Here is a 56,289-nt window from a genome sequence, read left to right as displayed (position 1 = left end):
CACCATGCCGGTTGACAAGCGCCCGAGCAATTTCTAACATAACTGGCATGGAGGTTAAAAACCGGTTGACTGCACTGACGCCCCCTTCAATTCAAGGAGACACAGATGATCGATCGTTTTTCGTTCAGCGTTATCCACACCGCCGCCGGCCGCAGGTACGACGACAGCACGCTCGGCGCGCTTCGCTACAAGCGGCTGGCATGGTGCCTCTAAGCAGGTTTGCCGCACTGACGTTCCCCTCTCGGTTCAAGGAGCCACAGATGATCGATCACCTTTCGTTCGGCGTTGCCCACATCGACCGCAGCCGCACCTTCTACGACAGCACGCTCGGCGCACTCGGCTACAAGCGTCTGTATAGCGACGACGGCGCCATCGGGTACGGCACCACCGAGCCCGAGCTGTGGTTGCAGCACGCGGCTCGCCCCGTCGTCGCCGATCCCGATTCGGGGTTGCACCTGTCGTTCAAGGCTGCGTCGCCGGTCGAGGTCGACGCGTTCTACCGCGCCGCGCTCGAACACGGCGGCAAGGACAACGGCGGGCCCGGCAAGCGCGAGCACTACGGCCCGGGCTATTACGCGGCGTTCGTCGTCGATCCCGACGGCTATCGGCTCGAAGCGCACTGCGAACTCGACAACGTCGTTTGATCCGCTTCGCACCGGCGCGGACGAACGACAAGGGCCCGATTCCGCCTCGCGCGGAATCGGGCCCGTGGTTTCGGCTGCCTCGTCGTCCGGTGCGCACCGGTGGCTGCATCCTCCAGCCGGCACGCGCCGCGCACGCGCCTATTGCGCGTTGCGCGTGCTCTGCAACTGCTCGCCGAGCCCTTCGATCCCGAGGCGCACCACCTGCCCGGCCTTCAGGTATACCGGCGACGGCTTGATGCCCATGCCGACGCCCGGCGGCGTACCGGTCGTGATCACGTCGCCCGGCTGGAGCGTCATGCAGGTCGACAGATACGCGACCAACTGCGCGACCGTGAACACCATCGTGCGCGTGTTGCCGTTCTGATAACGGTGGCCGTCGATTTCGAGCCACAGGTCGAGGCGCTGCGGATCGGGCACTTCGTCGCGCGTGACGAGCCACGGGCCGATCGGGCCGAACGTGTCGAAGCCCTTGCCCTTGTCCCACTGGCCGCCGCGCTCGATCTGCCATTCGCGCTCGGACACGTCGTTGACGACGCAGTAGCCGGCGACGTAATCGAGCGCGCGCGCTTCGTCGACGTCCTTGCACTTCGCGCCGATCACGACGCCCAGCTCGACTTCCCAGTCGGTCTTGACCGAACCCTTCGGGATGTCGATGCCGTCGTTCGGGCCGCAGATCGAACTCGTCCACTTGCCGAACACGACCGGCTCCTTCGGCACCGCCATGCCGGCTTCGGCCGCGTGGTCGGCATAGTTCAGGCCGATGCCGATGAACTTGCCGACGTGACCGACGCACGCGCCGATGCGCGGCTCGCCGGACACGAGCGGCAGCGTGGCCGGATCGATCGCGCGCAGCCGCGCGAGACCCGCGTCGGACAGCACATCGCCGGCAAGATCCGGCACATGCGCGGACAGGTCGCGAATCCGGCCGGACGCATCGAGGATGCCGGGCTTTTCCTGGCCGGACGGGCCATAGCGAAGCAGTTTCATCGTGCTTAACCTCTGTTGTCGAATGGGACAGGATACCGGCCGACGCGGCCTTTCGCAGCCGCGCGCCGGACTGATCGTCGATCGTCGATTGCACGCGTCGGCGCCGCATGTGGCATGCCGTCGACGCGCGAGGGTCGCGCGGGCGCAGCGATCGCGGCGCCGCACGACAGTACGGCGCGCATCGAACGGGCGGCCGCCGGTCTGCGCATCGGCGACGACGGCCCGGCATCCGCGACGCGTGCCGGCCCATGCCGGCCGGCTGCACGCGCGGCCGCGCCGTCGCTGGCCCGCAAGCCTTTGTACCATCGGCGGTGAGCCGTGAAATGACGCGCGACGGATACCGACTATTGGTGCGCCTGCCGGCGCTGCGGCGCAGCACGCGCTGCGCCCACGTCGATCGATCGGCCGGCATTCGCAATCGCGCCTGCCATCGGCGCATGAATACTGGCTATTCGGGGTGCCCCTGTCATCGAAAACGTTTGCCCATCCGTTCTTGTTCGGTAATGATCGGTAAAAAGACGCTGCATTGCACACTGAATGTTTGTTGCTAAGCTCGTACGGATGGCTTTCATTGCCATACGCGGGGCCGCCCTCTACGCGTGCAGAACCGGCCAGCGTGCGTCGCCAACCGATCGACGGTAATCCCCAACCTCACACCGACAATGCAGACAACCAACGACCCGCTTCCCGGCTGCGACGCACGGGAATCGATGGCCGCTCTTGATCGCTATCGCGCCCCCGCGCTCGACAAGGGCCTCGACATTCTCGAACTCCTGTCCGAGCAGAAAGAAGGACTCACCCGCACCGAAATCACGAAGGAACTCGGCCGTAACGCGAGCGAAATCTACCGGATGCTCGAACGCCTCGTCGCGCGCCGCTACGTGATGCGTTCGACCGGCGGCGACCGCTACACGCTCAGCCTCAAGCTGTTCGCGCTTGCGCACCGGCATCCGCCGATGAACCGGCTGATCGCCGAGGCGCTGCCGCCGATGCAGCGCTTCGCCGATGCCGCCGAGCAGTCGTGCCACCTGTCCGTCTACGATCGCGGCAACCTGCTCGTGATCGCGCAGGTGGACGGGCCCGGCCCGTGGGGCGTGTCGGTCCGGCTCGGCTCGCGCGTCGGCCTCGCCGACACGGCGTCAGGGCGCATGATGCTGGCGTTCCAGGGCGCCGAGCAACGCGCGCACATGCTGGCCGAGCACCGCAAGGTCAGGGGCGAGGCGCCGCTGAACGAGCAGGAGCTCGCGAATGCGTGCCAGTCGATCCGCCAGTCCGGCTACCTGCGTCAGGACAGCCGCCAGGCGTACGGCGTCACCGACCTGACCGTGCCGATCCTCGGGCCGGCCGGCCATGCGATCGCGGTGCTGACCTGCCCGTACATGCGCCGGATCGATGCGCACCTGGCGCCGTCCGTCGACGTGGTGGTCGACGCCCTGCGCGATACGGCCGCCCATCTGTCGATGTGCCGCACCGAGACCTGCTGACGCGCGGGTTCCCGGCGGCGCGCGCCGGGCGCGGCGCAGCGGCGCAGCGTTGCCGGCTCCGGGTGCACGCGACGCCCGTGCGGTGCCCGATGCGCGATGTCGCATCGGGTGCCCGCGGCGCTACGCTAGAATAGCGGCCCTCTCAAAAACTACGGCGGCCGGTTGTCGCGGCCGTCGTGTCCGATGGATGTCATGGCCAAACTTCTGAACGATCAAGAATTCCAGCGTTTCTCCGAACTTCAGCAGAAGCAGGCAAGCTTCACGATCACGCCCGAGGAAGCGGACGAGCTGCGCGACATCGTCGCGCGCGCGCAGAAGAAGCGCGACGATCGCGCCGCCGCGATGCAGGCGATCGAGAACTACATCGAGCAGTTCGACATCACGCCTGACGAACTCTTCTCGCCCGAGCAGATCGGCGACGCGGCGCGCACCTACGGGCTCATCACGGCGACCAAGAAGGAACGCACGCTGCCGCCGTCGATCACGTTCAACGGCAAGCCTTACCAGTGGACCAAGACGCTTCCGGACGACGTTCGCGGCGCGCTGTTCGACGCGTTCACGTCCGGCGAGTCGGTCAAGCGCTTCATCGCGATGCCGAAAGACACCGCGCGCTGCGCGCTGACGATCGCCCGCCTCGAGCGCGAAACCGGTGCGGTCTATGCCGATCCGCACCTCGAGGAACTCGCGATTTCGCGCGACCAGGTGAACGACGCGGCGTCGAAACTCGCTGCGTGAATGTGCCCACGGGCACGGTTCCTGCGTGCCCGCACCCGCGCGTCACGCCGGCATGGGCCGGCGCCGCGCCCGCGGGAGCCGTGCATTCGCATGCTCCCGAAAAAGCTCACCTCGGCATCCCGCAAGTGCTCACCGACGCGTCCCGGAAAGGCTCACCGGCACCTCCCGCCGGTGCTCACCGGCGGTTCCCGGGAAGGCTCACCGAACGCTCCCGTATCGGCTCACCACGCTGCCCCGTAAAAGCTCACTCCCCGCTCCCGAAAAGTCTCACCTTGGTGACGGCTTCGAATGTGCGAGGCCGGAATATGGCCACGCATGTGTGCACGCACATCGCTTGAAACGGCTGCGCGGTGTGGACATCGCAGCACGCGCTGCATGCATCGCCGGACATCATGCGTGCGTCGCGATATCGCCGCGATCGACGGGTCCGACACGTTGGCGGACGCTTCACCCCCGAGACTGATTTGAAGCTCTTTGCATTCCTGATTGAAATTACGGCATCGCGAAACATTGCAGCATCGACGCCATGCGCTGCCCTCGAGCGTCGAGCCACGAACTGACGCCTACGGCTGCAACTTCATCCTGAAACCCACGACGCCGGGCTCCTCCGTCGTCGACACCGCAAACCCGCACGATTTCGCGAGCGAGATCATCGCCGCATTCTCGCGCAGCGCCTCGCCGACCATCCACGCGGTGCCGCGCGAGCGTGCGTAGTCGATGATGCGAGCGATCATCAGCCGGCCGAGCCCTTTGCCCTTTTGATCGGGTCGTACCGCGATCGCGAACTCCGCCGTCTCGTTGTCCGGATCGGCGACCGCCCGCACCACCGCGAGCGTGTGGTCGCGCCCCGACACATCGGTGAACGACACGATGAAAGCCATCTCGCGGTCGTAGTCGATCTGCGTCATGCGCGCCACTTGCGAATGATCGAAGCTGCGCACCGCGCCGAAGAAACGCATCCGCAGATCTTCCGGCGTCATCGCACCGAGCAGTTCGTTGTGTGCGGCCTCGTCCTCCGGACGGATCGGACGGATCGTCACCGTCTCGCCGCGCCACTCGAGCGTCTGCTCGAGATGCCGCGGATACGGCATGATCGCGAGCCGGCTGCGCCCCGCAGCCAGCGTGATGCGCGGCGCGAGTATGCATGCGCGGTCGGACAGCACGCGCAGCGTGACCGACATCGCCACGACTTCGCGCACGTCGCAGACGACCTGCGACAGCGCCGTCAGCGCATCGAGCGTCGGCTCGACGGGCGTGCTGCGCGCATACGGCGAACGCTCCATCACCGCGCGGGCAAGCACCGTGTTCAGCGGCGGCAGGCCATAGACGACGAACGGCGCCGATACGCCATCGGCCGGCGGCACGGCATAGCGAAACACCGGACCGAAGTTCGAATCGTCGTACATGTCGACCGTGATATCGACGACCTTCTTGCCGGCCGGTTCGTTGGGCTGCTCGCCCTGCAGACCGAAATGGGACAGCCAGCGCAGCGCGGCTTCGCCCGCCAGTTCATGCTGACCGGCTTCGACCCTGCGGCGCGCATCGGCCTGGGCGGACGCCACGCACTCGGCGGGCTGCGGCGGCGTGCCCTCCGGCGTCTGCATCAGTAACTGACGCCCGAGGTTGTAGTCGACGAGACGCGCATACGCGCGCGCGAGCCGCTGCGGCGTCGTGTGCACCGGAATGCCGTTCGCATGCAGCGCATCGCGCGTCGCCGCGTCGACCGCGCCGAAGAAACACGCGAGGATGCCGCGATGCGCGTACTGCCGCGAGTCGATCAGCGTGCGCGCGACCGACTCGGCCGGCGCGCTGTGCGAAGTGGAATGAACGACGAACAGCGTGCCCGTCTGCGGAAACGGGGCAAGCGCCTTGATTGCCGCGGCAAAGTGCTCGGGACGCGCATCGTCGCCCAACGTGAGCGGATTGCCGGGCGCCGCGAGATGCGGCAGCGCGGCCGCGACGGCCGACGTTGCCGCGGGCGACCAGTCGGTCAGCACGTTGCGCACTTCGGCCACCGCATCGACCGCGAGTTTCGCCACGCCCGCGTCGCTCGTCACGAGCGTCGCCGCCCCTCGCGCGGTGACGCGGCCGACGCCGAGCGTCTCGATCTCGTCGAGCAGATCGTCGAGCGCATCGACGCGCACCATGCCCGCGCGCTGGAACGCCGCCGTGTAGAGCGCGTCGCCGGGATCGGCACGGCCGGTGCGCAGCGCGAGCACCGGCTTGTTGCGAGCGGCCGCGCGCGCCGCCGACATGAACTTGCGCGCCGCGCGCACGGTATCGAGCTCGAGCAGGATCGCGCGCGTGCCGGGATCGCTTGCCAGATAGTCGAGGACGTCGCCCGCATCGACGTCGGATTCGCCGCCGAGCGCGACGACGTGCGAAAAGCCGAGGCCGCGCGCATCGGCCCAGCCCAGCACCGCGTTCGTCAGCGCATTCGATTGCGACACCCACGCGACGCCGCCCGATCGCGCCGTATAGGCAGGCGCGCCGAAATGCGCATGCCGCGCGGGCGACAACACGCCGAGGCTGCCGGGCCCGACGATACGGAGCACGAACGGCTTCGCCGCCTTCAGCGTGCGATCGACCGCGGCGCGATCGGCGTCGGTGCGCGCGTCGCCGACGATCACCGCGACGCGCGTGCCGAGCTCACCGAGCTTGCGCACGATGCCGGCCCAGGTCGCGGGCGGCGTGCAGATCACGGCAACCGACGGCGGCGCGGGCAGCCGGTCGACATCGGAGACGACCGGATGCCCGTCCAGCTCGCGATATTTCGGATTGACCGGCCACACGGGCCCCTGGAACGCACCGTCGAGCACACGCGACCACACCATCGCGCCGATACTGCCTGCACGCGACGACGCGCCGACGACCGCAACGGACTTGGGCTGGAACAACGCATCGAGATGGCGAACGGTCACATCGGCTCCCTGCGGTGATGAAAGACGACACGATCGGCATGCGGCCAGGCAGGCCGTACGCCGATCGACGCGAATCCCAAGCATAGGCGAAGCGCCTGCGGCTGCCTATATGCCGAATGGCCGACTATTCGACGAGCGTCAACGCTCTCATCATGGACCTGCAACAAACACGGCCCGGCATCGCAGCGCCGCATACACGATGCACGCAACGCGGCACGACGCTGCAGCCGCTTTCTCAAAGGTGAGGATTTACAGGAGCCATGGTGAGTATCTTCGGGAATCGCGCGACACGCCGCGCAAACACGCGAACGGTGATGAAAATCCGCGGCATCCATGCACCGCGAAAATCGCGCATGCCAATGCGCGTGCATCGCGCCATTACGCGGTTGTTTACGGGAATTCCCCGCAATATGCAGCCGGATCGCGGCGAATTCGCAAAACGGGATCCGTTAATTGCGCGGCATTGCACTTCAATTCGGCGGGGAAAATCGCGTGACGATTGCGCCAAAACAAAACGGTGCGAAAGCCGCATGGCCGTTCGCACCGTCAGTCGGCACACGAAAGGTGAGAATTTTCGGGAGTCAGTCCTTGATCAGGAAACGTCCGCGATTCTTGCCGAGCCATGCCGGCGCGCGCCCGCGGCCACTCCACGTTTCGCCCGTCTTCGGGTTCAGGTACTTCGGCGGCAAGGTGCGCTTGGGCTTCGCGGCGGCAGCGGCGGCGGCCGATCCTGCCGGGAGAAAACCGAGCTCTTCCGGCGTAATGTCGTATTCGTCGATTTTCGCGCGGATATGCGCAATCGCGTCGGCAATCGCTTTTTCGCGTTCCTTGTCGATCTTTTGCTGAAGCCGTTCGAGCTGCGCGCTCAGTTGCCTGTAGGTCGCCATATGGATGGGACTCCGTGAGTGTTATTCGTGAAAAACAAGTGACTCAAAGCAAGCAGAAAAGCGCTTCACCCGATCGTGGTCTCCTCAGCCGGTCATTTCGGGATCAATAACCGCTCTTCTTCTTGCATGCGAAGAGAAGATTTCGCACGGCGTCATCCGTCGATTGCTGGATCACGTCGAAATCTCCGTTGCACATGGCCCGGGCATTGTCCGTGCAATTGCTCCAGTCGCTGCCGGTGCATCGCACCTGAGTGGTCGGGCGCCCGTCCGAAGTGAACAGCGGCGCACTGCCACCGCACCCGCCGAGCCCTGCAACCAGAGCCAACATCACGGCCGCCCGAGGCCACCGACAGACCGACGCAAGCATGTGTTTCATTGTTCTTCCCGTCAACCTTTTTTTGAATGTCGCGAGTATGCCATGGGCAGCCCTTCGGCCGTCAGTCCGGCGCGCGGTCGGGTTGGCCGCGCGCCTTGTACGGCAAGCGCTTGCGCGGATCGTCGGTGATGCGAACGAAAACCTGCTCGACGTCCGGAAGCGCCTCGAATTCGCGTTGCAGCGCCTGGCGATCGAGCGTCGTATCCGCGCATCCTTCGACGTAGATGAACCGTCGCTGCACGGTGATCCACAGGCTCGTGCCGCGCAGACGATCGGAGCCGGCGAAGTGCGCCTTCGCCGCATCGGCGATCGACGCGTCATACATATACGAGTTCGGCCTCGTGCAGCGATGGGCGAGCCAGCAGGTCGTGCCGCGTTCGGCGCGGTAGTGCGCATCGTCCGTCATCTCGGCGCGCGTCATCCACGGGCCGAGCGGCAACGGGCATTCGGCGACGTCCTGCGACAGCGCGACGAACGGATCGTTGTACCAGTTGCGCCGCGCATCGGGCGCGTCGGTGTTGCCGGCCTGCGCGAGCGCGGCGCTCGCCAGCAACATGGTCAGCCACCCTGCGATGCCGATCCGCTTCATCGTGATCTCCTGTTCGATGCGTTACATCGGGCCGCATCGGCGTCGCCGATCGGCCTACCGGTCGATACCGAGCGCCGCCAGTTTCTTGTACAGCGTCGCACGGCCGATGCCGATACGCGCGGCCGCTTCGACGACCTTGCCGTCACAAGCCGCCAGCGCATCGGTCAGGAACTGACGCTCCCACGCCGCCAGTGCATCGGCATACGAAGCGGCCGGCGCACCGGATGCCGTCGACGCATCGCCCACGCGCGGTTCGGCCGGCACCGCGGCAACCCGCTGCGCCGGCGCCGCGCCGTCCGGCGACACGCGCACCGGCCCGAGAAACGGCGCGAGCGCGCGCGCATCGATCACCGAACGGTCCGACAGCATCAGCGCGCGTTCGAGCGTATTGCGCAACTCGCGCACGTTGCCGGGCCACGGATACGCGCACAGCATCCGCAACGCATCGTCGGTCAGCTCGCAGTGCGCGGCACGCCCGTGCTGGGCGGCCAGCTCCTCGAGCGTCGCGTAGACGAGCGCCGCGATGTCGGATGCGCGCTCGCGCAGCGGCGGCGCATGGATCGTCAGCACGTTCAGCCGGTAATAGAGATCCGCGCGAAAACGCCCGGCCGCCACGAGCGCCGGCAGGTCAGCCGACGTGGCGGCGATGATGCGCACGTCCGCGCGCACGATCCGGTTCGAGCCGACCGGCTCGAACTCCTTGTCCTGCAACACGCGCAGCAGCTTGCCCTGCAACGGCAGCGGCATGTCGCCGATCTCGTCGAGAAACAGCGTGCCGCGATCGGCCAGCTCGAACTTGCCGACGCGGCCCTTGCGATCGGCGCCGGTATACGCGCCCGGCGCCGCGCCGAAGAATTCGGTTTCGAGCAGCGTGTCGGGAATCGCGGCGACGTTGACGGTCACGAGCGGCTGGAGCGCACGCGCCGACGCCGCGTGAATCGCGTGGGCGAGCAGCTCCTTGCCGGTGCCCGTCTCGCCGAGCAGCAGCACCGGCGAATCGACCTGCGCCGCGCGGCGCGCCTGGCGCTTGGTTTCGAGACTCGCGGCGCTCGTGCCGACGAAGCTCGCGAACGTGTATTTCGCGCGGCGCGCCTGCGCGAGCGAGCGCTGTGTCGCGATCAGCTGCTGCTGAAGCTGCGCGTAGCGGGAAAAAATCGGCGTGAGCGTCTTCAACTGGTCGAACAGCGCGAAGCCGATCGCGCCGACCGTCTCGCCGGCCTCGTTCTTCAACGGCAGGCGCGTGACGACGAGCGGCTCGCGGCCCGTCTCCATGATGTCGAGCAGGATCGGCTGTCCGGTCGACACGACCTCGCGCATCAGGCTGTTCGGGATCACGGCCTCGCAGTCGAGGCCGACGGCCTGCTGCGGATCGGCGAAACCGAAGCGCGCCGCGTAACGCTCGTTCATCCACACGACGCGTGCATCGCGATCGACCACCACCGTGCCCGCACTCGAATCCTCGAAGGTCCGGAACAGCGACTCGGCGGCGCGCCGCAGCACGTCGCCGTAGTTGACGGGCAGGCGGGCCCAGTCGTTCATCATCGTGTCGTCGTCTCCGTGTATTTTCGACCGGATGTCTCCGGAACGAGACGGATTATCTCACTCTGGAGACACGCCGCAATGCATTGTCCGGGAAAGCCCTGCCCGATTTCGAGGGCTGGCCGGATGGCCAAAACGTCTCCGGATGGAGACGTTTTATGTAGAATCGTCAGACTTGGACCGGCGCGGGCCCGCCGGCTCCCGGCGGACCCACGTCCGGCGGCGCAATCCGGCCGATGGCACGAAACCTGCACGAACCTGAACCGGTCCGCGGCGCATCGCGCGATCGAACAACAACCAAAGCCATTCCAAGCTTTTAGGAGACTCCCTTGTCTTTCGTGATCGTCCTCGCCGCGCTGGCGTTCCTGATGTTCGCCGCGTATCGCGGCTACAGCGTGATCCTGTTCGCGCCGATCGCCGCACTCGGCGCGGTGCTCCTGACCGAACCCGCCGCCGTCGCGCCGGTCTTCTCCGGCATCTTCATGGAGAAGATGGTCGGCTTCGTCAAACTGTATTTCCCGGTCTTCATGCTGGGCGCGGTGTTCGGCAAGGTGATCGAACTGTCCGGGTTCTCCGAGTCGATCGTCCATGCGGCGATCCGCTACATCGGCCGCTCGCGTGCGAATGCGGTGATCGTCGCGGTGTGCGCGCTGCTCACCTATGGCGGCGTGTCGCTGTTCGTCGTGGTGTTCGCGGTGTACCCGTTCGCGGCCGAACTCTATCGCCAGAGCAACATCCCGAAACGGCTGATGCCCGGTGCGATCGCGCTCGGCGCGTTCTCGTTCACAATGGATTCGCTGCCCGGCACGCCGCAGATCCAGAACATCATCCCGACCACGTTCTTCAAGACGACCGCCTGGGCCGCGCCCGCGCTCGGCACGATCGGCTCGCTGTTCATCATCGTCGTCGGCCTCACGTATCTCGAATGGCGCCGCCGTTCGGCGATGGCGAAGGGCGAAGGCTACGGCACGTCGCTCGTCAACGAGCCGGAGCGCGTCGAGGCGAAGGCGCTGCCGCATCCCGCGCTGGCGATCCTGCCGCTGATCCTCGTCGGCGTGTCGAATTTCGCGTTCACGAAGCTGATCCCGCAGTGGTACGGCGCCGCGTCGTACACGGTCGCGCCGGAAGTGCTGCCGGGCGTGCACGCACCGGTCACCACGTCGATCAAGACGGTCGTCGCGATCTGGTCGGTCGAGGCCGCGTTGCTGCTCGGTATCGTGCTGGTCGTGCTGACCGCGTTCAAGCGCGTCAGCGGTCGCTTCGCGGCCGGCTCGAAGGCCGCCGTCGCCGGCGCGCTGCTCGCCGCGATGAACACCGCGTCGGAATACGGCTTCGGCGGCGTGATCGCCGCGCTGCCGGGCTTCCTCGTCGTCAGCGATGCGCTGAAGAGCATCCCGAACCCGCTCGTCAACGCGGCCGTGTCGGTCAGCTCGCTCGCAGGCATCACAGGCTCGGCGTCCGGCGGCATGAGCATCGCGCTCGCCGCGATGTCGGACCTGTTCATCAAGGGCGCGCAGGCGGCCAACATCCCGATGGACGTGCTGCACCGGGTCGTCGCGATGGCGAGCGGCGGCATGGACACGCTGCCGCACAACGGCGCGGTCATCACGCTGCTCGCGGTCACGGGCCTCACGCACCGCGAGTCGTATCGCGACATCTTCGCGGTCACCATCATCAAGACGCTCGCGGTGTTCTTCGTGATCGCCGTGTACTACGCGACGGGGCTCGTGTAAGCGTCGGCATCGGGGCGGCGCTTCGTACGCCGCCTTCCCGTCTTTCAAGATCGGACCGCATGCGCGCCGGAACGGATTCCGGAAGGCGCATCCGGTCCGATTTCATTTCCTGCGCGTGGAATCAGGTCAATCCGCGCCGCCGTGCTTGCGCCGCGCATGGGACCGGCTGGCTCGCGTTGCGCGGCCTCCCGCCCCCGCCACCCATTGTTACTCGCAGCAAAACACTGCGTTGGGCGCGATCGCATTTTTCGCGCGCCCGCCGCGGCCTACACTGATTTCAACGTCGCGCGGCGCTTCGACGAACGAAGCGCCGCGACTTACCGGAATCGTGGAGGTCCCGATCATGAAGCGCCTGATCCATACCGTTGCCATTGCCCTGGCCGTCTCGGCCCCGCTCGCCGCGCAGGCCCAGTCGAACCCGCCGCTCACGCGCGCGCAGGTCCACGCCGAAGTCAAGGCACTGAAGCAGGCCGGCTTCCAGTCGAGCGACTGGTTCTATCCGGCCAGCATCGTATCCGCCGAAGCGAAAATCGCCCGCGAGCACGACGCCGGATATGGCAGCGATCGCGGCGCGTCGTCGGAGTCGGGCCGATAACGGATCGTCCGGCCCGCTCGACGACGCCTCCGTGCGCCGTCACGCCTTCACGGGCTGGATCAGCTTCGCGCACGCCGCCGCCTGCGGATCGCCGGCAGGCAGCTTCCCGCACACGCCGTCGAACTGCTTCACGACCGTCCTGACCGACGCGTCGTGTGCGCCACTGCCGCGCCAGCGGTTCAGCTGCGTGACGACCTTGGTCAGCGCGCGCAGGTTCGCGCCGTAGAACGCGTCGCGGGTCTTGTCGGCCTGCGCGAGCACGCTGGCCGCAATCCCTTCGATGCGCGCCGAATCGTCCGGCGCCAGTTCGACCGCATTCGCGAAGTAAGTCGCGCCCCAGCGCAGCTTCGTCGCCGGCCCGCTCGCCGCGTCGTACGCCTTGCGATACCAGTCGAGCGCGGCCGCCTTGTCGCCGCGCGCCTTCGCGTTCGCGGCCAGACCCGACATGAAGTAGTACGGCGTGGACGAACGCGGCAGCTCGGCCTTCAGCAACGCATCCGATTCGTCGTACAGCCCCGCGTCGGTCAGCGTGTCCGCGCCCTCGCTGACGAGCGCCTGACGCTCGTACGCGTTCGCCGCGCCCTGCACCGACGCGGCGATCTGCTTGCGCGCGGTGTCGGCCAGCGCCGGTGCGGCGAACGGTGCGCCCTTGCGTGCGTCGCCGCGCGCGAGCAGCACGCGGCCGTGCAGCGCCATCAGCCGGTCGATCGACGACAGCGTGGTGTCGGTCGACAGGCGCGCCAGTGCCGCGTCGTACGCGCCGCGCAGCTTCGTGCGCTGCGCGTCGTCGCCGCCGAGATACGCGACCACGCGCGCGGGCGCCGCGACCAGCACGTCCGAATCGGCCCGCGACAGCGCGGCATCGCGCAGCACCGCGCGCAGCGAATCGGCGAGCGCGGCCTTGTCGAGCGCACCGGCCTGCGTCGGGTCGTCCGACGCGGCGACCACCGCCGACTTCAGCGCAAAGCGCGCCGCTTCGGCTTTCGCACCGGCCGCCCGCGCGCGTTGCGCGAGCGACTGCAGCGTCTCGGCGACACGATCGGCCGGCACCGGCAACGCGCCGTCGGTATCCCATGAATAGTCGGCCAGCAGGCGCCATTCGTCCGGCGTCAGCGCCGCGCCGTTCTTCAGCGCGGTCGCGAGCGTCTGCCGCACCGGATGCGCGGCCGTCATCCCGAGCGACAGCGCCTGCATGTAGCGGTCGAGATCGGCTTCGCCCGGCAGCCGCGTCACTTCGGTGCCGTCGGGGCGGAACAGGATCATCGTCGGATAGCCGTGCACCTTGAAACGCTCGCCGAGCTTCTGCGCGCTTTCGGTATCGCCGTCGAGATACACGGGCACGAAGAACGACGAGCGCGTCTTGAATGCCTGCTGGCTGAAGATCGTCGACTTCACCTGGTTGCACGACGGGCACCATACCGCGCCCCAGTACAGCAGCAGCGGCTTGCCCTCGCGCTTCGCGAGCGCGAACGCGGCATCGACGTCGCCGTGTTGCCACGCGATGCCCGGCGGCAGATGCGCACCGCCGGACGATGCGCTGGCCACCGGCGCACCCGCGGGCGTGGCAGCGGCAAGCGCCGCACCGGCGGCAGCGAACAGGCAGGCGGCGGTGAGCGTGCGGAGAATGGTTTTCATCGAAGCGGGTTCCGTTGAAAAAGACGGTTTCAGGGAGATGCCGCGCACGCAACGAGGGCCGTGAAGCGATGACGATGAGGCCGGCCGACCTGCAGCGCCGCGCATGCATCGATACGGAAAAGCGAAGCCGGCCGCAGCGACCGGCAAATCGTTCGACGATACGACGGGTACAGCCGAAGGAAAACGAACGAATTCTCGATTGGATATGACGCGCGGCAGCGTGCGCCGTCACGTCCGCGACGGCCGGCCTTTCATTGCCGCGCCTTGAGCCGCGCCATGTGATACACGGACGCATGCACGCCGTCGCGCAACGCGTAATCCGGCGATTCGCCTTCGATGCGGAAACCGTGTTTCTCGTAGAGCGAGATCGCCGCGCGGTTGTCGGTGAACACGGTCAGCTCCAGACGCGTGACGTTCAGCCAGTTCTCCGCGAGATCGATCGCGGCCGCGAGCAGCCGGCCGCCGATGCCGCGCCCGTGACGGGTCGCGTCGACCATCATGCCGAGCGCCGCCGCGTGGCGCCGGCGCGGATTCGGCTCGGGATGCAGGCCGAGATGGCCGACCACCGTCCCGTCGATTTCGGCGACGAGGCTCACGCCGTGCTCGCGCACGTCGTCGAGCCGCTTCTGCCATTTTTCGAGCGACGGAAACGGCTGTTGCAACGTATTCATGTACACCGCGGGATGCGCGGCAATCTGCCGGATCGCGTCGACGTCGTGCGCCTCGCTGTGCCGGATTCTGATATCGGTCATGGGTGGGCCGGTTCCGAAAAGTCGCGCCGACGGCGCGGACTGCGCAAGCGCGCAGCAACGCATCGAGCTTAGCCGATTTCACGCATTTGAAACACGGATGTCACGCGGTCGCACGCCCGGTTGCATCCGCAACGAAACGCATTCACGCCATCCCGCAGAATCCGGAAAATTCTGACCGGTCACACCTGCGTCGATCGGTAATTTCTGACCGTCTTCAAGCTCGCATCGCGCCTGAACGAATCGTTGCGCACGCAACGTCACGCGCGCGACATGCGATGTCATTTCTTCATCACGTCGACGTCATGTCGACTCCCTAGACTGGGCGCCGCCCCAGCCCGGCATGCGCCGAGCCGGTGTGTGCCGACACCTGCTCCGCGCATCACGAGCGCGCGGCGCACGGGATCGCGACGACGAGGCCGCGGCATCCGCGCGACGTCGGGCATCGGGCATCGGGCCCGATACGCACACCGCCGCGACGCGCGGCCGACGCCCCGAACACGCACGCATCGGCGCTCGCCCCGGGGCGGGACGACGCCCGGGCACGACCAGACGCACTCACGAACGCTCCCACCCTCACAGGATCCGAACGCCATGACGTCACGCCGCAAATTCCTTCAGCAGACCGCCGGCTCCGGCCTCGCCGCCGCCGCGCTGTCCGCGTTTCCGCCGAGCATCCGCCGCGCGCTCGCGATTCCCGCCTTCCACGAAACGGGGACCATCCAGGACGTCAAGCACGTCGTGCTGCTGATGATGGAGAACCGCGCGTTCGACAGTTACTTCGGCACGTTCAAGGGCGTGCGCGGCTATGGCGACCGCTTCGCGGTGCCGTCGCCGAACGGCCGCGACGTGTTCTACCAGGCATACACGAAGGCGACGCCCGCCGCGACCGTGACGCCGTATCACCTCGACGCGCGCCAGGGCAACGCGCAGCGCGCGGGCGGCACGCCGCACACGTGGGCCGATGCGCAGGCCGCGTGGGATCACGGCCGGATGAACCGCTGGCCCGACGCGAAGACGCCGCTGTCGATGGGCTATTACGACGCGGCCGAAGTGCCGTTCCAGCGCGCGCTCGCCGATGCGTTCACGCTGTGCGACCACTACCACTGCGGGATGCACACGGGCACGATCGCGAACCGCCTGTTCTACTGGAGCGGCACCAACGGCCCGAACGGCGTCAGCCCGGCCGACGGCAGCCGCGTGAAGATCGCCGCGCTGAACAACCAGTTCAACGGCGGCAACGACATCGGCCCGTCGAGCCAGGGCTGGACCTGGACGACCTATGCCGACCGGCTGCAACAGGCCGGCGTGAACTGGAAGGTCTACCAGAGCCTGATCGACAATTTCGGCTGCAACGAGATGATGAGCTTCCGCCACTGGCGCGCGGCGATCGAGCAGATGCCGGCCGCGCGCCGGCCCGCGTACGTCGCGTCGACCGACATCACGCAGCCGGTGACGGCGGCCGGCGCGTTCTACGACCCGGCGATCGACGATCCGCTGAGCCCGCTCGCGAAGGGCTTCGGCAACACGATGCCGTACGGCTTTCTCGAAACGTTCCGCGACGACATCCGCGACGGCAAGCTGCCGCAAGTGTCGTGGATCATCCCGCCGTCCGCGTACAGCGAACACCCGGGGCCGTCGAGCCCCGCGCAGGGCGGCTGGTACGTGCAGGCCGTGCTCGATGCGCTGACGGCGAACCCGGAGGTCTGGAGCAAGACCGTGCTGCTGGTCAACTACGACGAGAACGACGGCTTCTTCGACCACATGCCGTCGCCGGCCGTGCCGTCGCGCAACACCGACGGCACGCTCGCGGGCGGCCATACGCTGCCGGCCGCCGACGTCGCGGCCGAGTACCACGACTTCGCGCCCGCCACGTCGAGCCAGCCGGCCATCGATGGCCGTCCGTACGGCCCGGGCCCGCGCGTGCCGATGTGGATCGTGTCGCCATGGAGCCGCGGCGGCTGGGTCAACTCGCAGGTGTTCGACCATACGTCGACGCTGCGCTTCCTCGAGCAGCGCTTCGGCGTCGCGGAGCCGCAGATCAGCGCGTACCGCCGCGCGGTGTGCGGCGACCTGACGAGCGCGTTCAACTTCCGCACGCCGAACGACGAGCCGCTGCCGACGCTCGCGGGCCGTTCGACGAAAAGCCAGGTCGACGCGCTGAGCGCCGCGCAGCAAACCGCGCCCAAGATCGTGCCGCCCGCCACGCCCGCGCTGCCCGCGCAGGCCACCGGCGTGCGCCCGTCGCGCGCGCTGCCGTACGAGCTGCATGCGAGCGCGCGCACCGATGCCGGCGCCGGCACGGTCACGCTGAAGTTCGCGAACACCGGCCGCGCGGCCGCCGTGTTTCACGTCTATGACAAGCTGCACCTCGACCGGCTGCCGCGGCGCTACGTCGTCGAGCCGGGCAAAAAGCTGCACGGCGACTGGGCCGCGCGCGCCGACGATGGCGGTAAATATGACCTGTGGGTGCTCGGCCCGAACGGCTTTCACCGCCGCTTCACCGGCGACCTGAGCCGCGTGGCCGGCGCGCGCGCGCCGCAGCCGGAAGTGCGCGTCGGCTATGCGGGCGCGAGCGGCAACCTCCACCTGCGGCTGCGCAACGACGGCGGCGGCACGGTGCGCTTCACGGTGAAGTCGAACCAGGTCTACGGGCCGCTGTCGGGGCGCGGCGCAAACGACGGCCACGGTCATGGCCACGGCAACGAAAACGGCAACGGCCAGGGCAACGGTCACGGCACCGGCACCACGTGGACCGTCACGGTGCACGCCGGCGACCAGTCCGAACTGCACTGGAAGCTCGACTCGACCGGCCATTGGTACGACTTCATCGTCACCGCCGACAGCGACGCAAGCTTCTCGCGCCGCGTGGCCGGCCGCGTGGAAACCGGCCGCCACTCGGTCAGCGACCCGGCGATGGGGCTCGCCGACCGCTTCTGACGCCGCCGTGGCGACGCGCAGTCCAGCGCGTGTCGCCGCCCGCGTCGGCGGGGCCGCGCACACCGCTCGGGTACCGGTTCCGGCCGGCGCCCGATCCGGCGGAGACGCCCGCCCGGCGCGGCTCAAACATCAGAAGGATAAGTGGTATAGCCCTCTTTTCGTCCCCACGAAAATGCTCCGTGTCACGGCCCGTTCGCGTTAAACTGCGTCAAGCTGTATTCAACAAAGACATCTTTGCCGCCACGGCATCCACGACACGACACGAGGATAGGTTCGATGCGCACTACCGGCTCATCCGGGGCAATGACCCTGCTCACCGAACACGACGCGGCCGACGGTCGCGAACTGCGCTCCCTCCGGCTCGAAGCAACGGGCGACGGCAAGAGCGTGCTGCTGATCGAGGTCGACGAACGCAAGCCCGGCATCCACCGCGAGGTTCGCTACGAGATCACCCCGGCCGAACTGATCGCGGCGATCCGCTCGCACGGCGCCGAGTTGCCCGGCGAAAACCACGGCGCCGCATCGCTCGCCCGTACGCCTTCCTGATTCCGAACGGTGAGCCGCGTGCAACGCGCCGGCTCACCCGCATCCCCCTGCCGCCGTCAGGCGCTTTTGCGTCATTCCCGCCGCTGTCTTGAAAAAGGCCGATAATCGGCCCATCTGCGTTTCCCGCCCACGCATTTTCTTTTCCTTTTCGGCCAGCCGTCATGCTCCGTGACCTCGTCGCCCAGTACGGGCCGCTTCTCGTGTTCGCCAACGTGCTCGCGGCGGCCATCGGCCTGCCGGTGCCCGCGATGCCGACGCTCGTGCTGTTCGGCGCGATGTCCGCGATGCACCCGGCGATGATCGGCTCGCAGCTCGTGACGGTCGTCGTGCTGTCGGTGCTCGGCGCGCTGATCGGCGACACGGTCTGGTACGTCGCCGGGCGGCGTTACGGCGGCACGACGCTGAAGACGATCTGCCGGCTGTCGCTGTCGCGCGATACCTGCGTGAAAAAGACCGAGCGCTTCTTCGGCCGCTACGGCGTGCGCGTGCTCGCGGTCGCGCGCTTCATTCCGGGGTTGTCGCTGGTGTCAGTGCCGATGGCCGGCGCGCTCGGCACGCGCTATCGGACGTTCGCCGGCTACGATGCGCTCGGCGCCGCGCTGTGGACGATCGTCGGGCTGCTGGCCGGCCTCGTGTTCTACCGGCAGATCGACTGGCTGTTCGCCGGCGCGAGCCGCCTCGGCCACGCGGTGCTGCTGGTCATCGTCGCGCTGCTCGCGATCTACGCGGCCGTGCGGTGGATGCGCCGCCGCGCGCTGATCCGCCAGCTCGCGAATGCACGGATAGGCGTCGACGAACTCGACGTGCTGCTGCGCGACACGGCCGCGCCGGTGGTGCTCGACGTCCGCTCGCCCGAGCATCGCAAGCTCGACCCGTTCACGATTCCCGGTGCGCAGTTCGCCGACGAGCGCCAGATCGGCGACATCGTCGCGCGCTATCCGCTCACGCAGAAATTCGTCGTGTATTGCTCGTGCCCGAACGAAGTGACGGCCGCGCTGATGGCGAAGCGCCTGCTCGATGCAGGCTTCACCGATGCGCTCGCGCTGCGCGGCGGCCTCGACGCGTGGCGCGATACGGGCCGCCAGCTCACGTCGCTCGTGGAAGAAACGCCCGCGGCGAACGATTCCGTCGCGGGCTGGCACAAGCCGGCCTGATCGCACCGATCGCAGGCCGGCTTGCACGACACGGGGGGCCTTGCGCCCCCTTCGCTCAGAACGCGTGCAGCGGCAGGTTCACGACCAGACGGTACTCCGTGTTCGTCGCGTCCGAGTAGTGGGCCGAACCGTTGTGCCACATCGCGATGAACGTGACCTTCGTGTTCTTCAGCTTGCCGCTCTGGAACGTGTACGACGGGATGAAGCCGAACTCGTGGTGACGGCCCTGCACCGGCGCGCCGTTGCTCCAGTAGATGCTCGACTTGCTCGGGTCGTTGGCCGCGCCCGCGCTGCCGTCCGCGCCCCAGCCCGTCACGCCCCACACCATCGCCTTGAAGCCCGGCAGGCCCGCTTCCTTGCCGTAGAACGTGTAACGCAGCTGCAGCGATTTTTCGTGCGGCGCGTTGTAGTCGACGTCCATCGAGTTGGTCAGGAAGATGCCGTTCGTTTCGTTCAGGTAGTCGAAGAACTGGTCGCCGAGCACGTGCTGGAAGCCGAGCAGCAGCTCGTGCGGGCCGTGCTGCGCGGCCAGCGACAGGCTGTACGCGTTGTTGTTGATCTTGCCTTGCAGCGCATCGCCCGTGTCGTGCGTCGAGTAGACGTTGCCGAAGCCGGTCCACTTGATCGTCTGCGGGCTGCCGATGCTGTGCTTCACCGACGCGTAGTACTGGTGCCACACGTCGTCGGCCTGGTTCGCGTACAGCGCGACTTCGCCGTTCGGCGAGTAGTCCCACGTGCCGCCGACATACGACAGGCGATTGATGCGCGTGCCGCCGTATTGCGTCGTCAGGTTGGTGAGCGTCGTGTGACCGCGCGCGTCGGTCTTCGTGAAGCTGCCGGCCTCGAGCATCACGTTCTTGAATTCATTGCTGACGAGCGTCGCGCCGAGGAACGTCGGCGGCAGCGCGCGGTTGTCGTGCTGTTCCATGAACGGGTTGTCGACGGCCTGCAGACCGTACTTGACCACCGTGTTCGAGATGCGCGCCTTGATGTCGTAGATGCCCGGGTAGGCCCATGCGAGCTGGTTGCCGCCGCCGCCGCCCTTCGCGATGTGCACCATGCTGCCGGCGCCCTGGCCGCCGTCGAGCTTCAGCGCCGCATACAGCGACGCATCGAAGCCGATCCCGATCAGGCCGGTCGTGTAGCCCGACTCGAAGTTCGCCATCGCGCCCTGGACCCACGCATGGCGATGCGGCCCGCCCTTGTTGTCGAGCACGTCCGCATAGTTGCGGAACAGGAAGTCGAGATGGCTGTCGGCGATGAAGCCGTTCGATTTCGACTGCGCCGACGGCTCGTCGGGCGGCGTGACGGCCTGGGTCGCCTCGGCGTTGATCACGGCGTTCGGGGTCGTTGCCTGCGCAACCGACGTGCCCGACCCGGCGGCCGGTGCGGCCTGCGCGACCGTCAACGGCGCGGGGGCCGCGTCGTCGGCGTGCGCGACGCCCGTCAGCGAGACGCCGGCGAGCGCCGGCAGTCCCCATGCAAGCAGCATCTTCGATGCCGTCCCGATCGTCTTCTGCTTTTTCATCGTAATAATTCTCGTCTTGTGTTGATATCGTCCACGCCGGTCGCGATCCGCTCCCAGCCCCCCGGCGAGCCCGGCTAAGGACGCGCCTGTACCCGCGGCGCGAAGATCGTTCGCGCCGCACCTACCCCTGTTGACCTGCCTTGGTTTTGTTTGCTGCGTTACTTCACGCCGCGCCCGCGCGGATGCACGCGACGCGCGCCGCCGACCCCTGCCGCACTTCCGGCAGCGGCACGTCCTGCGCGCACGCGTCGATCGCGACCGGGCAGCGCGTGCGGAACGCGCAGCCGGACGGCGGGTTGAGCGGCGAGGGCATCTCGCCCGCCAGCAGCATCGGACGGCGAGCACGCTCGCGCGCCGGCTCCGGCGTCGGCGCCGCATCGAGCAGCGCCTTCGTGTACGGGTGTTGCGGCACGCCGTACACGTCATGCCGCGTGCCGAACTCCATCACGCGGCCGAGATACATCACGAGCACGCGCTGGCTGATGGCCTTCACCACCGCCAGGTCGTGCGCGACGAACAGATAGGACAACGACAGTTCGCGTTGCAGATCGCGCAGCAGGTTCACGATCTGCGCCTGGATCGACACGTCGAGCGCCGACACGGGTTCGTCGCAGATCACGAGCTTCGGCTCGCTGATCAGCGCGCGCGCAATGCCGACGCGCTGGCACTGCCCGCCCGAGAATTCATGCGGATAACGCAGCAGGTGATGCGCGTTCAGGCCGACGCGTTCGAGCATCGAGATCACGCGGCGGCGCACTTCGGTACGGCCGAGGCCCGGCTGGTGCGTGACGAGCGGCTCCGCGACGACCTGCTCGATCGTCATGCGCGGATCGAGCGACGCGAGCGGATCCTGGAAGATCATCTGCACTTCGCGCCGCATCGCGGTGCCGCGCAGGTGATCGGGCGCCACGGCCTGGCCGCGCCATTTCACGGTGCCGGCCGTCATCGGCACGAGGCCGATCAACGCGCGCGCGAGCGTCGATTTCCCGCAGCCGGACTCGCCGACGAGCCCGACCGTCTCGCCGCGCTTGACGTCGAACGACACGCCGTCGACCGCGCGCAGCGTGCCCTTCGGCGACCACGGATAACCGCCGAGCGGCACGCGGAAATGCACTTTCAGATCGTCGACGGACAGCAGCGTGTCGTCCGTCGCGCCGGCTTGGCGGCGTTCATCGACGCTCATCGCAGACCTCCCGTCAGATCGGCCAGGGGCCGGTGGCACGCGCGCACCGCGCCCACGGCGCCATAGGTTTCGAGCACCGGGCGCTCGGCGCCGCAGCGTTCTTCCGCATACGTGCAGCGCTTCGCGAACGCGCAGCCGGCCGGCGCGGTGCCGGGCATCGGCGGGTTGCCGGGAATCGCGACGAGCGGCGCATCGTCCGCGTCGGTCAGGCGCGGCAGCGCGTTGAGCAGGCCGATCGTGTACGGATGCGACGGCGCCGCGAAGATCGAGTCGGCCGGCGCGTATTCGACGGTGCGGCCCGCGTACATGACCATCACGTCGTCGGCGAGGCCGGCGACCACGCCCATGTCGTGCGTGATCAGCACGATCGCGGTGCCGCGCTCGCGGTTCAGCTCGCGCAGCAGGTCGATGATCTGCGCCTGCACGGTCACGTCGAGCGCGGTGGTCGGCTCGTCGGCGATCAGGATTTCAGGCTCCGACAACAGCGCCATCGCGATCATCACGCGCTGGCGCATGCCGCCCGAGAACTCGTGCGGATACATGCGGATGCGGCGCGCCGCGTCGGGAATCCGCACCGATTCGAGCGCCTCGATCGCGCGCTTGATGGCTGCCTTGCGCGACAGCTTGCGATGCAGCTGCAGCGTCTCGGTCATCTGCCGCTCGATCGTCAGGAACGGATTGAGCGACGTCATCGGGTCCTGGAAGATCATCGCGATGCGATCGCCGCGCACCGCGTTCAGCGCGCGCGTATCCATGTCGAGCAGGTTGTCGCCGCGGTAGCGCGCGGCGCCGGTCGTCGTGCCGTTGCCGGCCAGCAGGCCGAGCAGCGCCATCACGGTCTGGCTCTTGCCCGAGCCCGATTCGCCGACGATGCCGAGCGTCTTGCCGGCTTCGAGCGAGAACGACACGCCGTTCACGGCGTCGATCGGCGGCGCATCCTTGCGCGTGAAGCGCACGCCGAGGTTTTCAACTTCCAGCAGAGCGGCCATCTTCAGCGATCCTTCGGGTCGAGCGCGTCACGCAGGCCGTCGCCGACGAAGTTCACGCAGTAGAGCGTCACGCACAGCATGACGGCCGGGGCCAGCAGCAGCCACGGCGTCGATTCCAGTTTCTGCGCGCCGTCCTGGATCAGCACGCCCCAGCTCGTCATCGGCTCCTGCACGCCGAGGCCGAGGAACGACAGCACCGATTCGGTCAGCACGATGTTCGGCACCGAGACCGTCGCGTACACGACGACCACGCCGAGCAGGTTCGGCACGACGTGGCGCAGCACGATCGACGTCGGCGTGACACCGATCGCGCGCGCCGCGTCGACGAACTCGCGATTGCGCAGCGACAGCGTCTGGCCGCGCACGACGCGCGCCATGTCGATCCACGAGAACGCGCTGATGGTCAGCACGACCAGCATGAACGAGCGGCCGAACAGGGTCATCATCAGGATCGCGATCAGCAGGTACGGGATCGCGTACATCATGTCGACGACGCGCATCATCACGGAGTCGACGCGGCCGCCCGCGAAGCCCGCGGTCGCGCCCCACGCGACGCCGAACAGGCCCGACACGAGCGTGCCGAGCAGGCCGACCTCGATCGATACGCGGCCGCCGATCAGCGTGCGCACGAGCAGGTCGCGGCCGAGCTCGTCGGTGCCGAACCAGTGCTGGTTCGCCCAGGTCGGCGGCAGGCTGATCGAGGCCCAGTCGCTCGCGGCGGGATCGGCCGCGAGCAGCCACGGGCCGACGAAACAGGCGAGCGTGATCAGCACGAGCAGCGCGAGGCTGAACAGCGCCGCGCGGTTGTGAAGGAAGCGCGCGAACGCGAGCTCGAGCGGCGAGCGCGAACGCGGCGGCGAATCGGTCTGCACGGGCAGGCCGACGGCGGGAGTGGTCGGGGTCATCGCTGTGCCTCGCTCAATAACGGATGCGCGGATCGAGCCATGCGTACGCGAGGTCGACCAGCAGGTTGAACAGCACCGCGAAGACGGTCGTCAGCACGACGAGGCCGAGCACCAGCGTGTAGTCGCGGTTGATCGCGCCGTTCACGACGAGCTGCCCGAGGCCCGGCAGCGCGAACACCGATTCGGTGACGACGGCCGCCGTGATCGACGTGATGCAGACCGTGCCGAACAGCGACACGACCGGCATCAGCGCGGGCTTGAGCGCGTGACGCAGCACGATCGTCGAGCCCGGCAGGCCCTTCGCGCGCGCGGTGCGGATGTAGTTGCTCGACAGCGTCTCGATCATCGAGCCGCGCATCACGCGCGCGAGCAGCGACACGTTGATGAGCGTCAGCAACGCGATCGGCAGCAGCCGGTACTGCCAGCCGCCGTCGCCCCAGCCGCCGGCCGGCAGCCAGCCGTTGCCGGCCGACGTCTTCAGCAGGATCGCGAAGATCCACACGAGCACCGGGCCGAGCACGAACGGCGGCACGACGTTGCCGATGTTGCCGATCAGCATCACGAAGCGGTCGATCACGCTGTCGCGGCGCACGGCCGCGACGGTGCCGAGCAGCACGCCGAACACGATCGAGAGCGGGATCGACACGCCGCCCACGCCGAGGCTCACGGGCAGCGCCTTCTTCACGAGATCGTTCACCGACCAGTCGACGTAACGGAACGACGGGCCGAGATCGCCGTGCAGCAGCGAGCCGAGATACAGCAGGTACTGCTTCCACAGCGGCTCGTCGAGGTGGTACTTCGCGTTCAGGTTCGCGAGCGTCGCGGCGGACAGCTGCTTCTCCGTATCGAACGGGCCGCCGGGTGTGAAATGCAGCAGCAGGTAGCAGACGGTGATGACCGCGAGGATCGTCGGCACCGCCCACAACGTGCGCCTCAATGCGTAGGCCAGCATGATCGCTCCGCTCAGTGCTTGATCAGGTACATGTCCTGCGAAGCACGCATGTCGATCACGTTCTTCAGCGAATAGCCGCCCACGTAGGACTTCACGAGACGGTCGGCCGAGTACTGGAACAGCGGCACCATCGGCGTGTCCTTCAGCGCCATGTCGTGCGCCTGCGTGAGCAGCGCGGCGCGCGCCTTGTCGTCGAGCTTCTGGTTGCCTTCCTCGACGAGCGCGTCGACCTGCTTGTTGCAGTAGCCGACGGTGTTCTGCGAGCTGCCGCAGCGGATCAGGTCGAAGAAGGTCATCGCGTCGTTGTAGTCGGCGAACCAGCCGTCGCGCGCGATCTGCACCTTGCCGTCATGCCGCTCTTTCATCAGCACCTTGAATTCGACGTTCTCGAGCTTCGTGGTGACGCCGAGCTTCGTGCGCCATTCCGATGCGGTGAACAGCGCGACCTTCTTGTGCAGGTCGTTGGTGTTGTACGTGAGCGTGAACGACAGCGGCTTCGCGTCCGAATAGCCGGCCTGCTTCAGCAGGTCCTTCGCGGTCGCGATGCGCTTGGCCATCGGCCACGACGCCCATTCCGGCGTGAACGGCTGCACGCCCTTCGTGCCGTTCGGCATCAGCCCGTACATCGGCTTCTCGCCGGCCTGCGTGAGCTTCGACGTCAGCACGTCGCGATCGATCACCATCGACAGCGCCTCGCGCACGCGCTTGTCCTTCAGCGCCGCGTCGCTGTTGTTCAGGTAGTAGTAGTAGGTCGCGAGCTGCAGGCCCGGGCGCAGTTCGCCGCCGAACTGCTTGCTGACCTGCTGGAAGATGCCCGACGGGATCGAGTAGCTGTAGTCGATCTGGCCGGCCTGGTACATGCGCATCGCGGTTTCGTCGCTTTCGATCGGCAGGTACGTGACCTTGTTGATCACGACCTTCGGCGCGTTCCAGTACTTCGCATCCTTCGAGATCACGATGCGGTTGTTCGGCTGCCAGTCGACGAGCTGGTACGCGCCGTTGCTGACGAGGTTGCCCGGGCGCGTCCATGCGTCGCCGAACTTCGCGACCACGTCCTTGTTCACCGGCACGAGCGGCGCCATCGCGGTCAGTTCGGGGAAGAACGCGACGGGCACGTCGGTCGTCACTTCCAGCGTGTACGGGTCGACCGCGCGCACGCCGAGCGTCGTCGGTGCGGCCTTGCCGGCGATGATGTCCTTCGAGTTCTTGATGAACTCGACGAGGATCGTGTACTTCGAGCCCGTCTTCGGATCGACGAGGCGTTGCCACGAATAGACGAAATCGGCGGCCGTCACCGGCTGGCCGTTGCTCCACTTCGCGTCGTGGCGAAGCTTGAAGATCCACGTCTGCGGCGTCTTGCGTTCCCACGACAGCGCGACGCCCGGCACGACCTGGCCGGCCGCATCGATCCGCGCGAGCCCTTCGAACAGGTCGAGGCCGATCGTGTTGCCGGTCCACGATTCGATGTGCGCCGGGTCGAGCGACTCGACCTCGGCCGGCACCTGTCGCGTCAGGTCCTGTTGCGGAGCGAGCGCGACGTTCGACGGAACGGTTACGGCGTGGGCGACGGGCGTCAGGGCGAGCGCGGCCAGCACGGCCGACATGGCATGCAAGGATTTCATCGTGGCAGTCTTGAGAAGGTGGTTCGGTGGGCGTCGCGCGGCGGATGCCGCGGCTTACGCGTGAGACGCTGACGGGGGCAGCGATTGAGGAGGCCCGTGGTTCTCGTATTGCATGTTAGTATTCCTTACATTTCTTTCGACAGGCATTCCGTCGAAGAAACGAAGGAATACCCGTGCGTTAGAACAGTCGCGGCGTACCGACCCAGACCACCACCGACTCGATCTTCGCGGTGTTGACCCAGCTGTGCGGCACCGTCGACTGATAGTGCGAACTGTCGCCGGCCTGCAGGACGAACGTCTTGCCTTCCAGCGTCAGCGACACTTCCCCTTCAATCACGTACAGGAACTCCTCTCCTGCATGTGTCGTCACCTCGGACCGTTTCTGCCCCGGCGGCATCCTCACGAGGATCGCCTCCAGCTGGCGCCCTTCGGACACGTTCGTCAGTCGCGCGAACAGGTTCGCCGAATCGGCAAACCCGAAGAAGCGCAGCTGATCGCCTCGGCACACCGAGCGTTCCTCGCTCGGCGTATCCACGAAGTACTGCACCGTCACGCCGAGCGCGTGGGCGATACCGGCCAGCGACGTCAGTGACGGCGACGCGAGCCCGCGCTCGACTTGAGACAGAAACGGCTTCGAAATCCCCGCGGCGGTAGCGGTGTCGTCGAGCGTGCGCTTCAGACGTTGGCGCAACGCGCGAATCTTGCTGCCGAGTGCGACAGCGTCTGCCGATCGCGAGTTTTCAGTGGGGGGAACCATAGCAGGCCGAAAAGTGGTCGTCAAAAAATGTTTGATGGAAAGTAACTAAGTTAATTGGAGATAGCTTAATCTTCGGGTTCGTACACGCCTTCGGCGTTGAGCCCGGTGCACTAAACAGGGCCCGAAGCGAGCGAAACGACGCGCTATCTTGCCAGACTCGCCGGCTTCACAGGCAAGCTGCAAGCGGCTCTCCGGGAATCTGCGGAGAACGGGCGTCAAGCTTACAAGTAGATGATGAGACAAATGTTCCTGAAAGCTGCTGCCATATCGGGAGTTTCCCTAAGTGGCGCGGACCCGACGCACCGGACCGGCAAACGTTACCATTCGCGCGCCGGTCGGGGCCGCGCTCCGCCTTTTCAGGTGGAATCCGACCCCGGCCCGAGCTAACCGCTCGACTGCTCCATCGCCGACGCAAGCCTACCCGGCCACCGTGCTCCGGCGCCAGTTCGACCCTCAAGGCGACGCGCGATCCGCGCCGTCCGTTTCAAACGAGATTGATGATGCACGTACCTGTTTCACAGACCCGATCGTTCACGACGGTCTTCCTCATCGAAATGTGGGAGCGCTTCGGCTACTACGGCATGGCCGCGCTCCTGGTCCTCTTCATGGTCGACCGGCTCGGCTTCACCGACAGCCATGCGAACCTGACCTGGGGGGCCTTCACCGCACTCGTCTACGCCGCGCCGTCGATCGGCGGCTGGATCGGCGACAAGGTGCTCGGCGCCCGCCGCACGATGATCATCGGCGCGGCCGTGCTGTGCACCGGCTACCTGATGCTCGCGGTGCCGAACGATCAGCTGACGTACATGTACGCGTCGCTCGGCGTGATCGTGGTCGGCAACGGGCTGTTCAAGGCCAACGCCGCGAACCTCGTGCGCCGCATCTACGAAGGCGACGATGCGCGCATCGACAGCGCATTCACGATCTACTACATGGCGGTCAACATCGGCTCGACGGTGTCGATGCTCGCGACGCCGTGGATCAAGGATCACTGGGGCTGGCACACCGCGTTCGCGGTCTGCTGCGGCGGCATGCTGCTCGCGATCCTCAACTTCATGCTGATGCACCGCACGCTCGCGCACGTCGGCTCGCAGCCGGACGACCAGCCGATCCGCTGGAAGCGCCTCGGCGCGGTCGCGGCCGGCGGCGTCGCGCTCGCGCTGATCACGCTGTACGTGCTGCAGCACAAGCAGCTCGCGGTCGCGAGCGTGTGGACGGCGGCGTTCGCGATCCTCGCGATCTTCGCGTACATGATCGCGAAGTCGGAGCGCTCGGAGCGCGCGGGCCTGATCGCGGCGCTCGTGCTGATCGGCCAGGTGATCCTGTTCTTCATCTTCTACGTGCAGATGTCGACGTCGCTGACGCTGTTCGCGCTGCGCAACGTCGATCCGCGCTTCATGCTGTTCGGCACGACGCTGTTCACGTGGAGCGCCGCGCAGTTCCAGGCGCTGAACCCGATCTGGATCATGCTGCTGAGCCCGGTGCTGGTGTGGGTCTACAACGCCGTCGCGAAGGGCGGCCGCGACCTGCCGGTCGCCGCGAAGTACGCGCTCGGTTTCGGCGCGGTCGCCGCGGGCTACCTGGTGTTCACCATCAGCGGCCGCTACGCGGTCGACGGCCGCGTGTCGTCGTGGTTCATGGTGTGGGGCTACGGGCTGTACTCGCTCGGCGAGCTGCTGGTGAGCGGCCTGGGCCTCGCGATGATCGCCCGCTACGTGCCGGCGCGCATGAGCGGCTTCATGATGGGTGCGTATTTCGTCGCGACGGGCGTGTCGCAGTATCTGGGCAGCGTCGTCGCGAACTTCGCGCAGATGCCGTCGCACGAACTGCCGGCCACCGAATCGCTGCCGCTCTACCTGTCGCTGTTCGAGAAGCTCGGCTGGCTCGCCGCGATCGGCATGCTGCTCGCGCTGCTGCTGCTGCCGCTGATGAACCGCCTGTCGCGCCAGCATCAGCGCTGCACGGAAGAGCGCCGCGAAGAAGCGTTGCAGGCGCAAGCAGCCGTCGCCGCGCAGTAAGTACTATCCCTCGGCGTGCGGCGTGCACGCCACATTCTCCCGCCAGAAACGCGAACGCGTCCTACACTGGTTGCAGGCAACGCATCCGCTTCGCGAGATGCGCACTGGCGGGAGAACACGATGAAAAGCAAGACGACGCGGCTTTTGAGGATCCTGTCGGACATCCGGCACGCGCAGCGCTGTACCGCGATGCGCGCCGCCCGGGCCGCGGCCGAAGCCGATGCGGTGCTCGCGGAGCGCGACGATCCGGCGCAGGACGAACGCGACGACGCCGAATCCGACGACGCCACCGCCACGCCCCGCTCCCGTATCGGCTCACCTCACTGACGCCGCGCGGCGCCTGCCGCGCCGCCCCCCCCTCCTTGCGCGCGCCTACGCCGCCGCGCCGCGCCATCGCGCGATCCACGTTCCCGAACCGGCCACCGCCATCATCAGCCCGACCGCGCACGCGTCGGCCACGAGGCCCACGCCGACGTGCCGCAGATCGGCGCTGCGCACGACCGGATGCAGCAGCGAATCGATCACGAGCGAGATCGCCGCGCCCGCGACGAAGCAGATCAGCCCGCGCTGGCCGACCGCCACGACGGGGCGCACGCCCTCCGCGATCCGCGCGATCCAGCCGAAGCGCACGCAATCGGCCATCAGCCACGCGATGGCCGCGAAGCTCACCACGCGCGGCAGCGCGAGGTCGCGCTTGAGCACGCCTTCGGGCAGCGGCAGCCCCGAGAACAGCTTGTAGCTCGCGCAGCCGAGCACGATCGCGCACGCAAGCCCGGTCGCCGCGGCACCCCAGCGGCCGAGCGCGACGCGCCGGTAGAACGGCTGGCAGCGTGCAAGCACGCCGGCGACGAACATCAGTTGCCACGCGAACGGGTTGAAGCTCCAGCGGAAGCCGTCGGTGTCCAGCAGTTCCGGGCCGAGCCAGCCCGCCGTGAGCCACGACGCAATGCCGAGCGCGACGAGCAGCCACGGATGGCGCCGCGCGAACGGCACCAGCACCGGCGACGCGAGCGCGAACAGCACGTACATCGGCAGCACCGACGCGAGATACGGCTGGCGCTGGAACGTCAGCAGCTCGGCGAGCCCGGTGAGCGGCGATGCGAGCATCACGCTGACGTCGTCGAGCGCGAGGTTCGGCGCCTCGATGCCGAAGTGGTCGAGCACCACCGACACGACGAGCATCAGCATCGACGTCGCGAGAAACGCGCGGTAGATCTGCATCGCGCGCCGCACGAACCGCTGCTGCGCGGCGCGCGCGCCTTGCCGCTCGGCGATCGCGCCGTACGCGCTCGCGGTCGCGAAGCCGCCGAGGAACACGAACACCTCGGCCGCATCGCACAGCGCGAATGCGTGCAGCGTCACGCGCGACAGCACGCTCGCACCGATGTGATCGACGACGATCATCAACAGCACGAGCCCGCGGAAGAAATCGATTTCGATCAGGCGGCCGCCGCGCGGCGGCTGCATCGTGGCAGAACGCGGCGGGCTCAACGACATGCGCGCACCTGCACGACGGCGGTGCGGCACGCACCGGGGAAAGGATCGGGAGAGAGCAGGCGAGCGCGATCGGCGGCGATACGCGTATGCTCGCATCGCGCCAACCCGGCTGGCCAGGCGCGGAGATGACCGTTCATTGAGAAACTGCATACGAAGGGAAGTCGGTCAGATCAGTCTAATGGCCGATCCGGGGCGACCCTAAGTAACAAAGTGCAACTGAATCTTCTCTTCGATTACAAGCGCGAGCGTTGCGCGGCGAAGCCGGCGGCGTCGCCAGATTCGCGTCAGCGCGGCGCCAGTTGGCGGTCAGTATCGATGGATTCGGCGAGACTCGGCAGCGCAACGCGCGCGGTTCGATGGTCGATGAAGCACGCGACGCGCGGCACGTTGCGCACGGCCGGCGCATCGCAACGATGCGGCTAACCGCGCGCGGGCAAGCGCCGCATCAGCATCGCGCTGTGCCATGCGGTCAGCGCGACGGCGACCCAGATCGGCCCGTACGTCGCGAGCTGCGCGACGCTCAGCGTTTCACCGAGCAGCAGCAGCGACACCACGACGAGCAGCACGGGCTCGACGTAGCCGAGAATCCCGAACAGCGCCATCGGCAGCATCCGGCTCGCCTTCAGGTAGCTCGCGAGCGCGAGCGTGCTGAGGATGCCGAGCCCCGGCAGCAGCGCGGCCCACAGCAGCGGCTGGCCGGCGACCGGCGTCGCGCTGGTCGCGACCATCGCGAACGCGATCGGGCACAGCAGCACGATCTCGACCGCGAACGCGGCCAGCGAATCGGCGTTGATCCGCCGGCGCAGCACGAAATACGGCGGATAGCCGAGCGCGACGACGAGCGTCGGCCACGCGAACGCGCGCGTCGCCCACACCTCGTGCGCGACGCCGAGCGCCGCGCACGCGACCGCCGCCCATTGCAGCGGGTCGAGCCGTTCGTGATAGTAGAAGCGGCCGACGAGCACCATCGTCAGCGGCAGCAGGAAATAGCCGAGCGACACTTCGAGCATGCGGCCGTGCAGCGGCGCCCACAGGAACAGCCACAGCTGCACGCCGAGCAGCGCCGCGCTCACCGGCAGCGCGATCAGCAGGCGCCAGTCGCGCGCACTGCGCCGCGCGAGCTCGACGAGCGCCGGCCAGCGGCCGCGCAGCGCGATCAGCGCGAGCGCGCCCGGCGCGGTCCACACGATGCGCCACGCGAAGATGTCGAGCCCCGTGAGCGGCGCGAGCAGTTTCGCGTAAGCCGACATCAGCGCGAACAGCGTCGACGCCATCACCGACAGCGTGAGGCCGCGCCCGGCTTCCGGATACCCCGTCATGGTCGTTTTGTGCCTTTTTTACTGCTGCTGGAAGCGTTCGAAGCGCTTCTCGGTCCGGCGTTCCTCGAACGTCACCTCGGTCACGCGCGCGGCGGGCGGCCCGTGACGCAGCCATGCGAGCATCCGGTCGATCTGCGCGCCGGGGCCCTGGATCATCGCCTCGACGGTGCCGTCCTCGAGATTCGCGACCCAGCCGCGCAGCTTCAGCGCATGCGCTTCGCGTACCGTCGCATGACGAAAGCCGACGCCCTGCACGACGCCGCGCACCCGCACGTAGTAGGTCTCGATCCGTTCGTCCAGTTCATTGCGGCTCATCGCGTCGCCCTCCCGTTGCATTCAAGCCCGGCATTGTAGTCGCGTCGGCCGCTTCGCACACGCGCCGGCCGGGCGTCGCCGCGCACGCCGACCACGTACAATCTCGCCGATGCCCAACCGCCGCGCCGCCCGCGCGGCCCTGAAGGAAACGCATGACTGATACCTCCCGCGATCTCGTTCTCGTCACCGGCGCGTCCGGTTTCGTCGGCTCGGCCGTCGCGCGCATCGCGCAGCAGAAAGGCTATGCGGTGCGCGTGCTCGTGCGCCCGACCAGCCCGCGCACGAACGTCGCGGATCTCGACGCCGAGATCGTCACCGGCGACATGCGCGACGAGGCGTCGATGCGCGCCGCGCTGCGCGGCGTGCGCTACCTGCTGCACGTCGCGGCCGACTACCGGCTGTGGGCGCCCGACCCGGACGAGATCGAGCGCGCGAACCTCGAAGGCGCGGTCGCGACGATGCGGGCGGCCCGCGCGGAAGGCGTCGAGCGGATCGTCTACACGAGCAGCGTCGCGACGCTGAAGGTGACGAGCGCCGGCGACCCGTCCGACGAGAACCGGCCGCTCACGGCCGAGCAGGCGATCGGCGTCTACAAGCGCAGCAAGGTGCTCGCGGAGCGCGCGGTCGAACGGATGATCGCCGACGAAGGGCTGCCGGCCGTGATCGTCAACCCGTCGACGCCGATCGGCCCGCGCGACGTGAAGCCCACGCCGACCGGCCGCATCATCGTCGAGGCCGCGCTCGGCAAGATTCCCGCGTTCGTCGATACCGGCCTGAACCTCGTGCACGTCGACGACGTCGCGCACGGCCACTTCCTCGCGCTCGAGCGCGGCCGGATCGGCGAGCGCTACATCCTCGGCGGCGAGAACCTGCCGCTGCAGCAGATGCTCGCGGACATCGCGCAGATGACGGGCCGCAAGGCGCCGACGATCGCGCTGCCGCGCTGGCCGCTGTACCCGCTCGCGGTCGGCGCCGAAGCGGTCGCGAAGTTCACGAAGAAGGAGCCGTTCGTCACCGTCGACGGGCTGCGGATGTCGAAGAACAAGATGTATTTCACGTCGGCGAAGGCCGAGCGCGAGCTCGGCTACCGTGCACGCCCGTATCGCGAAGGGCTGCGCGATGCGCTCGACTGGTTCGGCTCGGCGGGCTACCTGAAGTAACACAAAGCGGCGCACGTCGCGCCGCTTTGCGCACTTTGTTACACGTCGCGCACGGACCGGCATCGGCGCAGCGGTTAAAATCGCGGGTCTTACGCAGAGAAGACACGCATGAACCTGAACGATCAGATCGCTTCGCTCGCCACGGGCGTCGATCAGCTCCTCCACGATCACCACGCCGCCCAGCAGGCGGCACGCAGCGCGGAAGCCTTCGCGCGCGCCGCGGCAGCGGAAGCCCGGGCCGCGGCCGAGCGTCACGCGGCGGCGGAAGCCGAAGCGCAGGCCGCCGCGCAGCGTCACACGGCCGCAGCCGCCGACGCCGAAGCCGCGCAGCGGCGCCATGCCGACGCCACCGCCGCCGCGGAAGCAGCCGCCCAACGTCATACGGATGCCGCCACGCAAGCCGAGGCCGCTTCGCAGCGCCATGCGGAAGCCACCGCGCTGACCGAAGCGCTCGCGCAACGTCACGCGGATGCCGAAGCCGCGTCGCAGCGCCACGCGGCCGCGATCGCCGAAGCCGAGGCCGCCGCGCAGCGTCATCACGCCGCCGCGACCGAAGCCGACGCGGCCGCGCAACGCCATGCCGCGGCGACCGCCGAAGCGCAAGCCGCCGCGAAGCGCCACGCGGAAGCGACCGCCGAAGCCGAAGCCGCGGCGCAGCGCCACATGGCCGCGATCGCCGAGGCCGAGGCGCTCGCCCAGCGTCACACGCAGGCGCTCGCCGACACGCAGGCCGCCGCCCAGCGTCATGCCGAAGCCACCGCGGAGGCCGAAGCCATCACGCAGCGTCACGCCGAAGCGATCGCCCAGGCCGAAGCAGCCGCGCAACGCCACGCCGAAGCGACCGCCGAAGCCGAAGCGATCACGCAGCGCCATACCGAAGCGATCGCCGAGGCCGAAGCAGCCGCGCAGCACCACGCGAAGGCGATCGCCGACGCCGAAGCGCTGGTCGAGGCCGTCGTCAAGGAAGCCGCGACGAGCGCGGTTGCCGCCACGGCCGTGACGGCCGACGTCGTCGAGCCGGCGGCTGCGGCGGAAACGGTCGAAGTGGTCGAAGCAGCCGACGCCCCGGCCAATGCCGAGACCGCACCGATCCCGGCCGCGCAAGCCGAAACCGCAATCGAAACCGACACCGCCGCGCCGGCCGACCAGCCGACGCTGCACGTCGCGCGCCCGTCCCAGAACGAACTCACGCTGACCGTCAACGGCCAGTCGATCACGCTGCATCCGGAGCAACTGGGGCAACTGATCGAGGAACTCGCGCATGCTCGCGCGTCGATGCAGCCGGAGCCACCGCCCGGCATTCCGGCCGGCTGGCGTTTCGTGACGACGAAGAACCCGATGATGGCCGTGCAGAAGCAGGCGAACGGCGACCGCCTGCTGGTCGCCCGCCACACGGGCTACGGCTGGGTGCCGTTCACGTTCTCGCCGGACGTCGTGATCCAGATGTACATGATGCTGACGCAGCGGTAAGCGCGCATCGGCCGGAAGCCGGCCAAAAAGCAAACAGCCCGGATCGGCTTGCGTCGATCCGGGCTGTGTGTTTTCAGCGTTCCGGTTTATCGGGACGGCCGGCATCCGCCGGCGTGGGTCAGCGCTCCACCGGCGCCTGCACGCGCGCCTTCCACTGCCCGCCCTTGCCGCGCCAGTAACGCCACGCGGACGCGAACGTCGCGCCCACATAGAACAGCGCGACGAGCGGCAGCGCGGGCGCCCACAGCGGCGAGCGCCGGTAGTAGCGCAGCATCGGCGCATACGCGGCGCACATCGACGCCCACGCGAGCCACGCCGGCCACCCGCGCGCGCCGTAGGCGAGCGCGACGACGGGCGGCACCAGGTAGATGATCGTCATCCCGAGCAGCGTGCCGGCCAGCAGCAGCGGCGAATAGTGCAGCTGCGTGAACGCGGTGCGCGCGATCATGTTCCAGATGTCGCGCCAGCTGTCGTACGGGCGCAGCGACACGCTGCGATCGGCGAGATCGAGCCGGATCGGATGGCGGCCGCTGCCGCGGTGCTTGATCTGCGCGGCGAGGCTGCAGTCGTCGATCAGCGCGCCGCGAATCGATTCGATGCCACCCGCTTCTTCCAGCGCCGTGCGCTTCACGAGCATGCAGCCGCCGGCGGCGCCGGCCGTCCGGTTGCGCGGATTGTTGATCCACGAGAACGGGTACAGCTTCGCGAAGAAGAACACGAACGCAGGGATCAGCGCCTTTTCCCAGAACGAGTCGCAGCGCAGCCGCACCATCAGCGAGACCAGATCGCGCTGCTCGGCCTGCGCGCGCGTGACGAGCTGCGCGACGGCGTCCGGCGGATGGCCGATGTCGGCATCCGTCAGCAGCAGGTAGTCGGCCGGCAGGCCGAGCGTCTGCACCGCCGCGATCCCTTGCGACTGCGCCCACACCTTGCCCGACCAGCCGGCCGGCAGCGGCTTCGCGCTCAGCACCGTCAGCCGGTCGGCGCGGTTGATCGCGAGCGCGGCCGCGCGGGCCGCGTCGGCGGTGCCGTCGTCGCTGTGATCGTCGACGATGATCAGGTGGAAGTCGCCCGGATAGTCCTGCTCGAGCAGCGAAGTCGCCGCACGGGCGATCACGTCGGCTTCGTTGCGCGCCGGCACGACCGCCACGACGGCCGGCCAGCCGGCGTCGGCCGCCGCGCCGCGAGCGTCGGGCGGCAGCGGCCGCGCGGGCTGCGCGCGCCAGAAGCCGCCGCGCGCGACGAGCAGCACGATCCAGATCACCAGCGACAGGCCGGACACCAGGAAAGCGATCGCGAGCATCATCGGCCTGCCTCCCGCCGCGCGCCGGCGGGTTCGGTAGAAATAAGGGTCTGGAACAAAACACCCGGCACCGCACGGGCGGTCGGGCAATACGCGTGAGAATCGACGGTCATCGAATGGCCTTGAAATGAGCGCGATGGCGGGCAGCCGGAGCGGCCGCCCGCGAAACCGCGCAGTTTACCGGGTTCCGCGCGCGCCAGCGCCGACGCGGCTCTCCCGCAATTGCAACGGTGCCGACACGGCACCGAAGCAAGGACGGCCCGATAGGGTTAAAATGCGCGATTAATTCGGGGTACCGGGGCCTGGCCGGCCGGTTCGTTCCTGCCTTCATAACATCAAGCCGGGGCGAGCAAGCGCGTGCCAAGCGCCTCGAACCCCGGCGTCTGTCGTCGGAGTTCGCTCACTTATGCGAGTCATCCTTGCCCAGCCCCGCGGCTTCTGTGCGGGGGTTGTCCGCGCAATCGAGATCGTCGATCGCGCGCTGCAGCAGCACGGTGCGCCGGTCTATGTGCGTCATGAGATCGTGCATAACCGGCATGTCGTCGAAAATCTGCGTAATAAAGGGGCACGATTCGTTGAGGAACTCGACGAGGTGCCGCACGGCGCTGTCGCGATCTTCAGCGCGCACGGTGTCGCCCAGACGGTCGAGCGCGATGCGCAAACGCGCGGGCTCGACGTGCTCGACGCGACCTGCCCGCTCGTCACGAAAGTGCACGTGCAGGGCCGCCAGTACGTCGCGGCGGGCCGCCGGCTGATCCTGATCGGCCACGCGGGCCACCCGGAAGTCGAGGGCACGATCGGCCAGATTCCGGCCGAGGTGATCCTCGTGCAGAGCGAAGCCGAAGTCGATACGCTGACGCTGCCCGTCGATACGCCGGTCGCGTACATCACGCAGACCACGCTGTCGGTCGACGACACGCGCGGCATCATCGAAGCATTGCAGCGCCGGTTCACCGACCTCGTCGGCCCGGACACGCGCGACATCTGCTATGCGACGCAGAATCGCCAGGCCGCCGTGCGCGAGCTGAGCGAACAGGTTGACGTGCTGCTCGTCGTCGGTGCGACGAACAGCTCGAACTCGAACCGCCTGCGCGAGATCGGCACCGAAAGCGGTGTGCCGAGCTATCTCGTCGCCGACGGCTCGGAAGTGAAGGCCGAATGGTTCGCGGGCGTGCAGACGGTCGGCCTGACCGCCGGCGCGTCGGCGCCCGAAGAAATGGTCGAGGATGTAATCGGCGCGCTGCGCGCGCTGGGGCCCGTCGATGTCGCGACGATGGCGGGCCGGGAAGAAAAAGTCGAATTCAAGTTGCCGGCGAAGCTCACGCAAGCTGTCGCCCGCGAAGTTTAAGGAGGACATCCCTTGTCTATTCCGCTGCTCCAGCAAGTCCGTGTCGGCGCCTACATCGTGCGCCAGCACCTGTCCGGGAACAAACGCTATCCGCTCGCGCTGATGCTCGAGCCGCTGTTCCGCTGCAACCTCGCGTGCAACGGCTGCGGCAAGATCGATTATCCGGACCCGATCCTGAACCAGCGCCTGTCCGTCGAGGAATGCCTGCAGGCCGTCGACGAGTGCGGCGCGCCCGTCGTGTCGATCGCCGGCGGCGAGCCGCTGCTCCACAAGGAGATGCCGGAAATCGTCAAGGGCATCATGAAGCGCAAGAAGTTCGTGTACCTGTGCACGAACGCGCTGCTGATGGAAAAGAAGATGGACGACTACCAGCCGAGCCCGTATTTCGTCTGGTCGGTCCACCTCGACGGCGACAAGGAAGCGCACGATCACTCGGTGTCGCAGGAAGGCGTGTACGACAAGGCCGTCGCGGCGATCAAGGAAGCGAAGCGCCGCGGCTTCCGCGTGAACATCAATTGCACGCTGTTCAACGATGCGGTGCCGGAGCGCGTCGCGAAGTTCTTCGACACGCTGGGCCCGATCGGCGTCGACGGCATCACCGTGTCGCCGGGCTACGCGTACGAGCGCGCGCCGGATCAGCAGCACTTCCTGAACCGCGACAAGACGAAGAACCTGTTCCGCGAAATCCTGAAGCGCGGCGAAGGCGGCAAGCGCTGGTCGTTCAGCCAGTCGTCGCTGTTCCTCGACTTCCTGGCCGGCAACCAGACGTACAAGTGCACGCCGTGGGGCAACCCGGCGCGTACGGTGTTCGGCTGGCAGAAGCCGTGCTACCTGGTCGGCGAAGGTTACGTGAAGACCTTCAAGGAACTGATGGAAACGACCGAGTGGGACAACTACGGCGTCGGCAACTACGAGAAGTGCGCGGACTGCATGGTCCACTGCGGCTTCGAGGCCACCGCCGTGATGGACACGATCTCGAACCCGCTGAAGGCGCTGCGCGTGAGCCGCAAGGGCATCAAGACCGACGGCCCGTTCGCACCGGACATCTCGATCGCGAAGCAACGTCCGGCCGAGTACGTGTTCTCGCGCCACGTCGAGATCAAGCTCGAGGAAATCCAGCGCGCCGGCAAGGGCAAGCTGCAGAAGCCGGCGAAGTCGGCAACGGCCGCTTAAGCAGCGCGTTGTGCCGCGCGGCGGTTCCCACCTTCGCAGCGGCCTGGTATCGAAGAAGCGCCACGGAGTTCGCTCCGTGGCGCTTTTTGTTTTGACGGGCGGAATGTCGTGACGCGTTGCGCTTGCTCGTGCCTGCCTGCGTGCGGCGGCGAACGTCAGATGCCTAGCTTCGCGACTCCGCCGCGGCGATCAGTTGCCACGCGGTCGGCCCCGGATCGAGCAGCGGATCGGACGGCGGATCGAGATCGTGCCGATGCGCGTCCTCGGACGGCAACGTCTGCCATTTCGCGATGCCGATTTCGTCGCCGCACACGGTGCACCGATAGATGCCCGCGACCGTCACCTTGCTGCCCGGCGGCAGGTTCTCGCTGAATGCGCGGCCACTTCCGCACGTGAAGTAGCCGCCGCTCCTGTATAGCGCCATCGCTCCTCCTGACCGAAACGAATGCGTTCGCGTCGACACGCACGATCACCGCCAACGCATGGATGGATCGTCGTCGCCCGGCCACGCCGGGCTCCAGTCATGTGATTAGACGGCGCGCGTCCGCGCAATGGAATCGGACGGGTATGAAACGCGGCCCGCGGCCAGCCATTCAATGCAGAACGGCCGGCGCCCGCATCTTCGCCGCGGCCTGCGCGACGATCCCCGGCTGTTCGGCGGAAGCGAACGTGCAGACATGACGCCACAGCTCGGCCAGCCGATGCCGCGTGAGCGTCGCCACGCATGCGTCGTTCGCGGCGAGCACGCGCTCGAGCACCGCGCATTCGTCGTCGTGCAGCGTCCACGCACCGCTTTGCGCGGCGCGCGCCACGCTCGCGTCCAGCACGCGCTCGGCGTCGACGCACAGATCGATGGTCGCGTCCGGAGAGACCGCATCGTCGAGCGCGAGGAACACCAGATACACGCTCGTGCGCAACCGCATCAGCAGCGTTTCGCTACCGTGCTCGCCGCGCAGCGCGACCAGCGCCATGTGGCATTTCAGCGAGATGTCGCGTGCATGCGCGGGCGGCAGCGGCAGCAGCCATTCGCGCGTCAACGGCGGATGGCGGCGGCCTTTGCGGGCAGCCTTCATGATTCGTTCTCGCTCGCGGATGCGCCGTCCGCCGCCGTCCCCGGCCAAGTGCTGCGGCAGACGACGGCGTCGCGCAGGCTGTTCGCCCGGCGTCGCATGCCATGCACATCGGCGCGCCGCCGTGCCGCGCACGCTTCCGGCAGCCTGCGTATCGCCGACGCACGCAACACGCCGAGCACTCGGTTCGGGCATGCCATGTTCGTCTCCCGCATCAAAACGTGTTCTCGCCCTTCAGGTAGTACGCGGTTTTCACGAAGAAGGCCTTCACCGGATGGCCGTTCTGCGCGTCGCGGGCCGCCCGCGCTTGCATCGCGGCCTTCTCGTCGGGCCACGGGTTGGGCACCGGGTTGTACACACGCTCGAGCGCACGCTGCATCGCGAGCGGATAGTTCTGGTTGCCTGCCGTCGTCGCGCGATAGCCGGCACGCGTCATCTGCATCAGCTGCGCATCGGTTTCGGCACGCGCCGCCGACCACGTCAACGGCGCGGCATGCAGGGTGTCGCCGACGCCGATCGACTGCGCGAAGCTGACGGCCGGCAGCGCAGCGAGTGCGCAGGAAAGAACGGCAACGGGAACGAGGGATCGCATAATGGCCTCCAGATGGTTGTCCCCGCATCGATCCAGCATCGATGCGTTGAAATCATCGTATGTCGGGCCGCATGCCGCTTGAATAGCCGAATCCGCAATTGTTATTTTCAGCCGCGCATTCGGCGTGCGAGCCGCGTCATTCGCGAATCCATTCGAAATGGAATTTCTTTATTTCATTCAACGATCTGATCGGATTTTTACCAGCGATCCGACGGGGCGCTCGACCCGCTCTTTCAATTTCCGAAATGACGTGTTGCCGCTGCGATTCCGGCCGGCGCGCCTGCCCACAAGGCTTCCGGCGGGATATCGCGCATGCGGATAGCGCCGACGCGATTTCGTCGGGTCGTTCGATTCTTCTGATGCAGGACAAATCATTCGCATCGGCGTGCCGGATCGGGACACGACGCAAGCGGCAAGGACGCGCGATAATCACGCATCGGCCGTTTCGCATGGCCTCTCACGCATTCTTCATTTTTAATCGAGTCTCTTCATGGCTGCCCTCGACACTACCGCCATCGACAGCTGGCACGCGCACGTCTATTTCGATGCGGCGAGCCGCGACGCGGCCTGGGCGTTTCGCCAGGTCGTCGACGCGCGGTTCGGCGCGGTCATCGAACTCGGGCGCTTTCACGAACGCCTCGTCGGCCCGCATCCGGCCTGGTCGTACCAGATCGCATTCGACGCCGCGCGCTTCGACGACATCGTGCCGTGGCTCGTGCTGAACCACGGCGCGCTCGACATCTTCCTGCATCCGAATACGCACGACGAACTGCGCGACCATCGCGATTGCGCGGTGTGGATCGGCAAGTCGTATACGCTCAATCTCGACGCGCTGACCGGCTAACGGCCGACGCCAACCGCCTTCGCCCCAGCAGACATCCACGTTTCGGGTCGACGTGAAACGTCCCGCGGCGGCGCGCCCCTACAGTGGTTTCCGTGATCGACTTCCGGAAACCCGCCATGACACCCGCCAACACCGACGCCGACGCCCGGCGCATCCATGAAGACTGGCACACCGCCGTCGTCGCCCGCGACTTCGACGCGCTGATGTCGCTGTATGCCGACGACGCGGTGCTCGAAACCCCGCTCGTCGTCGCCACGCTGCCCGAACACGGCTCGGGCGTGCTGCACGGCAAGGCCGCGATCGGCGCATTCTTCGCGGCCGGCCTGCGCAATCCGGACAACAAACTCGGGCGCTGGTACCGCACCGGGCTGTTCTTCTCGAACGGCCGCCAGCTCGTCTGGGAATACCCGCGCGAGACGCCGGACGGCGACCAGGTCGATCTCGTCGAGGTGATGGACCTGCGCGACGGATTGATCGCGCATCATCGCGTGTACTGGGGATGGGTCGGGTTCAATGCGCTGCGGGCCGCCGCCTCGCCGGCGCACGGGCGCGCATGACGGCCGCCGCTCCGGATCGGGCCGCCGCGCGCCGCGTGCTCGCCGCGACCTGCGTGAGCTATACGCTCGTGCTGCTCGATGCGTCGATCGTCAACGTCGCGCTCACCGACATCGCGCACACGTTCGGCAGCCGCGTGGCCGGCCTGCAGTGGATAGTGAACGCTTACACGCTCGCATTCGCGAGCCTGCTGCTCACGGGCGGCACGCTCGGCGACCGGCTCGGCGACCGCACCGTCTATGTGACGGGGCTGGCCATCTTCGTCGCCGCGTCGGCCCTGTGCGGCGTCGCGTCGACCCTGCCGGCGCTCGCGGTCGCCCGCGCGTTGCAGGGCGTCGGCAGCGCGATGCTGGTGCCCTGCTCGCTCGCGCTGATCAACCGCACGTTCCCCGCGCCGGCCGCGCGCGCGTCGGCGATCAGCCTGTGGATGGGGTGCGGCGGCATCGCGATGGCGTCGGGTCCGCTGATCGGCGGCTTGCTGATCGATCTGTTCGGATGGCGCAGCCTCTTCTTCGTGAACCTGCCGCTCGGGCTCGCCGGCATCTGGCTCGGCCGCACGGTCACGCGCGCCGCCGTCGATCGGTCGCGACAGTTCGACTGGGGCGGGCAGGCGGCGGCCATCGTCGCGATCGCGGCGCTGATCGGCACGCTGATCGAAGGCCCATCGCTCGGCTGGCGCTCGGCGCCGATCATCGGCGGCGCGGTGGCGAGCGTCGTCGCGTGGATCGCGTTCATCGCGATCGAGGCGCGGCGCCGCGAACCGATGCTGCCGCTCGCGTTCTTCCGCAACCGGCTGTTCGCGGGGTCGACGTTCGTGTCGATGGCGTCGGCGTTCGTGTTCTACGGCTTGCTGTTCGTGCTCAGCCTGTTCTATCGGCAGGTTCGCGGTGCGGGCCCGCTCGACACGGGGCTCGCGTTCCTGCCGATGACTGCGATGGTCGCGCTCGGCGGGCTCACCTCGGGGCGGATCGTTGCACGCTTCGGCGCGCGCGGGACGATGTGCGCGGCATTCGGACTTTATGCGGCCGGCGCGCTCGGGATGACGGCCATCGGCGCGACGACACCCGGCTGGCTCGCCGTCGCGCCGATGCTCGCGATCGGCTTCGCATCGGGCTTCATCTCGCCGGCCGCGACGTCGCCGGCGCTCGGGACGGTCGATCGGCACCGCGCCGGCGTGGCGGCGGCCGTGCTGAACGCGGCACGGCAAAGCGGATCGGCGCTCGGCGTGGCGATCTTCGGTGCGTGCATCGCGACGCTGCAGCCGTTTCCGGTGGCGATGCAGGTGGTGCTGGCGTTGGCGGCCGGATTGTCGGCGCTCGCCGCGCTGACGTGGTGGCTCACGGTGCAGGCGGCGGCAACCGCCGAAGTAACGGCCGAAACGACCACGCATCCGCGCGCCGCCGCGCGCCGATAGCGCCTTCCCCCGGCCGGCACGCCGCTCGCCGGCGGTTATCGGGTCAACGCGCGATGCCGCTCACGCGACATACATCGCGACACTGACGAACTGGCACAGGCTGCCGGCCAGCACGAACAGGTGCCAGATGCCGTGCCCGTGACGAATGCGTTCGTCGTTGATGAAGAAGTAGATCCCCGCGCTGTAGATCACGCCGCCGGCCACCAGCCACGCGGTGCCGATCGGCGGCAGCGCATGGATCAGCGGACGCACGGCGACGAGCGCGAGCCAGCCCATCAGCACGTAGAGGATCATCGACAGCAGGCGCGTGCGGCGCCCGAGCGTGAGTTCCTGCACGATGCCGAACACGGCGAGCCCCCAGCTCACGCCGAACAGCGACCAGCCCCACGGGCCGCGCAGCGTGACGAGCGTGAACGGCGTATAGCTACCGGCGATCAGCAGGTAGATCGCCGCATGGTCGCATTTCTGCAGGATCGCCTTCAGGCGCGGGTTGCGCACGCTGTGATACGCCGTCGAGATCGCGTAGAGCAGGATCAGCATCGCGCCGTACACGCTGAAACTCACCACCTTGTACGGGTCGCCTTCGAGTGCGCCCATCGTCACGAGCGCGACGAGACCGGCCACCGACAGCACCGCGCCGACGAGATGGGAAATGCTGTTGAAACGCTCACCGACATGCACGACGTGTTCTCCTGCGGTCCATCGGGAAAAGAAAGAGCCCTCATGATACCGGGGGCCGGATGCCACCGCGCTGCGCCCGGGCAAACGACGCGCACGCGCCGTGCCGATGCGCGCCACCGGCCCGCCAAAGAAAAAAGCGCCGCGACAACCGTCGCGGCGCTTCCGTTTCGATAACCGAACCGATTCGTCAGGTCATTGCAACGGCCCGGTTCAGCAACACTTCCCCGCTCCCGACCCGTACCGCGCATTCTGACGCTCGCGGAAGAATTCCTCGTACGTCATCGGCTCGCGGTCCGGATGGGTTTCGCGCATGTGCGCGACGTAGGTGTCGTAGTCGGGCAGGCCGACCATCAGCCGCAACGCCTGCCCGAGGTAACGCCCCGCGCTGCGCAGGTCGCTGCCAAGATCGCTGAACATCGCGGCCTCCCCTCAACGTCCGGTGCCGAGCGCCTGCGCGGCCGGCATCGCTTCGTACGGCGTCTCGCGCACGGTCGGCTTCGACTCGCGGCGCGCGCGCAGCACGGCGATCACGCCGTACACCGCGATGGCCACGACGACGAAGATGAACAGCCCGGCCAGCGCCGCATCGATGTAGTCGTTGAAGATGATCCGCTTCATCTGCGCGATCGACTTCGCCGGCGCGAGCACCTTGCCTTCGTCCACCGCGGCCTGCAGCTTCGCGGCGTGCGCGAGGAAGCTGACCTTCGGGTTCGCGTCGAAAATCTTCTGCCAGCCGGCCGTCAGCGTGCAGATCAAGAGCCACGCGGTCGGCACCATCGTCACCCATGCGTAGCGCTCGCGCTTCATCTTGAACAGCACGACGGTGCCGAGCACCAGTGCGATCGCGGCGAGCATCTGGTTCGAGATGCCGAACAGCGGCCACAGCGTGTTGATGCCGCCGAGCGGATCGACCACGCCCTGATACAGGAAGTAGCCCCACGCGGCCACGCACAGCGCGGTGGCGACCAGGTTCGCCGGCAGCGACTCGGTGCGCTTGAGCGCCGGGTGGAACGTGCCGAGCAGATCCTGCAGCATGAAGCGGCCCGCACGCGTGCCCGCGTCGACGGCCGTCAGGATGAACAGCGCCTCGAACAGGATCGCGAAGTGATACCAGAACGCCATCATCGCTTCGCCGCCGATCACCTGGTGCAGGATGTGCGCCATGCCGACGGCCAGCGTCGGCGCGCCGCCCGCACGCGCGATGATCGTCGTTTCGCCGACGGCCTTCGCGGTCTGCGTGAGCATGTCGGGCGTCAGCACGAAGCCCCATTGCGTGACGGTGTTCGCGACCGCTTCCGGCGTCGAGCCGAGCACGGCGGCCGGCGCGTTCATCGCGAAGTAGATGCCCGGTTCGATCACGCACGCGGCGACCAGCGCCATGATCGCGACGAACGATTCCATCAGCATCGCGCCGTAACCGATGAAGCGCGCGTTGGTTTCGTTGTCGATCAGCTTCGGCGTCGTGCCCGACGAGATCAGCGCATGGAAGCCGGACACCGCGCCGCACGCGATCGTGATGAACAGGAACGGGAACAGGTTGCCCGACCACACCGGGCCCGAGCCGTCGACGAACTTCGTCAGCGCGGGCATCTTCAGTTCCGGTGCGACGACCAGGATGCCGATCGCGAGGCCGAGGATCGTGCCGATCTTCAGGAACGTCGACAGGTAGTCGCGCGGCGCGAGCAGCAGCCACACCGGCAGCACCGACGCGACGAAGCCGTAGCCGATCAGGATCCACGTGAGCTGCGTGCCGCTGAACGTGAACCATGCGGCAACCGCCGGCGAAGCGGCCACGTTCTGACCGAACGCGATCGCCGCCATCAGCCCGATGAAGCCGATGATCGACACTTCGCCGATGCGGCCCGGACGGATGTAGCGCGTATAGACGCCCATGAACAGCGCGATCGGAATCGTCGCGGCGACGGTGAACGTGCCCCACGGCGAATTGGTCAGCGCCTTCACGACGATCAGCGCGAGCACCGCGAGGATGATCACCATGATCAGGAACGCGCCGAACAGCGCGATCACGCCGGGCACCGTGCCGAGCTCCATCTTGACGAGATCGCCGAGCGAACGGCCGTCGCGGCGCGTCGAGATGAACAGCACGATGAAGTCCTGCACCGCGCCGGCGAACACGACGCCGGCCAGGATCCACAGCATGCCGGGCGTGTAGCCCATCTGCGCGGCGAGCACGGGGCCGACCAGCGGCCCGGCGCCGGCGATCGCGGCGAAGTGGTGGCCGAACAGCACGTACTTGTTGGTCGGCACGTAGTCGAGGCCGTCGTTGTACTTGACCGCCGGCGTCATCCGCAGCCCGTCGAGCTGCATGACCTTGCTGGCGATGAAACGACTGTAGAAGCGATACGCGATCAGATACACGCAGACTGCGGCGATCACGATCCAGAGGGCACTGACGCGTTCGCCGTGCGCGAGTGCGATCGTGCCGAATGCGAACGCGCCGAGCAGCGCGACCGCGATCCATAGCAGGGTACTGGAAGCCCGATTCATGGCGTCTCCTGGTCTCCAATGTGTTTTTGAGTGGATGCGGCGAGGGGCCGAACCCGCGTGACGTCGATGCGTCGTGCCGCGGCTCGTGAAGGCCGCGGCGATGGGCCGTAGTATTCCGCGCGACGGGGGCTGCTTACAAGCGGATAACTACGTATGACGGTCTACGTAGAATTACGTAGATGCCTGTCGCCGGCCCGCCGTCAGGCCGCGATTGCCCGCGACCGGCGAGCCACGTACAGTATTTGCCTGCCTCCATTCCGGAACCGCCATGCCGATCGCATTTCAGAAGTTGAACGCGAATGGCGATGACTTCGTCATCGTCGACCTGCGCGGTCAGGAACCCGATCGCGCGCATCCCATCGACGGCGACCTCGTGCGGCGCATGGGCGATCGGCATCGCGGCATCGGCTTCAACCAGCTCGCGGTGATCTCGGACGGCGACGACGCAGCCGCGCGCGTCGCGTTCTGGAACCCCGACGGCTCGGCGCTCGATACGTGCGGCAGCGCGACGCGCGGCGTCGCATGGATGCTGATGCGGGAAACCGGCGCGGCGTCGGTCGTGTTGCGCACGAATCGCGGCCGCCTGCATTGTTCTCGGGATGCGGACGGGCTGATCAAGGTCGAAATGGGCACGCCGCGGCTCGGCTGGCAGGACGTGCCGCTCTCGGAAGCCATCGACACGCTCGCGCTGCCGCTGCCCGGCGCGCCGGCCGCATGCAGCATGGGCAATCCGCACTGCACGTTCTTCGTCGACGATGTCGGCACGATCGACATCGAAGCGCTCGGCCCGGCCATCGAAGCTCATCCGCTGTTTCCGCAGAAAACCAACGTGCATTTCGTGCAGGTCATCGATCGCACGCACATTCGCCTGCGTATCTGGGAACGCGGCGGCAGCGTGCCGCTCGGCTCCGGCTCGTGTTCGTGCGGCGCGGTGGTCAACGGCATCCGGCGCGGGCTGCTCGACGACACCGTCCGCGTGACATGCGATGGCGGCGACGTCACCGTTCGATGGGACCGCGCCGGCAGCGTGTTTCTGAGCGGGCCCGTGACATTCGGGTTCAGCGGAGTGTGGCTGTGACGACCGACGACGCACAAACCTTCCACGCGCTGCGCCCGCGCCTGCAGAAGATCGCGTACCGGATGCTCGGTTCCGTCGCGGATGCCGAGGACATCGTGCAGGACGTGTGGCTGCGCTGGCACGACGCGGCGCGCGAGCGCATCGAGAACGCCGAGGCGTGGCTCGTCGCGGTCACGACGCGGACGTCGATCGATCGCCTGCGGGCGGCGAAGCTCCGGCGCGAGCACTACACGGGTATCTGGCTGCCCGAACCGGAGCTCGGCGAATCGCCCGCGACGCCCGAGGAAATGACGGAGCGCGCGAACGACGTATCGGTCGCGTACCTGCTGTTGCTCGAACGGCTGACGCCGGAAGCGCGCGCGGCGTTCCTGCTGCATGAAATCTTCGAATTCGACTACGACCGGATCGCCGACGCGATCGGCAAGAGCGAAGCCGCGTGCCGGCAGCTCGTCAGCCGGGCGCGGGCGCGGCTGCGCGACGATACGCAGCCGCGGCATGCGGTGCCGCACGAAACGCATCGCCGGCTGCTGCAGACGTTCACGCATGCGCTCGCGCACGGCGACTTCCCGTCGATCCAGGCGCTGCTCGCCGAAGACGCAATGCTGATCGGCGACGGCGGCGGCCACGTCCAGAGCTTCCCGAAACCGATGGTCGGCGGCCGGCGGATTGCGCAACTGTTCTATGCGACGTGGTTGCGCTGCGGCAGCGGTGTCGAGATGCGACCGGTCGTGCTGAACGGCCAGTGGGCGATGCTGCGCTTCATCGACGGGCAACTCGAAGCGGCGATGTCGTTCGAGACCGACGGCACGCGCATCGGCCGGATTCTCGTGCAGCGCAACCCCGACAAGCTCGCGCGGATCGCGGCCGCCTGCGGCGTCAACTGACGCGTGCATCGCGCGGCGGCGCCGGCCGCGCTCGCCGTCGAGCGCGGATTGGTGCAGCGCGCGCAACACGATGCGTCCCTGTGCGTGGCTACCGCGCGCCGGCCCACCCTCCTAAGATGATTTCGCGCGGCGCCCTGCCGCCCACGACACCCGCGCAACGCGGGCCAGCCTCTTCGTCGCCAGGAGAAATCATGACGCAGCGTATCAACTACATTCAACAGTCGCCCGAGCTGTTCAGGAAATTCCTCGAACTCAGCAACCTGCTGCGCAGCAGCGCGATCGAGGAATCGATCCGCGATCTCGTGTCCGCCCGGGCGTCGCAGATCAACGGCTGCGCGTTCTGCGTCGACATGCACGTGAAGGAAGCGCGCATCCATGGCGAGCGCGAACTGCGCCTGCATCATCTGGCGACGTGGCGCGAATCGACGCTCTTCTCGCCGCGCGAGCGCGCCGCGCTCGCATGGACCGAAGCGCTGACGACGCTGCCCGCGCACGGCGTGCCGGACGACCTCTACGACCGCGTGCGCGGCCAGCTTTCCGAAAAGGAATTGTCGGACCTGACGTTCGAAGTGATCGCGATCAACGGCTGGAACCGCGCGAACGTCGCGTTCCGGACCGTGCCGGGTTCGTCCGACAAGGCGTTCGGCCTCGACAAGGCGAACCTCGCCTGACGGCCGCCCGCCGCCCTCTCTCGCTGCCGGCCGTCGGCCGGCGGCCCATCGGAAGCCACCACCATGATTCGCATGAAACACGTGATCGCATCCGCGCTCGTCGTCGCGGGCGCCGCGACCGGCGCCGTTCGCGCGGCGCCGTCGGCCATCGTCACGCCGCTGATGACGAAGCCGCTCGACGCGTACCCAGGCAAGGAAGCGCAGATGATCTCCGTCGAGTATCCGCCCGGCGCGGTCGACCCGGTGCACCGCCACCACGCCGAGGCCTTCGTCTATGTCGTCGAAGGGTCGATCGTGATGCAGGTGAAGGGCGGCAAGCCCGTCACGCTGACACCAGGCCAGACCTTCTACGAGGGCCCGAACGATCTGCACACGGTCGGACGCAACGCGAGCCGGACCCGGCCCGCGAAGTTCATCGTGCTGCTGTTGAAGGACCAGGGCGCGCCCGTGCTCGTGCCGGAAAAATAACCGGCTCGCACGCCGCCGCGCCTCTTTTGAAAAAATGCGGCGGGCGGTGTCACAGGCGGCAGCGCTGAAACGTCTAGTCGCATACGGACACCACGATTCCAGCGCCTCCATGCCTGACACTTCCATCCGCCGCCCCGATGCCGACGACCCGTTCGCGCGCAGCTTCTCGACCTGCTATGCCGGCGTGGTCACGTTCCTCGCCGTCGTCACCGAGGGCAGCTTCGCGCGCGCCGCCGATCGCCTCGGCGTCGGCCGCTCGTCGGTCAGCCGCCACGTGCAGCGGCTCGAGGACCGGCTCGACGCACGCCTGTTCCAGCGCACCACCCGCAGCATGTCGCTGACGCGCGAAGGCGAGCTGTTCTACGAAAACTGCCGGCCCGGCATCGAGCATCTGGCGCAGGCGCTCGAGGACATGCGCGAGCTGCGCAGCGGGCCGCCGAGCGGGCACCTGCGCATCGGCTCGACGCCGGGCTTCGGCCGCAAGGTCATCGCGCCGCTGCTACGCGATTTCCACGCGCGGTATCCGGACATCACGCTCGACCTGCTGCTGAACGATCGCCCGGCCGATTTCTCGGCCGACCGCATCGACGTCGCGTTTCGCGACGGCCGCATGGAGGACAGCGCGATCGTCGCGCGCCGGCTGATTCCGATGCAGATGATCGTCTGCGCGTCGCCGTCGTACGCGCACCGGCACGGCTTGCCGCGCCACGTCGACGACCTCGCGCAGCATCGCTGCATCAACCTGTGCACCGCGTCGGGCCGCGTGACGGAATGGGAATTCAGGATCGACGGGGTGACGCAGCAGCGCCAGCTCGCCGCGCATCACACGTTCAACGACATCGATCTCGTCGTGCGGGCGGCGCTCGACGGGCTCGGCATCGCGCAACTGCCCGCGTACCAGGTGTGCGACCTGCTCGCCGACGGCCGGCTGGTGAGCTGTCTCGGCCAGCACGCGCCGGACGACGGCGGCCACTATCTCTGCTACCTGAGCCGCAAGCACCTGCCCACGCGCATCCGCGTGTTCATCGACTACATGATCGAACAGACGCGAGCGCGCGACCTGCAGTGCCTGACGACGATGACGACGCTGGCGCCGCTGGAGGCGGTCGATTGATGCATTCACGGCAACATGGTGAGGGCTTGCATGCCTCTACCGGATCGCGCGGCGCATGCCTACGATGCGGGCTGTTCGACAGGCATGCGAATACGGCGCTGCGCCGTTCGGCAAGGTACCGGCCCGATCGCCCGAACGCGATCGGCGCCGGTTTCGGCAGGTTCAAGCGGTGCGCATGTCGCGCGCCCGTTCAAGGAGAGCAATCGTGAAAATCGTCGTGATTGGTGGTACCGGCCTCATCGGCAGCAAGGTCGTCAGGAACCTGATCGCACGCGGCCACGACGCGGTGGCGGCCGCGCCGTCGACGGGTGTCGATACGATCACGGGCGCGGGACTGGACCACGCGCTCGCCGGCGCGGAGGTCGTCGTCGATCTCGCGAATTCGCCGTCGTTCGAGGAAGCGGCCGTGAGGGCGTTCTTCGAGGCGTCGGGGCGCAACCTGTTCGCCGCGGAGCGCGCGGCCGGCGTGCGCCATCACGTCGCGTTGTCGGTGGTCGGCACCGACCGGCTGCAGCAAAGCGCGTATTTCCGCGGCAAGATCATTCAGGAGAATCTGATCCGCGAAGCCGGCGTGCCGTACACGATCGTGCGTTCGACGCAGTTCTTCGAATTCGTCGGGGCGATCGCGCAGGCCGGCGCGCAAGGCGACACGGTCCGGTTGACCACCGCGCACTTCCAGCCGATCGCCTCCGACGACGTCGCGGCCGCGGTGACCGACTTCGCGCTCGACGCGCCGCGCAACGGCATCGCCGAAATCGGCGGCCCCGAGCGCGTGCGGATCGCCGATCTGGTCGAGCGCTTCCTGTCGGCCACGCACGACGCGCGCAAGGTGACGCGGGATGCGGGCGCCGACTACTTCGGCGCGGTGCTGCAGGACGACACGCTCGTGCCGGCGCCCGGTGCACGCCTCGGCACGACGACCTTCGACGCGTGGTTCCGGCAGAACGCGCTCGCGCGCTGAGCGCTGCAGCCGGATCGCACACCATGACGCCGCTGCGCCCGCCGCCGTTGTCGCTGCTCGACCGGTATCGCGGACGAGAACCGCAGACGCTGTACTCGACGACGGTGACCGTCACGGGCGGTGCGGCCGAGCACGGCCGCGCATCGGGCGTCGCGCGTTCCGACGACGGGCGGCTCGATGTCGAGCTGCGCCTGCCGCCGGCGCTCGGCGGCTCCGGCGACGGCCTCAACCCGGAGCAACTGTTCGCCGCCAGCTATGCGGCATGCTTTCACGGTGCGCTAAGCCTGCTGGCTGCACGGGCAGGCGTGTCGATCGCCGGCGCATCGGTGTCCGCGTCGATCGACTTCTGCCGCGATCCGGTGGACGGGCTGTTCATGCTGAACGCGAACATTCGGGTGCGCCTGCCGGGCGTCGAGCGCGCGGTGGCGGAAGAGCTCGTCCGCAATACGGAGCGTTTCAGTCCGTATACGAAGATGGCGCACGAAGGGATCAGCCACGTCGTGGCGCTCGCGCCGTCGGACGACACATCGAAACGCTGAGCAAAAATGAAAATGCGGCGCCCGCCGCATCGCGCAACGGGCGCCGCATCGATACGACGGATCAGTGCTTTTCGTCGAGCTTCTTCGGCTTCGGCGGCGACGGCACCTTCGCGTACTGGAACGCCGGCGTGGCCTTCAGCGCTTCCTTGGTCGCACCCGGCAGATAGATGTTGCCGTTGCGGATGTCGAGCGACGCGATCGGCACCGCGACGTCGTGCGCAGCCACGCCGAGGAAGCCGCCGGCCGACACGATCGCGGCCGACACCGAGCCGTCCGGCGCGACGATCAGGTCGCGCACCTTGCCGACTTTCTGGTTCTCGTCGTTGTACACGGTCTTGCCGAGCACGCTCTTCTTCACGCTCCAGCCTTCGAGCAGCGCCTGCGATTGCTCGACGGTCACGCTGATCGGCTGGGCGCCCGCGATCTGCGCATGCGCGCTGACGCTGGAGGCGAGGACGGTTGCTGCGATGAGGGTCTTGTAGAACTTCATATGCGTTGCACTCCGGTTCGGTTGTTGTTGATTCCGGGAGCGAAGCGGCGGGGACGCAACGGCCGATCGGTGAGCGGCCCGCGGTTGGCCGCCCCGCGCTTCGTCGGTCGCGTCGCGGCCGGCCGCGCCGCCACGACATGTGTGCGTGGCGGACCGGCGTGGCCGGCCCGCAGCGTGCAACACGTCTTTCATGGTAGCGGCATTCGCCGGATCGTGCGTTCAGCGTGCAACGTGGCAGGCGGGGCGAGCCGGATCGGGATCAACGGTCGTGCAGATAGCCAGGGCGCGCGGCGTGCAAAAATGGCGCCGCGGCCTGTCGATCAGGACAACCTCGCAGACGAGCGCCCGATCCTCGCGGCGCATCGAACCATGCGGCGGATGCCGCGCCGCCACGCTGCGTCACGCATTCCGCGAATACACCCTGCGATGCCGTACGGCTTCCGCCAGCACATCGAGCACCGGCTCCGTCTGCGTCCAGCTCAGGCACGCGTCGGTAATCGACACCCCATACTGCAACGGCACGCCCGGCTTCAAATCCTGCCGGCCCGCTTCGAGATGGCTTTCCACCATCACGCCGACGATCCGGTGCTCGCCCTGCCCCAACTGCCGCGCGAGATCCTGCGCGACCTCGATCTGCCGCTCGTGCGACTTGTTCGAGTTCGCATGCGAGCAGTCGACCATCACCTGCTCGCGCAAGCCGGCCTTGCGCAGCACCGCGCAGCTCGCCTCGACGTGCTCGGCATCGTAGTTCGGGCCGTTCTTGCCGCCGCGCAGGATCACGTGCGCGTCGTCGTTGCCGCGCGTCTCGAAGATCGCGGCCATCCCCATCTTCGTCATCCCCATGAACGCATGGCTCGCGGCCGCGGCGACGATCGCGTCCGACGCGACCTGCACGCCGCCGTCGGTGCCGTTCTTGAAGCCGATCGGGCAGCTCAGCCCCGACGCGAGCTGACGATGGCTCTGGCTCTCGGTCGTGCGCGCGCCGATCGCACCCCACGCGATCAGGTCGGCGATGTACTGCGGGCTCAGCAGGTCGAGGAATTCGGTCGACGCCGGCAGGCCGAGCGCGTTGATGTCGAGCAGCAGTTGCCGCGCGGCGCGCAGCCCTTCGTTGATGCGGAAGCTGCCGTCGAGGCGCGGATCGTTGATGTACCCCTTCCAGCCGACCGTCGTGCGCGGCTTCTCGAAGTACACGCGCATCGTGATCAGCAGGTCGTCCTTCAGCGCATCGGCGGCGGCCTTCAGGCGGCGCGCGTAATCGAGCGCCTGGTCGTGATCGTGGATCGAGCACGGGCCGACGACGAGCAGCAGCCGGTCGTCGCGGCCGTGCAAGATGTCGCCGATCGCGCGGCGCGTATCCTCGACGAGCGTCTGCGTGGCAGCCGGCACCGGCAGCTCGTCGAGCAGCAGCGCGGGCGAAATCAGCGGACGCACGGCGCCGATGCGGACGTCGTCGATGCGCGTGGTGTCCTGCGTCGCGTCGGCGCTGCCTACCTCGCGATCATGGGAAGGATTGTCGAGGTTCTGCATGGTGATTCTCCGGGGGACGTCTGTCTGGAATGTTGGGCAGGCTCGATTATGGCACCCGCGCGGGGTGGTCGCGGGTGGCGGCGGGGGAAGGCGGGCGGGATCGACACGACGGTCGCAAAGTGACGGCGATCGGGGCCGCCGGCCATTCGGCCGAGTGGCCGCGTGTCACGCAGTGCCGTACGATCGTGGCTGTCCGCTGCCGATGCGGCCCGTCGTTCGGCGCAGGTGGCACGCTGCGCCACTTGCCTGCGATTGATCGTTCACCCCTTGCCCGACACGCCACGATGACCGTATCCGACCTGCTCAGCGCCATCCGCCAACCCTACGCCGACCTGCTCGCGCAAGCGGCCGCGCAGCCGGCGGCCGTCGTCGAACCGGCCTACCGGAAAGCCGACGGCACGCTCGCCACCGAAGGCCCGCTCGCGCTGCCATGCCGTGCCGACACCATCCATACCGAGGGCGAAACGGCCGGCCAGCCGGCGATGATCGATTCGACCACGCAGCTGGATTTCGAACCGTTCGCGTTCGAGCTCGAAACGGCTGCCGTATCGATCCGGCCGTTCGTGTGGGACTGGGCGACGATCGAAGCCGAGGGGCTCGGCGAAAGCACTGCCAACGACGCCTTCAAGGCGTGGTTCCTCGCGTGGTTCGACGTGGACGACGCGAACACGCCGGCCGAAGACGGGCTGCACGGCATCATTCACTACCTGTCGGAACCGGTTCGCACGGAACAGGGCTGGCGCATCCACGCGGATCTCGGCTCCGCGCCGGAAACGGCCGTCGAGGATCTGCTGTTCCGGCTCGTCGATGCGGGCGCGACGCGAATCAGCATTGGCTGAAGCACTTTCCACTACGGACAGACGAACATGAAAAAAGCATTCGCCGCGTTGCTGCTGGTGTGCAGCGCATTGCCCGCGTGGGCCGAAGTCAGTACCGAAGTGCTGTGTTTTCAGACGAACGGAGACAAACCCGTGCGCTTCGAATTGCGCACGTATTACGACGACGTCGCCAAGTGGCAAGGCGGTGTCGTCCGGTATGCGAAGTCGAAGACGGCGATCCCGCTGCTGTTCAAGCACGAGGATCACGAAGAACTGGCGGAGGGCCGCCCGTACCAGTTCACGACCACGTGGTGGGAAATGGTCGACGGCAAGATCAACGGCGAGTACGAGATGACGAGCCAGGGTGCGATCGTCTATTCGATGACGTACACCAATGCACGCACCGGCAAGAAAACGGATTTCGCGTGGGCGCAGAACGTCGATGCATCCGCGAAGACGGGGTGCCGCTGGTAATGCGGCTTTGCGCACGGTTGCGGAGCGGGCTCGTCACCCGGCGCACGCGGGCGCGCCGGTGTCACTACGTTTCAGGTGCTTTGAGCCTCGATCACCCCGCGTCGCCCGGCGCGTCGACATCGATGCCGAGTTCGCCCGCCATCCGCTGAACCAGCGCATTCAGGCGCGCCACTTCGTCCGCGAGGCGCTTCTGTTCGGCCTTCAGCGCCTCGAATTCGGAAGGCGGCACCGAATCCGCGCCGCCGCCTGCATCCGCGCTCGCGAAGTCGGCCATGTTCACTTCGCCGCACATCAGGTGCATCCAGCGGTTCTCGCGCGCGCCCGGCGCACGCGGCAGCCGGACCACGAGCGGCTGCGCGCGCGCCGCGAGTTCGTCGAGGAACGCCTCGACCGACGAGATGTCCGCGAAGCCGTGCAGGCGCGCGCTGTTCAGGCGCAGCTCGGCGGCCGTCTGCGGGCCGCGCAGCAACAGGATCGTCAGCAGCGCGATCGCCTGGCTCGGGATGCCGAGCACGCGGTTCATGTTGTGCTCGAAACGCGGCACA

55 protein-coding genes (2 of these 55 only partly in view) are annotated in these 56,289 nt (G+C 67.7%); 26 read left to right on the top strand and 29 right to left on the bottom strand.

What is annotated here, in order from left to right:
• Positions 1–6, bottom strand: the 5' end (the start) of a protein-coding gene (locus HWX14_RS21815) for an ABATE domain-containing protein (protein WP_175884437.1). Its footprint begins 648 nt before the window's first position; only the first 6 of its 654 coding nucleotides appear in the window; the start codon lies at positions 4–6; the stop codon falls past the left edge of the window.
• Between the two features lie 254 nt (positions 7–260).
• On the opposite strand from HWX14_RS21815, the gene HWX14_RS21810 reads away from it, so the two are divergent.
• Positions 261–644 carry a VOC family protein gene (locus tag HWX14_RS21810; RefSeq protein WP_126368484.1) on the top strand — a complete coding sequence of 128 codons (384 nt, stop codon included), beginning with the start codon at positions 261–263 and terminating at the stop codon, positions 642–644.
• A 138-nt stretch (positions 645–782) separates the two neighbouring features.
• Here HWX14_RS21810 and HWX14_RS21805 read toward each other — a convergent pair whose 3' ends face one another.
• Positions 783–1,631, bottom strand: a complete 849-nt coding sequence (locus HWX14_RS21805; RefSeq protein WP_175884436.1) for an ureidoglycolate lyase — start codon at positions 1,629–1,631, stop codon at positions 783–785.
• A 662-nt stretch (positions 1,632–2,293) separates the two neighbouring features.
• On the opposite strand from HWX14_RS21805, the gene HWX14_RS21800 reads away from it, so the two are divergent.
• Together HWX14_RS21800 and HWX14_RS21795 are read left to right on the top strand one after the other, a co-directional pair.
• Positions 2,294–3,115, top strand: a complete 822-nt coding sequence (locus tag HWX14_RS21800; RefSeq protein ID WP_175884435.1) for an IclR family transcriptional regulator — start codon at positions 2,294–2,296, stop codon at positions 3,113–3,115.
• Between the two features lie 183 nt (positions 3,116–3,298).
• Positions 3,299–3,850, top strand: coding sequence for a hypothetical protein (locus HWX14_RS21795; RefSeq protein WP_006480314.1), 552 nt, complete (start codon positions 3,299–3,301; stop codon positions 3,848–3,850).
• Between the two features lie 563 nt (positions 3,851–4,413).
• Here HWX14_RS21795 and HWX14_RS21790 read toward each other — a convergent pair.
• The 5 genes from HWX14_RS21790 to HWX14_RS21770 form a co-directional block, all read right to left on the bottom strand.
• Entirely contained in the window at positions 4,414–6,771 is a 2,358-nt protein-coding gene (locus HWX14_RS21790; protein ID WP_175884434.1) for a GNAT family N-acetyltransferase, read from the bottom strand.
• Positions 6,772–7,352: 581 nt separating this feature from the next.
• Positions 7,353–7,658 carry an H-NS histone family protein gene (locus HWX14_RS21785; RefSeq protein ID WP_175884433.1) on the bottom strand — a complete coding sequence of 102 codons (306 nt, stop codon included), beginning with the start codon at positions 7,656–7,658 and terminating at the stop codon, positions 7,353–7,355.
• Positions 7,659–7,761: 103 nt separating this feature from the next.
• Entirely contained in the window at positions 7,762–8,034 is a 273-nt protein-coding gene (locus tag HWX14_RS21780; protein ID WP_175884432.1) for a hypothetical protein, read from the bottom strand.
• 61 nt (positions 8,035–8,095) lie between these two features.
• Positions 8,096–8,623: a BON domain-containing protein gene (locus tag HWX14_RS21775; RefSeq protein ID WP_175884431.1), complete on the bottom strand. Its 528-nt coding sequence runs from the start codon at positions 8,621–8,623 to the stop codon at positions 8,096–8,098.
• A gap of 54 nt (positions 8,624–8,677) precedes the next feature.
• The gene (locus HWX14_RS21770; protein WP_175884430.1) at positions 8,678–10,165 is read right to left on the bottom strand and encodes a sigma 54-interacting transcriptional regulator; all 1,488 of its coding nucleotides are present in this window, start codon (positions 10,163–10,165) and stop codon (positions 8,678–8,680) included.
• A 326-nt stretch (positions 10,166–10,491) separates the two neighbouring features.
• On the opposite strand from HWX14_RS21770, the gene HWX14_RS21765 reads away from it, so the two are divergent.
• Both HWX14_RS21765 and HWX14_RS21760 read left to right on the top strand, forming a co-directional pair.
• Positions 10,492–11,895 carry a GntP family permease gene (locus HWX14_RS21765; protein ID WP_050013360.1) on the top strand — a complete coding sequence of 468 codons (1,404 nt, stop codon included), beginning with the start codon at positions 10,492–10,494 and terminating at the stop codon, positions 11,893–11,895.
• 343 nt (positions 11,896–12,238) lie between these two features.
• Positions 12,239–12,490: a DUF4148 domain-containing protein gene (locus HWX14_RS21760; RefSeq protein ID WP_175884429.1), complete on the top strand. Its 252-nt coding sequence runs from the start codon at positions 12,239–12,241 to the stop codon at positions 12,488–12,490.
• Positions 12,491–12,529: 39 nt separating this feature from the next.
• Here HWX14_RS21760 and HWX14_RS21755 read toward each other — a convergent pair whose 3' ends face one another.
• Together HWX14_RS21755 and HWX14_RS21750 are read right to left on the bottom strand one after the other, a co-directional pair.
• On the bottom strand, positions 12,530–14,125 hold the full coding sequence (locus HWX14_RS21755) for a thioredoxin family protein (RefSeq protein WP_175884428.1): 1,596 nt from the start codon (positions 14,123–14,125) through the stop codon (positions 12,530–12,532).
• 251 nt (positions 14,126–14,376) lie between these two features.
• Complete coding sequence (locus tag HWX14_RS21750; protein ID WP_175884427.1) at positions 14,377–14,877, bottom strand: GNAT family N-acetyltransferase; 501 nt, start codon at positions 14,875–14,877, stop codon at positions 14,377–14,379.
• A 591-nt stretch (positions 14,878–15,468) separates the two neighbouring features.
• Between HWX14_RS21750 and HWX14_RS21745 the strand changes: the two genes are divergently transcribed.
• The 3 genes from HWX14_RS21745 (at position 15,469) to HWX14_RS21735 (ending at position 19,514) form a co-directional block, all read left to right on the top strand.
• Complete coding sequence (locus tag HWX14_RS21745; RefSeq protein ID WP_175884426.1) at positions 15,469–17,814, top strand: phospholipase C, phosphocholine-specific; 2,346 nt, start codon at positions 15,469–15,471, stop codon at positions 17,812–17,814.
• Between the two features lie 276 nt (positions 17,815–18,090).
• Complete coding sequence (locus HWX14_RS21740) at positions 18,091–18,360, top strand: hypothetical protein (RefSeq protein WP_059581751.1); 270 nt, start codon at positions 18,091–18,093, stop codon at positions 18,358–18,360.
• A gap of 161 nt (positions 18,361–18,521) precedes the next feature.
• On the top strand, positions 18,522–19,514 hold the full coding sequence (locus HWX14_RS21735; RefSeq protein WP_175884425.1) for a DedA family protein/thiosulfate sulfurtransferase GlpE: 993 nt from the start codon (positions 18,522–18,524) through the stop codon (positions 19,512–19,514).
• Positions 19,515–19,569: 55 nt separating this feature from the next.
• Here HWX14_RS21735 and HWX14_RS21730 read toward each other — a convergent pair whose 3' ends face one another.
• The 7 genes from HWX14_RS21730 to HWX14_RS21700 form a co-directional block, all read right to left on the bottom strand.
• Entirely contained in the window at positions 19,570–21,042 is a 1,473-nt protein-coding gene (locus tag HWX14_RS21730; protein WP_175884424.1) for an OprD family outer membrane porin, read from the bottom strand.
• A gap of 163 nt (positions 21,043–21,205) precedes the next feature.
• On the bottom strand, positions 21,206–22,225 hold the full coding sequence (locus tag HWX14_RS21725) for an oligopeptide/dipeptide ABC transporter ATP-binding protein (protein ID WP_175884423.1): 1,020 nt from the start codon (positions 22,223–22,225) through the stop codon (positions 21,206–21,208).
• Positions 22,222–23,214 (bottom strand): ABC transporter ATP-binding protein, encoded by a 993-nt coding sequence (locus HWX14_RS21720; protein WP_175884422.1) that lies wholly within the window; start codon positions 23,212–23,214, stop codon positions 22,222–22,224. The genes HWX14_RS21725 and HWX14_RS21720 overlap by 4 nt, the downstream gene beginning before the upstream one ends.
• Positions 23,215–23,216: 2 nt before the next feature.
• Entirely contained in the window at positions 23,217–24,119 is a 903-nt protein-coding gene (locus HWX14_RS21715; RefSeq protein ID WP_175884421.1) for an ABC transporter permease subunit, read from the bottom strand.
• 13 nt (positions 24,120–24,132) lie between these two features.
• Positions 24,133–25,071, bottom strand: a complete 939-nt coding sequence (locus HWX14_RS21710; RefSeq protein ID WP_175884420.1) for an ABC transporter permease subunit — start codon at positions 25,069–25,071, stop codon at positions 24,133–24,135.
• 11 nt (positions 25,072–25,082) lie between these two features.
• Positions 25,083–26,693 (bottom strand): peptide ABC transporter substrate-binding protein, encoded by a 1,611-nt coding sequence (locus tag HWX14_RS21705; protein WP_175884419.1) that lies wholly within the window; start codon positions 26,691–26,693, stop codon positions 25,083–25,085.
• Between the two features lie 178 nt (positions 26,694–26,871).
• Positions 26,872–27,450 carry a cupin domain-containing protein gene (locus HWX14_RS21700; protein ID WP_011548888.1) on the bottom strand — a complete coding sequence of 193 codons (579 nt, stop codon included), beginning with the start codon at positions 27,448–27,450 and terminating at the stop codon, positions 26,872–26,874.
• 497 nt (positions 27,451–27,947) lie between these two features.
• Between HWX14_RS21700 and HWX14_RS21695 the strand changes: the two genes are divergently transcribed.
• The gene (locus HWX14_RS21695) at positions 27,948–29,468 is read left to right on the top strand and encodes a peptide MFS transporter (RefSeq protein ID WP_175884418.1); all 1,521 of its coding nucleotides are present in this window, start codon (positions 27,948–27,950) and stop codon (positions 29,466–29,468) included.
• 120 nt (positions 29,469–29,588) lie between these two features.
• Positions 29,589–29,795, top strand: a complete 207-nt coding sequence (locus HWX14_RS21690) for a hypothetical protein (protein ID WP_175884417.1) — start codon at positions 29,589–29,591, stop codon at positions 29,793–29,795.
• 45 nt (positions 29,796–29,840) lie between these two features.
• Here HWX14_RS21690 and HWX14_RS21685 read toward each other — a convergent pair whose 3' ends face one another.
• The 3 genes from HWX14_RS21685 to HWX14_RS21675 all read right to left on the bottom strand — a co-directional run bounded on the left by HWX14_RS21685 (position 29,841) and on the right by HWX14_RS21675 (position 32,599).
• Positions 29,841–30,965, bottom strand: coding sequence for an OpgC domain-containing protein (locus HWX14_RS21685; RefSeq protein ID WP_175884416.1), 1,125 nt, complete (start codon positions 30,963–30,965; stop codon positions 29,841–29,843).
• Between the two features lie 419 nt (positions 30,966–31,384).
• Complete coding sequence (rarD, locus tag HWX14_RS21680) at positions 31,385–32,284, bottom strand: EamA family transporter RarD (protein WP_175884415.1); 900 nt, start codon at positions 32,282–32,284, stop codon at positions 31,385–31,387.
• 18 nt (positions 32,285–32,302) lie between these two features.
• A complete protein-coding gene (locus HWX14_RS21675; protein WP_006480292.1) occupies positions 32,303–32,599 on the bottom strand; it encodes an acylphosphatase in 297 nt (98 codons plus the stop codon).
• Between the two features lie 152 nt (positions 32,600–32,751).
• Here HWX14_RS21675 and hpnA point away from each other — a divergent pair, with 152 nt between their 5' ends.
• Both hpnA and HWX14_RS21665 read left to right on the top strand, forming a co-directional pair.
• On the top strand, positions 32,752–33,759 hold the full coding sequence (hpnA, locus tag HWX14_RS21670; protein WP_011353724.1) for a hopanoid-associated sugar epimerase: 1,008 nt from the start codon (positions 32,752–32,754) through the stop codon (positions 33,757–33,759).
• 108 nt (positions 33,760–33,867) lie between these two features.
• On the top strand, positions 33,868–35,229 hold the full coding sequence (locus tag HWX14_RS21665) for a phage tail protein (RefSeq protein ID WP_175884414.1): 1,362 nt from the start codon (positions 33,868–33,870) through the stop codon (positions 35,227–35,229).
• Between the two features lie 118 nt (positions 35,230–35,347).
• On the opposite strand, the gene HWX14_RS21660 is transcribed toward HWX14_RS21665, so the two are convergent.
• Positions 35,348–36,535, bottom strand: a complete 1,188-nt coding sequence (locus tag HWX14_RS21660; protein WP_175884413.1) for a glycosyltransferase — start codon at positions 36,533–36,535, stop codon at positions 35,348–35,350.
• A 403-nt stretch (positions 36,536–36,938) separates the two neighbouring features.
• Here HWX14_RS21660 and ispH point away from each other — a divergent pair, with 403 nt between their 5' ends.
• Positions 36,939–37,880 carry a 4-hydroxy-3-methylbut-2-enyl diphosphate reductase gene (gene ispH / locus HWX14_RS21655; RefSeq protein WP_050013381.1) on the top strand — a complete coding sequence of 314 codons (942 nt, stop codon included), beginning with the start codon at positions 36,939–36,941 and terminating at the stop codon, positions 37,878–37,880.
• Between the two features lie 12 nt (positions 37,881–37,892).
• Positions 37,893–39,053: an adenosyl-hopene transferase HpnH gene (gene hpnH / locus HWX14_RS21650; protein WP_012339213.1), complete on the top strand. Its 1,161-nt coding sequence runs from the start codon at positions 37,893–37,895 to the stop codon at positions 39,051–39,053.
• A 163-nt stretch (positions 39,054–39,216) separates the two neighbouring features.
• Here the strand turns inward: hpnH and HWX14_RS21645 are convergent, their stop codons facing one another.
• From HWX14_RS21645 to HWX14_RS21635, 3 genes are all read right to left on the bottom strand, one after another.
• On the bottom strand, positions 39,217–39,477 hold the full coding sequence (locus HWX14_RS21645; RefSeq protein ID WP_069621670.1) for a hypothetical protein: 261 nt from the start codon (positions 39,475–39,477) through the stop codon (positions 39,217–39,219).
• A gap of 169 nt (positions 39,478–39,646) precedes the next feature.
• On the bottom strand, positions 39,647–40,126 hold the full coding sequence (locus HWX14_RS21640; RefSeq protein WP_126368455.1) for a hypothetical protein: 480 nt from the start codon (positions 40,124–40,126) through the stop codon (positions 39,647–39,649).
• 211 nt (positions 40,127–40,337) lie between these two features.
• Positions 40,338–40,715 (bottom strand): hypothetical protein, encoded by a 378-nt coding sequence (locus tag HWX14_RS21635; RefSeq protein WP_175884412.1) that lies wholly within the window; start codon positions 40,713–40,715, stop codon positions 40,338–40,340.
• Positions 40,716–41,205: 490 nt separating this feature from the next.
• Between HWX14_RS21635 and HWX14_RS21630 the strand changes: the two genes are divergently transcribed.
• The 3 genes from HWX14_RS21630 (at position 41,206) to HWX14_RS21620 (ending at position 43,528) form a co-directional block, all read left to right on the top strand.
• Positions 41,206–41,559 carry a DOPA 4,5-dioxygenase family protein gene (locus tag HWX14_RS21630; protein ID WP_175884411.1) on the top strand — a complete coding sequence of 118 codons (354 nt, stop codon included), beginning with the start codon at positions 41,206–41,208 and terminating at the stop codon, positions 41,557–41,559.
• Positions 41,560–41,675: 116 nt separating this feature from the next.
• On the top strand, positions 41,676–42,116 hold the full coding sequence (locus HWX14_RS21625; protein WP_175884410.1) for a nuclear transport factor 2 family protein: 441 nt from the start codon (positions 41,676–41,678) through the stop codon (positions 42,114–42,116).
• Positions 42,113–43,528, top strand: a complete 1,416-nt coding sequence (locus HWX14_RS21620) for an MFS transporter (protein WP_175884409.1) — start codon at positions 42,113–42,115, stop codon at positions 43,526–43,528. The genes HWX14_RS21625 and HWX14_RS21620 overlap by 4 nt, the downstream gene beginning before the upstream one ends.
• Before the next feature lie 60 nt (positions 43,529–43,588).
• Here the strand turns inward: HWX14_RS21620 and HWX14_RS21615 are convergent, their stop codons facing one another.
• The 3 genes from HWX14_RS21615 to HWX14_RS21605 form a co-directional block, all read right to left on the bottom strand.
• Positions 43,589–44,209, bottom strand: coding sequence for a hemolysin III family protein (locus HWX14_RS21615; RefSeq protein WP_006480281.1), 621 nt, complete (start codon positions 44,207–44,209; stop codon positions 43,589–43,591).
• A 210-nt stretch (positions 44,210–44,419) separates the two neighbouring features.
• Entirely contained in the window at positions 44,420–44,626 is a 207-nt protein-coding gene (locus HWX14_RS21610; protein ID WP_006480280.1) for a YbdD/YjiX family protein, read from the bottom strand.
• 12 nt (positions 44,627–44,638) lie between these two features.
• Positions 44,639–46,717, bottom strand: coding sequence for a carbon starvation CstA family protein (locus HWX14_RS21605; protein ID WP_175884408.1), 2,079 nt, complete (start codon positions 46,715–46,717; stop codon positions 44,639–44,641).
• A 268-nt stretch (positions 46,718–46,985) separates the two neighbouring features.
• On the opposite strand from HWX14_RS21605, the gene dapF reads away from it, so the two are divergent.
• The 7 genes from dapF (at position 46,986) to HWX14_RS21570 (ending at position 52,432) form a co-directional block, all read left to right on the top strand.
• Complete coding sequence (gene dapF / locus HWX14_RS21600) at positions 46,986–47,795, top strand: diaminopimelate epimerase (RefSeq protein ID WP_175884407.1); 810 nt, start codon at positions 46,986–46,988, stop codon at positions 47,793–47,795.
• Positions 47,792–48,679 (top strand): RNA polymerase sigma-70 factor, encoded by an 888-nt coding sequence (locus tag HWX14_RS21595; protein ID WP_175884406.1) that lies wholly within the window; start codon positions 47,792–47,794, stop codon positions 48,677–48,679. Before dapF ends, HWX14_RS21595 begins: the two co-directional genes overlap by 4 nt.
• 191 nt (positions 48,680–48,870) lie before the next feature.
• Positions 48,871–49,350 (top strand): carboxymuconolactone decarboxylase family protein, encoded by a 480-nt coding sequence (locus HWX14_RS21590; protein WP_175884405.1) that lies wholly within the window; start codon positions 48,871–48,873, stop codon positions 49,348–49,350.
• Positions 49,351–49,413: 63 nt separating this feature from the next.
• Positions 49,414–49,818 (top strand): cupin domain-containing protein, encoded by a 405-nt coding sequence (locus HWX14_RS21585; protein WP_175884404.1) that lies wholly within the window; start codon positions 49,414–49,416, stop codon positions 49,816–49,818.
• Positions 49,819–49,927: 109 nt separating this feature from the next.
• Positions 49,928–50,932 carry a LysR family transcriptional regulator gene (locus HWX14_RS21580; protein WP_175884403.1) on the top strand — a complete coding sequence of 335 codons (1,005 nt, stop codon included), beginning with the start codon at positions 49,928–49,930 and terminating at the stop codon, positions 50,930–50,932.
• A gap of 205 nt (positions 50,933–51,137) precedes the next feature.
• Positions 51,138–51,893, top strand: a complete 756-nt coding sequence (locus tag HWX14_RS21575; RefSeq protein ID WP_175884402.1) for an SDR family oxidoreductase — start codon at positions 51,138–51,140, stop codon at positions 51,891–51,893.
• 23 nt (positions 51,894–51,916) lie between these two features.
• A complete protein-coding gene (locus tag HWX14_RS21570) occupies positions 51,917–52,432 on the top strand; it encodes an Ohr family peroxiredoxin (protein WP_175884401.1) in 516 nt (171 codons plus the stop codon).
• A 61-nt stretch (positions 52,433–52,493) separates the two neighbouring features.
• Here HWX14_RS21570 and HWX14_RS21565 read toward each other — a convergent pair whose 3' ends face one another.
• Together HWX14_RS21565 and HWX14_RS21560 are read right to left on the bottom strand one after the other, a co-directional pair.
• A complete protein-coding gene (locus tag HWX14_RS21565) occupies positions 52,494–52,922 on the bottom strand; it encodes a PRC-barrel domain-containing protein (RefSeq protein WP_175884400.1) in 429 nt (142 codons plus the stop codon).
• Positions 52,923–53,321: 399 nt separating this feature from the next.
• Positions 53,322–54,452: a 3-deoxy-7-phosphoheptulonate synthase gene (locus HWX14_RS21560; RefSeq protein WP_077219626.1), complete on the bottom strand. Its 1,131-nt coding sequence runs from the start codon at positions 54,450–54,452 to the stop codon at positions 53,322–53,324.
• 284 nt (positions 54,453–54,736) lie between these two features.
• Here HWX14_RS21560 and HWX14_RS21555 point away from each other — a divergent pair, with 284 nt between their 5' ends.
• Positions 54,737–55,291: a hypothetical protein gene (locus HWX14_RS21555; RefSeq protein ID WP_175884399.1), complete on the top strand. Its 555-nt coding sequence runs from the start codon at positions 54,737–54,739 to the stop codon at positions 55,289–55,291.
• Between the two features lie 27 nt (positions 55,292–55,318).
• Positions 55,319–55,744, top strand: coding sequence for a hypothetical protein (locus HWX14_RS21550; RefSeq protein WP_175884398.1), 426 nt, complete (start codon positions 55,319–55,321; stop codon positions 55,742–55,744).
• 91 nt (positions 55,745–55,835) lie between these two features.
• Here HWX14_RS21550 and HWX14_RS21545 read toward each other — a convergent pair whose 3' ends face one another.
• Positions 55,836–56,289 carry the 3' portion of a YceH family protein gene (locus tag HWX14_RS21545; RefSeq protein ID WP_175884397.1) on the bottom strand. Its footprint extends 257 nt past the window's final position, so the window shows 454 of its 711 coding nt (coding positions 258–711); the start codon falls outside the window, past its right edge; the stop codon is at positions 55,836–55,838.

The organism is Burkholderia sp. BCC0044, assembly GCF_902832955.1.
Taxonomy (GTDB): domain Bacteria; phylum Pseudomonadota; class Gammaproteobacteria; order Burkholderiales; family Burkholderiaceae; genus Burkholderia.
This window is presented reverse-complemented; position numbering and strand designations above follow the sequence as displayed.

Excerpts from the sequence above, each read along its gene's own strand:
- HWX14_RS21810 (WP_126368484.1), top strand. The coding sequence starts at position 261 with ATGATCGATCACCTTTCGTTCGGCGTTGCCCACATCGACCGCAGCCGC.
- HWX14_RS21805 (WP_175884436.1), bottom strand. The coding sequence starts at position 1,631 with ATGAAACTGCTTCGCTATGGCCCGTCCGGCCAGGAAAAGCCCGGCATC.
- HWX14_RS21800 (WP_175884435.1), top strand. The coding sequence starts at position 2,294 with ATGCAGACAACCAACGACCCGCTTCCCGGCTGCGACGCACGGGAATCG.
- HWX14_RS21795 (WP_006480314.1), top strand. The coding sequence starts at position 3,299 with ATGGATGTCATGGCCAAACTTCTGAACGATCAAGAATTCCAGCGTTTC.
- HWX14_RS21785 (WP_175884433.1), bottom strand. The coding sequence starts at position 7,658 with ATGGCGACCTACAGGCAACTGAGCGCGCAGCTCGAACGGCTTCAGCAA.
- HWX14_RS21780 (WP_175884432.1), bottom strand. The coding sequence starts at position 8,034 with ATGAAACACATGCTTGCGTCGGTCTGTCGGTGGCCTCGGGCGGCCGTG.
- HWX14_RS21775 (WP_175884431.1), bottom strand. The coding sequence starts at position 8,623 with ATGAAGCGGATCGGCATCGCAGGGTGGCTGACCATGTTGCTGGCGAGC.
- HWX14_RS21770 (WP_175884430.1), bottom strand. The coding sequence starts at position 10,165 with ATGATGAACGACTGGGCCCGCCTGCCCGTCAACTACGGCGACGTGCTG.
- HWX14_RS21760 (WP_175884429.1), top strand. The coding sequence starts at position 12,239 with ATGAAGCGCCTGATCCATACCGTTGCCATTGCCCTGGCCGTCTCGGCC.
- HWX14_RS21755 (WP_175884428.1), bottom strand. The coding sequence starts at position 14,125 with ATGAAAACCATTCTCCGCACGCTCACCGCCGCCTGCCTGTTCGCTGCC.
- HWX14_RS21750 (WP_175884427.1), bottom strand. The coding sequence starts at position 14,877 with ATGACCGATATCAGAATCCGGCACAGCGAGGCGCACGACGTCGACGCG.
- HWX14_RS21745 (WP_175884426.1), top strand. The coding sequence starts at position 15,469 with ATGACGTCACGCCGCAAATTCCTTCAGCAGACCGCCGGCTCCGGCCTC.
- HWX14_RS21740 (WP_059581751.1), top strand. The coding sequence starts at position 18,091 with ATGCGCACTACCGGCTCATCCGGGGCAATGACCCTGCTCACCGAACAC.
- HWX14_RS21735 (WP_175884425.1), top strand. The coding sequence starts at position 18,522 with ATGCTCCGTGACCTCGTCGCCCAGTACGGGCCGCTTCTCGTGTTCGCC.
- HWX14_RS21730 (WP_175884424.1), bottom strand. The coding sequence starts at position 21,042 with ATGAAAAAGCAGAAGACGATCGGGACGGCATCGAAGATGCTGCTTGCA.
- HWX14_RS21725 (WP_175884423.1), bottom strand. The coding sequence starts at position 22,225 with ATGAGCGTCGATGAACGCCGCCAAGCCGGCGCGACGGACGACACGCTG.
- HWX14_RS21720 (WP_175884422.1), bottom strand. The coding sequence starts at position 23,214 with ATGGCCGCTCTGCTGGAAGTTGAAAACCTCGGCGTGCGCTTCACGCGC.
- HWX14_RS21715 (WP_175884421.1), bottom strand. The coding sequence starts at position 24,119 with ATGACCCCGACCACTCCCGCCGTCGGCCTGCCCGTGCAGACCGATTCG.
- HWX14_RS21710 (WP_175884420.1), bottom strand. The coding sequence starts at position 25,071 with ATGCTGGCCTACGCATTGAGGCGCACGTTGTGGGCGGTGCCGACGATC.
- HWX14_RS21705 (WP_175884419.1), bottom strand. The coding sequence starts at position 26,693 with ATGAAATCCTTGCATGCCATGTCGGCCGTGCTGGCCGCGCTCGCCCTG.
- HWX14_RS21700 (WP_011548888.1), bottom strand. The coding sequence starts at position 27,450 with ATGGTTCCCCCCACTGAAAACTCGCGATCGGCAGACGCTGTCGCACTC.
- HWX14_RS21695 (WP_175884418.1), top strand. The coding sequence starts at position 27,948 with ATGATGCACGTACCTGTTTCACAGACCCGATCGTTCACGACGGTCTTC.
- HWX14_RS21690 (WP_175884417.1), top strand. The coding sequence starts at position 29,589 with ATGAAAAGCAAGACGACGCGGCTTTTGAGGATCCTGTCGGACATCCGG.
- HWX14_RS21685 (WP_175884416.1), bottom strand. The coding sequence starts at position 30,965 with ATGTCGTTGAGCCCGCCGCGTTCTGCCACGATGCAGCCGCCGCGCGGC.
- rarD (WP_175884415.1), bottom strand. The coding sequence starts at position 32,284 with ATGACGGGGTATCCGGAAGCCGGGCGCGGCCTCACGCTGTCGGTGATG.
- HWX14_RS21675 (WP_006480292.1), bottom strand. The coding sequence starts at position 32,599 with ATGAGCCGCAATGAACTGGACGAACGGATCGAGACCTACTACGTGCGG.
- hpnA (WP_011353724.1), top strand. The coding sequence starts at position 32,752 with ATGACTGATACCTCCCGCGATCTCGTTCTCGTCACCGGCGCGTCCGGT.
- HWX14_RS21665 (WP_175884414.1), top strand. The coding sequence starts at position 33,868 with ATGAACCTGAACGATCAGATCGCTTCGCTCGCCACGGGCGTCGATCAG.
- HWX14_RS21660 (WP_175884413.1), bottom strand. The coding sequence starts at position 36,535 with ATGATGCTCGCGATCGCTTTCCTGGTGTCCGGCCTGTCGCTGGTGATC.
- ispH (WP_050013381.1), top strand. The coding sequence starts at position 36,939 with ATGCGAGTCATCCTTGCCCAGCCCCGCGGCTTCTGTGCGGGGGTTGTC.
- HWX14_RS21645 (WP_069621670.1), bottom strand. The coding sequence starts at position 39,477 with ATGGCGCTATACAGGAGCGGCGGCTACTTCACGTGCGGAAGTGGCCGC.
- HWX14_RS21640 (WP_126368455.1), bottom strand. The coding sequence starts at position 40,126 with ATGAAGGCTGCCCGCAAAGGCCGCCGCCATCCGCCGTTGACGCGCGAA.
- HWX14_RS21635 (WP_175884412.1), bottom strand. The coding sequence starts at position 40,715 with ATGCGATCCCTCGTTCCCGTTGCCGTTCTTTCCTGCGCACTCGCTGCG.
- HWX14_RS21630 (WP_175884411.1), top strand. The coding sequence starts at position 41,206 with ATGGCTGCCCTCGACACTACCGCCATCGACAGCTGGCACGCGCACGTC.
- HWX14_RS21625 (WP_175884410.1), top strand. The coding sequence starts at position 41,676 with ATGACACCCGCCAACACCGACGCCGACGCCCGGCGCATCCATGAAGAC.
- HWX14_RS21620 (WP_175884409.1), top strand. The coding sequence starts at position 42,113 with ATGACGGCCGCCGCTCCGGATCGGGCCGCCGCGCGCCGCGTGCTCGCC.
- HWX14_RS21610 (WP_006480280.1), bottom strand. The coding sequence starts at position 44,626 with ATGTTCAGCGATCTTGGCAGCGACCTGCGCAGCGCGGGGCGTTACCTC.
- HWX14_RS21605 (WP_175884408.1), bottom strand. The coding sequence starts at position 46,717 with ATGAATCGGGCTTCCAGTACCCTGCTATGGATCGCGGTCGCGCTGCTC.
- dapF (WP_175884407.1), top strand. The coding sequence starts at position 46,986 with ATGCCGATCGCATTTCAGAAGTTGAACGCGAATGGCGATGACTTCGTC.
- HWX14_RS21590 (WP_175884405.1), top strand. The coding sequence starts at position 48,871 with ATGACGCAGCGTATCAACTACATTCAACAGTCGCCCGAGCTGTTCAGG.
- HWX14_RS21585 (WP_175884404.1), top strand. The coding sequence starts at position 49,414 with ATGATTCGCATGAAACACGTGATCGCATCCGCGCTCGTCGTCGCGGGC.
- HWX14_RS21580 (WP_175884403.1), top strand. The coding sequence starts at position 49,928 with ATGCCTGACACTTCCATCCGCCGCCCCGATGCCGACGACCCGTTCGCG.
- HWX14_RS21570 (WP_175884401.1), top strand. The coding sequence starts at position 51,917 with ATGACGCCGCTGCGCCCGCCGCCGTTGTCGCTGCTCGACCGGTATCGC.
- HWX14_RS21565 (WP_175884400.1), bottom strand. The coding sequence starts at position 52,922 with ATGAAGTTCTACAAGACCCTCATCGCAGCAACCGTCCTCGCCTCCAGC.
- HWX14_RS21560 (WP_077219626.1), bottom strand. The coding sequence starts at position 54,452 with ATGCAGAACCTCGACAATCCTTCCCATGATCGCGAGGTAGGCAGCGCC.
- HWX14_RS21555 (WP_175884399.1), top strand. The coding sequence starts at position 54,737 with ATGACCGTATCCGACCTGCTCAGCGCCATCCGCCAACCCTACGCCGAC.
- HWX14_RS21550 (WP_175884398.1), top strand. The coding sequence starts at position 55,319 with ATGAAAAAAGCATTCGCCGCGTTGCTGCTGGTGTGCAGCGCATTGCCC.